Genomic DNA, 56,138 nt, shown 5'->3' with positions numbered 1-56,138 from the left:
TCGCGCGATCTGCTGCTGCTCGACGAGAGTTTGCCCTACCACCCCAACGCCATGTCCCTGACTGCCTTCGGCGAAACCGGCGAACTGTTCGAACAGACGTACTACTCGGTCGGTGGTGGGTTCATCATCGAGGCGGCAGAAGCCGAGTCCGGGCTATCACCTGCCCGAGACGTGGTTTTGCCCTACGACTTTTCCAGTGCCGTCGAGCTGCTCAAGCTCTGCAACCAGCACGGTCTGCGTGTCAGCGAGCTGATGATGGCCAACGAACGGGCCTGGCGCAGTGACGAAGAAATACGCCAGGGCTTGCTGCATATCTGGTCGGTGATGCGCGAGTGCGTCGAGCAGGGGCTGGAGCACGAAGGCATCCTCCCCGGTGGCCTGAACGTGCCGCGACGTGCGGCGAAATTGCACCGCAGCCTGTTGGAAATCGGCAAGCCGAACGTCATCACTTCGACCCTGTCGGCCATGGAATGGGTGAACCTTTTCGCCCTCGCCGTGAACGAAGAAAACGCTGCCGGCGGTCGCATGGTGACAGCACCGACCAACGGTGCAGCGGGGATTATTCCGGCGGTGCTGCACTACTACATGAAATTCAACCCCGATGCGTCGGACGATGACGTCGTGGCGTTCTTTTTGGGTGCCGCCGCCGTCGGCATCCTGTGCAAGAAAAACGCCTCGATCTCTGGTGCCGAAGTCGGTTGTCAGGGCGAGGTCGGCTCTGCCTGCGCCATGGCCGCCGCCGGCCTGGCAGAAGTCCTCGGCGCCACGCCGGAGCAATTGGAAAACGCCGCCGAAATCGGCCTTGAACACAACCTCGGACTGACCTGTGACCCGGTCGGCGGGCTGGTGCAAGTGCCATGTATCGAGCGCAACGCAATTGCTGCCGTAAAGGCGATCAACGCCACGCAAATGGCCCTGCGTGGCGACGGCAAGCACTTCATCTCCCTGGACCGGGTGATCCGCACCATGCGCGACACGGGCGCCGACATGCACGACAAATACAAGGAGACATCCCGAGGCGGTCTGGCGGTGAACTGGGTAGAGTGCTGACCGGTTTGGTGGCATGCAGGCGCAAATTGCCCTGAAACGGGCAGCCCCCTGTAGGAGCGAGCCTGCTCGCGAAAAACCTGAGAGCGCCGCGTGGCGCCAGATATCCCGCGTCATCGTTGACCTGCATCGCGAGCATGCTCGCTCCTACAATTCGTGCTTCTTGTCCGGCATGCCCTTTGCTACATCCCGTTTGGAACATTGATGGCGATATTGACGAGAGAATGGCCGATGGTCCGGCGTTGCGAACCAACCCGATCACGGCCGGTCAACAACTGCACGTTCAATCAAGCGGTGACGCATCATGGACAACCCTTTCCAGCTCATTACCGATGCTTTTGCAGCGGACTATCAGATCAACCTGAGCATTCAGGGTCTTGATGGCAGCATCATGCTGACCCTGTCCAACAATGGCCGAGTAGTCGCAAAGCGCATGATCAGTGCCGAACAACGCAACGATCCACAACGGCTCAAGCGCCTGGTGCAAAGCATCCAGTTCGGCATCGCCATCGAACAGGGGCACAGCGCGGTGGCCATCCTCGAAGCCATGACCGATGGCGGCACGCACAGCCTGCCGCCACCCTCGATAAAAAACCGCCCGCGCCCGGCCATCAGGCTTTAAAGCTCGCCCTTCTCCACTTCCGGATGTTCACCCGAGCCCGCACCTGTCTTACGGTGCGGATGCTCGATCTTCACCGAAGGAAATTGCGAGGAGGCGTAGCGCACTACCAGGATCGCAAACGCCAGCAACAGGATCCCGCCGCACAGGTAGATGATCCCCAAGTCGGGTGGATTGTGATGGGACACGTTGGAAATCAGCAGCCGCGTGAGCGCCGTGATCGCCACGTAGATCAGGAAACGTACCGGCATGTGGTTGGTCTTGAAGTAAATCCCGACCATCGCCCCCAGTTCCAGGTAGATGAACAGCAGCAGGATGTCGTCGATCTTGATATGCCCCTGCTCGAGCATCCCGAGAAATTCCATCACCGCAGCCCACGCGGTCACCGCACCAATGGCAAACAGCGCCAGGTAGTGGAAAGTTTCGACGAACAGGTTGCCCAGTGACTCGGCCAGTTCATGCACGTTCTGCCGCAGCTTTTCGGCCCAGTTGATTTTCACGATGATGCTTCCTTAGGTCGACTCGACCGGATAATGCAGGTTGGACGTGACGGTTGTTCTGCATGCAGAAACAAGGCCACGTCCATGATGGCGAGACGCCTTGGATTGCGCTCCGTGACGTTTGGTCGCAGCTATCTTTACCCAGCTACCAAAACCCGACGCCTGACAAATCCCGAAACCGGCCTACATTAAAAAGCCACTACCCAAATCCGAGAGATTCGCTTATCCTTTGCTGTATATAGATACAGTAGTCGAATCAGACTAATAATTTGAAGGCATGTGAGGTGGTGAATGGCCGTCGAAGTGGTATACCGCAGCAGCCGAGATCTGGAGCGCTTGTTCATGGATAAAGCCGAAGCTGACCGTCATGACAAAATGCTCGAGCTGGCGGAGTTGCTGGCTGACGTATTGCAAAAAGCTGTTCCGTCCTTGACCGAACAGCAAGTGGAAGAAGTCGGGATCTACATGGCGAAAAACCGCGACGTGTTCGCCAAGGCGTTCAAGAGCCAGCCGGACGCCTTGTCCGAACTGCTCACAGCGCCAGCGCAAGTCGTAGAGTCGGTTAAAGAGGCAATACCCGTTGAAGAGGCAATCGCTGAGCCGGTGGCCCCGACGAAGCCTGCCAAAGCCGCGAAAACCCCGAAGTAAGCAGCCCCCGTAGGAGCTGCCGCAGGCTGCGATCTTTTGATTTTTATCGATACAGCACCTTCTCCGCCAACTCGTCTGCCACGCGAGCCGGAGAGCGTTTTTCCGCCTGGGCGTGGGCGAAGACTTCGGTGAGCCGCGAGCTGATTTTCGACAGGTGCGCGGTGATGGTCCCCAAGTCTTCGCCACGATGCTTGAGCGAAACATAGATCAATCCGCCGGCATTGATCACGTAGTCGGGCGCATACAGGATGCCCCGCCTTTCCAGCTGGTCGGCGACGTCCAGATGGGTCAGTTGATTGTTCGCCGAACCGGCCACTGCCGAGCAGCGTAGTTGCGTCACGCTGTGGCTGTTCAGCACCCCGCCCAGACCGCACGGCGCGAGAATGTCGCAAGGTGTGCTTAGCAATGCGTCGTTGGCTATCGGGTGCGCGCCAAGTTGCTCCATCGCCAGTTGTACCTTGCCGTGGTCGATGTCGCTGACCAGCAGCTCGGCGCCGGCGGCGTGCAGCTGCTCTGCCAGGGCAAATCCAACGTTGCCCAGGCCTTGGATGGCGACGCGTAGGCCTTCGAGGTTATCGCTGCCCAACCGGGCCATCGCCGTGGCGCGGATGCCGGTAAACACGCCCATCGCCGCGTGAGGCGCGGGGTCGCCGGCCGATGTGGTGCTGGTGACGTGTTGGGTCTGTTGGGCAATGCAATCCATGTCCGCCACCGAGGTGCCACTGTCGATGGCGGTAATGTAGCGCCCGTCGAGTTGATTGATACAACGCCCGAACGCTTCAAACAGTGCAGCGCGATTGGCCACGTGAACGGGGCGAATGATCACCGCCACGCCGCCGCCCTGAGCCAGGCCGGCCAAGGCCGCCTTGTAACTCATGCCTTGGGCAAGGCGCACCGCATCCTCGACTGCAGACTCGTCGCTGGGATAGGCAAGGTAACGGCAACCGCCCAGAGCAGGCCCCAAACGGCTGTTATGAATGGCAATCACCGCCTTCAACCCGGTGGCCGGGTCGACGCTCAGATGCAGCGATTCAAGGCGAGTGCTTTGCATGAGAGCGAACATCGTAAGGCTCCCGAATCACTTCTTGTAGTCGCCAGTATAGGCTTGTGCACAAAAATTGCAGAAGCGCACCGGAATAAGCAAAAGCGCCATGCAAGCTTTAGGAAATAACCGAAACTAGCCCCTGTGCGGTACTGGACGAATGGCAAAGACCGGTCTAAAACGAGGCATAGCCCGGAGATTTTCATGACGCCGCGCCAATCTTTTTTCGCCTGCCTGCAACGATCACCGCCTGCGCTGTTCGAGGCGGCGCTGTGGATCGCCGTCGAACATGACAAGCAGGTTAACCCCGAGGCAGTGTTGGCGCACTTCAAGGAGCTGCAACTGCGGGTCAGTAGCGGCTTGCCGATGTTACCCGTGAGCGAGTTGGCGCAACCGTTGCTCAGGCGCATGGTCGAATTGGGGTTCGCCCAGGATGACTTCGCCCCCTTGCGGCCGCAAGTGGCATTGCTCGATAAGGTCCTGGTGCGTCGCCGCGGGCAGCCATTAGCCTTGGCGATGATAGCCCTGGAACTGGCCAGAGGCCTGGAGATTCCGCTGGTCGGCGTCAATTTCCCGGGGCATTTCCTGCTGCGGGTGCCAGGTGCCGATCATCTGCTCGACCCCTGTGGCGGCCGGCGCCTTTATCCCAACGATTGCCGGGAGCTGCTGCATCGCCAGTATGGCCCGAACATGCAACTCAACGCTGAGCAACTGGTCACGGCCACACCCGCGCAAATGCTTCAACGCCTGTCACGCAACCTGCGCCAGCTACATCTTTCCCACGACGATTACATTGGCGCGTTGATCGACGCCGAACGCGTACTGGAACTGGGCAACGCCAGCGCCTCCGACTACTTGGCCCGGGCCAGCCTGTACCAACGGCTGGACTGCCCGAATGCCGAGCGCTTCGACCTGGAACATGCATTGCTGCTCAGCGACGATCCGATCCAGCGGATTCGCCTGACCGAGCGACTTGGGCATTTGCCTCCTAATTCCATCGTCCACTGAACCCTACAGCACCGCGTTATCGTTCTTCGCGGGCAAGCCTCGCTCCTACGGGTATATGCAAATCAAGGCGTGTCAGGCTGGTTAGCTGGATGCGCCTTGATGAACGCCGGGTGGCTGGCGACCAGCGTCGCTACCCGGCGGATTCGCGGATAAGCCTCAAGGGAAATGTTGAAGCGTTCGGCGGCATACAACTGTGGAATCAAGTACACATCCGCCAACCCGGGCTGCGAACCAAAGCAGTAACCCTCATCACCAATCAGCTGCTCCACGGTCGCCAGCCCCTGGTTGATCCAGTGCGCAATCCACTCAAGAACCTGCGGTTCATCAAAGCCCAACTGGCGCAGCCGATTGAGCACGCTGACATTGTGCAGCGGATGTACATCGCAGCCGATCAGCGCCGCCACGCCACGCTCATGGGCGCGGGCAACGAGATCCTTGGACAGCAGCGGTACCTGTGGATAACGCTCCTCCAGGTACTCGATGATCGCCGGTGACTGAATCAGCAGCTCGCCTTCGTCGGTGCGCAATGCCGGCACGCGGCCTTGCGGATTGATGCCCAGGTACGCTGGCTGGCGATGCTCTCCACCCGGTGGCGCAATCAGGTTGATTGGCAGCGCCTGGTAATCCAGGCCCTTGAGCGCCAACGCGATACGCACCCGATAGGACGACGTTGAGCGGTAGTAGGTATAGAGTTCCATGAACCGATCCCCTTAGCGAGCCGGCAACACTTTGCCGCGGCATTCACCGAAGCCGATGGAGGCAAACCCTTCGCGGCTGCAACGGCCACGCAAAATGATCTCGTCGCCGTCCTCGAGGAATTTACGCACTTCGCCCGAGGCCAGTTCGATCGGCTTCTTACCGCCTTCGGTGATCTCCAGCAAGCTGCCGAACTGGCCGCTTTGAGGACCGGACAAGGTGCCCGAACCGAACAGATCACCGGCCTGCAACTGGCAGCCATTGACGCTGTGATGCGCCACCATTTGCGCCACGGTCCAATACATGTGTTTCGAGTTGCTCAGGGTCAGGCGATGGGCCGGCAGGTTCTGCTCGCGCATGGCTTCGGTGAGCAGCAGGACTTCCAGTTCGATGTCGAATGCGCCAGCGGCTTGATCGCGTTTATCGAACAGGTACGGCAGCGGCTGTGGATCGCCTTCCGGACGTGCCGGCTGGGCAAGACGGAACGGCTCAAGCGCTTCGGCCGTCACGACCCACGGAGAAATGCTAGTGATGAAGCTCTTCGACAGGAATGGCCCCAACGGCTGGTATTCCCAAGCCTGGATGTCACGTGCCGACCAGTCATTGAGCAGGCAGAAACCGGCGATGTGATCAGCGGCGTCACCAATGGCTATGGAGTCGCCCATGTCGTTGCCCTGGCCGATCCAGATGCCCAGTTCCAATTCGTAGTCCAAGCGTGCACAGGGACCGAATGTCGGTTCAGTCTGACCGGCTGGCAGCGTCTGGCCCTTGGGACGGCGCACGTCGGTGCCCGACGGGCGGATGGTCGAGGCGCGGCCGTGATAGCCGATCGGCACATACTTGTAGTTGGGCAGCAACGGGTTGTCCGGGCGGAACAGTTTGCCAACGTTTTGAGCGTGCTCGATGCCGACGTAAAAGTCGGTGTAATCATTGATTTTCGCTGGCAGATGCATCTGGCAATCGGCAGCCAGAGGCAGCAACTTCGCGCCCTGTGCTTCGATCTTGCCGCGCAGGGTGCTGCCCTCCTTGAGCAATTCGATCAAACGCTCACGCAAGGCTACGCGAGCTTCGCGACCCAATTCGAAGAACGCATTCAACTGACCGCCACGGGTGGCTTCGACCGCAGCCTTTGCAGCGCCATCGAACAGGCCGGCATCAAGTGCCGCTTCCAGATCGAAGATATGCTCGCCAATGGCCACGCCACTACGGGGCGCTGCCCCCTTCTCGCTGAACACGCCCAGCGGCAGGTTTTGCAGCGGGAAATCCTCGTGGCCGTTGGCCGAAGCAACCCAGCTGCGAGTAATGGAAGTTTGCGTCATGGGTTATCTCCGGGTCGGGTCGAAAGTGGCTGGGAAGGTAGCCCAGCAGGCATCGTAGTTGTCTTGCAGTTGCGGGCAATCGAGGGCGAACGTGCTCGGGCGCAGCACCTGGCTGGTCTCGAACATGAAGGCCATGGTGTTGTCGATTTTCGAAGGCTTCAGGTCGACGTTGATCGCTTTGGTGCAGGTCTCACCATCTGGCCCATGAGCGCTCATGCAGCTGTGCAGAGAAGCGCCACCGGGCACAAAACCTTCGGCCTTGGCGTCGTATTCGCCCTGGATCAGGCCCATGAATTCATTCATCAGGTTGCGGTGGAACCACGGTGGACGGAAGGTTTTCTCAGCGACCATCCAGCGTGGCGGAAAGATCACGAAATCGAGGTTGGCCAAGCCGTGGACGCTGGTCGGCGAGGTCAGCACCGTGAAGATCGACGGGTCCGGGTGGTCGAAGCTGACCGAGCCGATGGTGTTGAAACGGCGCAGGTCATATTTATAAGGCACGTTGTTACCGTGCCAGGCGACCACGTTCAACGGTGAGTGATCGAGCTCGCAACCCCACAACTGGCCGAGGAACTTCTGCACCAGTGTCGTGGGCTGTTGAAGGTTTTCGTAGCAAGCCACCGGCGTCAGGAAATCACGCGGATTCGCCAGGCCGTTGCTGCCGATCGGCCCCAGATCCGGCAGGCGCAACGGCGCACCGTGGTTCTCGGCGATGTAACCGCGCGCTTGTGGGTCGAGTAGTTCGATGCGCCATTTCAGCCCGCGAGGTAATACCGCAATTTCCAGCGGCTCTACTTCCAGTACGCCCAGTTCGGTGGCGATGCGCAGACGCCCCTGTTGCGGCACCAGCAGCATTTCGCCGTCGGCATTGAAGAATACGCGCTCCATGGAACGGTTGGCGCGGTACTGGTAGATGCTGATCCCCGCCGGTTTATCCGCGCTGGAGTTGGCCGCCATGCTCACCAGGCCATCGATGAAATCGGTTGGCTCGGCGGGAATGTCCAACGCGTTCCAGCGCAGGCGATTGGGGGTCACTTCACCCAATGGGCCGCCGGCCAATTGCCGATCGAGCTTGATAAATGCCGGGTGATTGGCCGAAGGCTGAATCCGGTACATCCACGTCCGCCGTGCTTCGCTGCGTGCCATCGTGAACGCAGTGCCGGAGAACAGTTCGGTGTAGAGGCCGTAAGGCGCTTTTTGCGGGGAGTTCTGGCCAACGGGAAGTGCCCCAGGCAATGCCTCACTGCAAAATTCGTTGCCGAAGCCTGACTGATAGGCCAGCGCTGGCGTCGTTGAATCGGAGTTCATGGAGCCTCCTGAACAGGGAGTCGACAGTGGCCGGTCGCTCTGTTGCAGAGTTCGTGGCACGTCGGGGTTATTTTTATCGTAATTCAATTACGCTTAACGTAATTTGATTGGGATTGACCGTCAAGCTATAAAGACGCCCATTCGTCCCGGGATCACAACGCCTCCATGGAAAAGCCTGACAGCAACGGTAAACAGAAAGTCCGCTCGGCCGAGGTGGGTACTGACATCCTCAAGGCCTTGGCCGAGTTGTCGCCCTCGACTTCACTCTCGCGCCTGGCCGAGCACGTGCAAATGCCAGCGAGCAAGGTTCACCGCTACCTACAGGCGTTGATCGCCAGTGGCTTTGCCGAACAGAATGCGGCGACCAATCATTACGGCCTGGGCCGTGAAGCCTTGCGCGTCGGATTGGCGGCACTCAACAGTATGGACGTGCTGAAAGTCGCCGCCCTACCGTTGGCCGAGTTGCGCGACGACTTGAACGAAACCTGTTTCGTGGCGGTGTGGGGCAATCAGGGAGCGACCGTGGTGCACATCGAACCGGCGGTGCGGGCGGTGACGGTGGTGACACAGTTGGGGTCGGTGTTGCCCTTGCTCAGCTCCTCCACGGGCCTGGTGTTTGGCGCGTACCTGCCCAAGCGTGAAACCGTGGAGTTGCGTGAGCAGGAACTGCTGTCGGCCGGCGCTCACGCCCTCAGCGATGATCAAGTCTATGAAACGCTATGTGGGCAGATCCGAGGCCGCGGCTTGCATCACGTGCACGGTTTACTGATGCCTGGTGTCGATGCATTGTCGGCACCGGTGTTCAACGCCGCCGGGCATGTGGTGGCAGTCATTACCATTGTCGGCCCGACCTCGTTGTTTCATGCCGACGAAAACGGCCCGGCGGCGCAGCGCTTGCTGGCGGCGACACGGGCCGTAAGTTGGCGGATGGGCTATGAACCGCCCACGATCACCGGCTAGCCGGATTACATCAAAATCGTTTGCTCGCTGGAGTCAGGCTCGGCGAGCGACTGCTTTATCAGTTCGCTGACGACGGCCAGGTCCACCGTTTTGCCGGTGCACGCAGAGATTACGCCCATGCAGGTATTAACATTGCCGACCTGCTTGGCAATGGCCTTCTGCGCCATTGAAAAACCTAGCTTTCCGATGCGCATCGTAGCCAGCTCCAACAGGCAATCGAGGTAACTCGAGAACATCTTCTCGTGGTCCCCTTCCATGTACGCCTTCGCCCCCTCAAACACCGCGTTGGTCATCACCACAGCACTCAAGGCGAGTCCGATAGGTGCGAAAGGGAGGCTAAAAACGGTGACTGCCACGATTGCATTATCGTAGATCAGCTTGCTGACAATCTCCCCAAGACTGGTGGTCTTGGCATCCACGTCGTCAACGATCTGAGCCATTGCATCGGTGTAGCAACGGGAGAAATCTCGGACTCGGCTATCGGACTGCAAATGAGGGATGTCCTCGATACTACGCAGCTTCACTTTCTCAAGGTATGCACTGACAACTTTCTGCTGCGTGAACTTGACTCGCTTGCTGTAATAACTGCCAAGTTCTGCCGTTTTCACCGATCTGGCAAACTCGGCCAAGGGTCTGAACGATCGGCAATCCGGCGCATGTGGGGTATACAGCAAATCATCCGCAGCGCCATTGCGCATGAGGCGGAACACATAAATGCCGTCAACCCGGCAGTTCTGAAGATAAAACCTGTAGAGACCCTCGCGTTGAGGAGACTCGGGATCTTCAACATGCGAGATTGGATCAGGTTCCACTTCGCGCGACTGCTCAATGAGCTGTTCAATCTGCTCATATTGCTTGCGTTCAATATGACCACAGAACAGCGCTTCCAACGCTGAACGATGCATTTCATGGCGCCGCAGATCGACGTAGACGTCACGTTTCAAGGCATAGTCCGGGGCATCCTGGTCCAGGTAATCGGCCTTTAACATGGCGAGATACTGCTCACCTGGGCGCAACGTTCTTGACCAGCCTGGCACATATTTGATCAGCAGATCGGAAACGGGTGGATGGCCGGGTGATAGACGAATGGACGGGTAAATTCCGCGGTTATGAGTCGGACCACTTTCTTCGGTAATGTGATGTTCATCGATGATCATCCGGGACAAGGTCATCTCTTTGGAATCATCAAGCCTCACCACAATCAGGTCAGGATCTATGTCGACGGTTTCGCCGTGTTGCGCCAGGACTTCCTCTGCACGCTTCTTGATCAGCTTGCAGGCGAAGTCCTCGTAACTGATCAACGCTGCCTCGCGGCCTGCAAGTTTGGTTAAACCCTTGAGCTCAATGTTCAACCGCGCAAAACATTGTCGCTGGGCGGCGGTGGCCGAGCGATACCCGGCAGGAACGACCGCTTGCATTTCCCCGCGCAACCAATCGACATGCAGCATAACCGCCTGGCGCAATGCACCCTCTGCGCTGTTTGGCCAAGGGCTGCGCTGAATACCGCACCACTGGCTCGGCAGGTCCTGGAGACGTCTCATGTACGCGTCCAGGCTGGCGCGTTCACTGGCCAATGCCTGGCGGCTCAGATAACTGCGCCCTTCGGGTTTTGCGGTCCAATCGAACAAATGGAAATTCAACTGCCTGAAGCTCGCGAACTCATACCAGCTCCTGCCACCCGGAGCCTGCGGTGCATACAGCACACAAAGCCCTTCTTCGCCCTGCGGCCCGCAGCAGACAATCATCCCCTCGAAAGCGCCTTTCGCATCACCGAACGAGAGCGCTCCCATGGAACAACGCTCATCACCTTGCGAGGAGATAGCGACGATCTGCAGGCTCTCGTCACTGATATGGCCCTGCAGCTTCGCGCTGAATGAACTCAGACCTATACGACTACTCAACAGAATTTGTTGCGCTTGAAGCACCGCTTCGTCCGTGTACTTCTTTTCGAATTTTTCCGCATGGAATTTGCGCATGCTCGCGCCGACCATCACCTCCAGAATATCGTCTGCGGTCACGCCGGACGGCAGCGCGTCCCCTTCCAGTTTGATCTCCAGCGCAATGGTGGTGGAGCCGTACAAATCGTTGAGCATGAATTCGGGAAGCGTCAAGCGATTGCTCTGCACAACCTTTTGCTCGCCGACGAAGAAAGTATAGTGAGTGCGGACGAAAATATGGTCCGGGTCCACCACTTCACCGCTGAGTAGTCGAACAACTTCCCGCGCTTGAAACCTGGCGAACGCCTTCAGCGACTTAACTTCTCCAAGCAGTGCATCCAGCGCCTGTTCGCTTTCAGTCAGGGACTGCTCAGCATCAAAGTAGTACTGGCGATCCTCCTCACTTGCACGTTGCAGCCAATCCGGCAGCTGTGGTGTTTTCCTGGAGGGGCGTAAAACTTCTTCTTGAAGCTTGTACGCGGACTCATTGGTTAATCCATTAATTTCCATGCACTGTCCTTTTTGCATACATTATTATGTTGGTCGTTATTGCGCCCCCTATAAACTTGTATAAAAATCAAATTGAAAGACTGAAACTATCGGGGCGACTCCAGACATATAAACACTACAACCATGGAAGCACACCCCGAAACTTGTGTGCATTCATGAACAAACAAAACGCCTTAGAATTCGTACATCAAGTAACAATACCCAATACTTTCGCCTTGGCCACGGCTTGCGTCCTGCGCTCCACACCCAACTTCCCATTGATACGTCGCGCATGGGTCTTGACCGTGTGCAAGGAAATGAACAACAGATCAGCAATCTGTTGATTGGAGTTGCCCTGCGCCACTAACCGCAGCACCTGTATTTCCCGTTGGCTCAAACGGTTTTGCGGTGCACCCGGCGCCTGGTGATCATCGCCTAACCCGGTCAACCCAATGGCTTGCGGCAGTAGCGGCTGGCGCAACTGCAAATCGCACAAGGCCTGTTGCAGGTTGCACCGTTCAACCAATGCCAATCCTTGCGCCAGCGATTGCCGGGCAGCGTCCGGATCGCCCTTGAGCCAGGCGACTTCAGCCACGGCAAGGTGCAATTGCGCTTGCAGTGCCACCATTCCCCGCTGACTGACCCGTTGCAGTTGGGCTTCAAGCCGCTCCAGAGGCGCTTGTGCCCGCCCCAGGTAAACCTCGGCCAGGACCAGCAGATACTCCAGGCTGTCAACCAGCTCCAGCGTTGCCGGTGGAGCCTGGCGTGCACAAGGCCCGCGATAGTGACGCAGCACCCGTATCAGGGCCTCATGAGCCAGTTCCGATCGCCCTTGTTGCAACCAGAATTGGATACTGGTGTGCAGCAAGGCACTGCGATACACCGTTTCGGGAATCCGCCGTTGCTGCATCATCCGCTCGGCGTCACGCAGCAGGTCGAAAGCCTGAGCGTAATCCAGGCGATTGGCCGCCAGTTGCGCCAACCCCAGAAAACCATAAAGCGCTCGTTTGTCCTGGCTGCGCAGACAGATCTGCAGGCCGCTCTCGAAGTAAGTGGCAGCTTGTTGCGCCCGGCCCAGACTCAAGTTCAATCGGCCACGACGCAGGGCGATCCGTCCCAACAAGGGTTCGGCGTTCGCATGCTGCTGGCAAAGCAGGCCGTGCATGTTGGCGAGCAGGTCATCAGCCCTGCAGGACGCGCCCCGCTGCTCGAGCAATTGAGCGTGATCGAGTTCCAGCAACCCTTCGAATACCAGTGAACCTTGCGCCCGGGCCAGGCACAACGCCTCGCGGTTGAGCGCCTGTGCGACGTCGAGTTCGCCCCGCAGCAAGGCCTGTTGCGTCAAGCCGGACAGGCACATCAGCCGAGCAGGCCAGCACTCCAGGTCGAGCTCGCCCAGCGCCTCGAGAAAGTGTGCCCGTGACGCTTCCATGCGCCCCAGCAAATGCAGGAGCCAACCCTGTTGAGCCTGCCAACGGGCGATCAATTGCCTTTGCAGGGTTGCCGACGGCTGGGGCGTGAAGCGTGACAACTGTTCGATGCATTCGGCCGCCTGCTCGAAACGCCCGGCAAACAACAGGGCCGCGGTGATCAGGCCGACCAGTTGCGGCGAGCCGAACAGCAGTTCATCACCGCGTTGCTCGTGCAAACGCAGCAGCAGTACCACGGTCTGTTCTTCGAACAACTGCTCGAAACTGAAATGCTGCAACAGGCTGACCGCAACCTCGAATTCTTGCGCCAGCAAAGCCTGTTCGAACGCGGCCTTCCAGTCCTGTTCAGCGACGAACCACTGACAGGCACGACGATGCCAGAAGCGGGCGGCCGGCCATGGTTCATCGCGCATCAACAGGGCCAGGGGGGCGAAAACCTGCAACCAGTCTGTCGAGTCTTGCCAGGGTTCGATGAAACAGCCCAGCGCCTGCAACACACTCAAGTATTGCGCGCCCTCGCCCGCTCCGAACAGGTGATCGCTGAGCCGGGCGTTGAATCGCGGCAACAGTGCCAGCACCCGCCAAGCCTCGGCAAGTTCCGGTGTCAGGTTGGCGAAGAGCTCATGCTCGAGGTAGTCGTGCAGGGTGTCCGGTCGACCGCAGAGGGTGTCGTGACGCGTCCAGTCGCATTTTTGCAGCAGCGCGATCCGCACCCCGGCGCACCAGCCACCGCTGTGACGCAAAATCCTCTCGGCACCTTTCGCGGCCTGGGCCGGTTCCAGGTGATGCAACAGCTTTTCGATTTCCCCTTGATTGAACGCCAGTGCAGCGCGATCGCCATCGTACAATTCATCATCGAGCAGTAACCGTGGCCAGTTGCACTGCGGACGCCGCCGCCCACTCAGCCACCAGGTGACCATCGGGCTGCTGCTGGCCAACAACCGGTCGAGCAACAGGTCCAGTTCCGGGTCAGGGACACGGCAATAGTCATCGATAAACAACCAGGTGGCTGTCGGTAATCGAGCCAGATATTCCAACAATTCGGACTCATCCGAGGTTTTCAGTCCCAGCGTTCGCGCCAGGCGCTGGCAAAAGCCACCCACACTGATCGCCTCACCCGCCAAGGGCAGCCAGCGCACCTCACAGGTTGCCGGCGCGCTCAACATGCATTCTGCGAGCAGTGCACTCTTGCCACTGCCGGGCGGTGCACAGAGCAATTTCACCCGCGCCGTCGAGGCCAGCAACGGTTCAACCAGGCGCGCGCGATACAAGTGATGGGGAGACAATCGGGGCAGGAGTCCAGGACGGTCCAGACACGTCGTCATGGCAGTCATAGTGGTGCGCCTTTTTTATTTTTGTGGCGCCACCCTAGTCCTCTGTTGAGCGCTTGTTGAAGAAGTATTCAACACACTGATCAAGCCCTATAAAAAAGGTGACCAAAAGGTCACCTTTTTGTGTAACAGCTGTAGGAAATCTACCTCACACCTGTGCTCCGTAGCGCCGCCGGCGTGTAGTCCCCAGCTTTTGCAGCAATGTTGAATTCGAAACTGCGTTTCTCCTCATTCTTCATCCCCAAGGCTATGTAGCGACCGGCGATCAGGTCGTACAGCGCTTCGACCGTGTAGGCCGGGACCTGATGATCGTAGTAGAACTGCGCGTGCCCTTCTGCCACTCGCCAGAGCTGGCCACGACCGTCGTAGTGGTCAGCCAGGGCAACCTGCCAGGTGTCTTCGTCGATGTACATGTGACGCTTGGCGTACACGTGCCGCTCATTGGGCTTGACCGTGGCGACGACCTCCCAGACCCGATGCAGTTCATAACGGGTGAGGTCCTGATTGATGTGCCCGGCCTTGATCACATCCGTGTACTTGAGGTCGGGCGAGTCAAGTTTGTAGCTGTTGTAGGGTATGTACATCTCTTTCTTGCCGATCAGCTTCCAGTCATAACGATCCGGCGCGCCGGAAAACATGTCGAAGTTGTCGGTGGTGCGCAAACCGTCGGAAGAGGTGCCCACACCGTCATAGGCCACTTGCGGCGCCCGTCGAACACGGCGCTGGCCGGCGTTATAGATCCAGGCCTTGCGCGGCTCCTGAACCTGGTCGAGGGTTTCGTGAACCAGCAGCACGTTGCCCGCCAGACGGGCCGGCGCGGTCACTTCCTGCTTGAAATAGTTGAGGACGTTTTCATCGCTGCCTGGCTTGAGGTCACCCAGCAGCGACGGCACCGCCACTTCGTCCTTGAAGCGGATGACCGTGAAATCACCATTGGACTGCGGCGTTGCCTGGGTAATGGTGCGACGCAGGTTACCGCCGTGATAACGGGTGATGTGGTTCCAGATCACCTCGACCCCGTTCTTCGGAATCGGAAAGGCGTAGTAGCGATTGCCGGTGAAGTTGGCCAGGCCGTTGCCATCGTTGGTGGGTGTCACATTCAGTGCGCTGCGTTTGGCCGCTTCATACACTTCCGGTGGCAGCGCTGCCGTGCGATGGCTCGGATAGACCGGGATCCGGTAGGTCTCCGGGTAGCGCTTGAACATCGCGACCTGGCCATCGGACAGCTTGTCCTTGTACTGGTCAACCGTGGCAGCGGTGATGATGAACAAGGGCTTTTCGTTGGCGAACGGATCGGCCAAAAAGCCCTTGCTGTCCACTGCGCCCGCATTTTTAGCAAGGCCGCCGGTCCACGCTGGAATCGATCCAGCGGCATTGCCGGCCTTCTCGGCGCCCAGCGGTGTGAGGCTGGTACCAAGCTTGTTCGCTTCCTCTACCGATACCGCTGCCATCACGTTGGCGGCCAGCAAACTCAAGGCCAGGGCGGAGCCCAATTGCAGAATCATCTTGCGCATCGAATTCATCCTCTTTCAGCCAGGTCAGAAGTTCACGCCAAAGCTCAACGCCACGAAATCGCGGTCTTCGAGCACGTTGTAGTCACCCCCGAAAAAGTCGGTGTAACTGAGGCTTGCGGTATAGGTGTTGCGGTAGTCCGCATCGACGCCGAGGCTGACGGCCTTGGCACCTTCGTTGAACAGCCCGTTGGGGCCGTAGCCGGCGACGTCGTGGGACCACGACAGGTTGGGCCGAAAATTGATCCCGGCGATGACGTTGTTGTAATCGAGGATGGCGCGGGCACGATAACCCCAGGAGGTCGAGGTCACGAAACCATCGGTATCGCCGCCAAAACCGTATTGCCCGTACACCGAGTCGCGGCCGTAGCGCAACTTGCGGCGCGACTCCAGGCCACCGACGTGAACCACCGCGGCTTCACCGACCAGGGTCAGGCGATCCGCGCCTGCGACCTGATCGACGAAGTGCGTCAGGGTGCTCTGGACCTGGGTCACTTCCTTGCGTCGGTAGCCCTTGTTATCGGCCCCAGGCGAGGTCGCAATCGGTGACGCCGCGCCACCGGCGATAGGGTTGAGCATCGCCAGGGTCAGGTCGTTGGTGTTGACCTGCACCGGCGCGTTGGGGCGATAGCTGATCTCGCCGGTCCACGCCGTACCAGTGGGCAAGGTGGTGGAAAAACTCGCGCCATACAGGCGAATGTCTTCTGGGTACTCAAGGTAATACTGGCCGCGACCGAGCATCACGCTTTGCGCCAGGCCCGAACCGCTACCGGGAGCGATACGGTTGGCGGTCGCGACAATTGCCGGAATGCTCGCCAGGGTGGACAGGCCAGCCGTGGTGGTACCGACGTTGGGCGTGCGACTGTGATAGTTCATGAAGTACAGACCGTACTCGGTGTCGTCCCCCAGCCAGCGCAACGCCGTGCCCCACTGCCCGGAATCCCGGGCATCGCGGTCTTGGCCGCGAGGAACGACCACCCCTTCGCGGGTAACCTCGAAGCCCTGGCCAAAGGCGGCGGCAATCGGCTGCAATGGCGCAATCGCCGGGCTGGCCACGGTGTAGCCCTTGTTGCAACCATCGGCCACCACGTCGACGCCGAAGAAGGTGCCGCAGTTATCGACGACGGTCTGGTCCCACTCCAGTTGATAGAAGCCTTCCACCGTCAACTTGTCGGTCAGGCCTTGGGAGGCGAACAGCATGTTGACCGGAATCAGGCCCTCCTTGATCTCGGCACCGGGACGGCGAAAAGCGGACACGTCGACCGGGTTGATGCTGTTGATCGAGTTGCCGATGAAGGTGCTTTCGCCCCAACTGACCACCTGCTTACCGGCGCGCACCGTTCCTGGCAAGTCGGCGATGGAGTAGTTGTGATAGACGAAGGCATCGAGGATTTGCCCACCGGACGATTTGGAACCTTCCTTACGATTGTGATCGCTGATCGGCTTGAACGGCCGGTCTTCGTCCTTCAATTCGAAGTCGTACCAGTACTTACCCCGGACGAACACGCCGGTGTCGCCGTATTTAAGTTCGAGGTCGTGAATGCCCTTGAAGATCTTCGAGAAGGTTTCACCCTTCTTGAAATTCTGTCGCCCGTCGTCACCGGTCGACGCCTGCCCGCTGCCACCGTTGACGATACCGACCAGGGCATCATCGGCATCGCGCATGCCCCAGCTCGCACCGACCGACAGCGAAGAGTCGAACGTGCCCTCGATTTCGCCAATGTTGAATGACAGAGCCTGCGCCTGGGCACAGCACCCCAAGGCCACCGCAGCGGCCAGCGCCTGCGGAGTGAAGATGGCGCGCATTGTTGTTTTTGTCATGCGTCTTCCCCGGTGAGTGACAGAAGGCCACACCCTAATGCCGCACGCCGGGAGCGATAAGCGCACCAAGGAGGTATTCGTGGTGTCGCTCGAAAGGATGACTGGTTGCATGGCACGGGGGATCAGGCGGGGGCATAGATGCACTGGATGTGGCGGCATCAATTGAAAATATGGTCTAGGCTGCTGCCAGGCAGGACTGTTGCGCCAGCGGTAACGGTGCATCTCCCTGATCGCTATTTTTCCCTTGCCGGCAAAGACTTATCCTTGCCCTGCGCTTTGGGGACAACAGCCGCAAAGCGCGAAGCAACGGAAGGTGTTCCCCTCCCGCCGTTCGCGACAGATTTCAGATGATTTGAACGTATCGAGTCATCACCCCGTGTACATCGACGTTGATTTGTAGCTCCTGGATCCAACGTCTTCTTTGGCCGCTGCGTTTGCAGCGGCCTTTTTTATTTTCGGGCTTTTTTCCCCTGTAGGAGCGAGCATGCTCGCGATGAATTCAAAGACGCCGCTGGGTGTCAGACTTCCAGCGTCATCGTTGAGGACCATCGCGAGCATGCCCGCTCCTACCGGGATATAAACGATCTCAACGGATCGGCGTTCTTGTTTTCTATGTTTCCCAAGCTTGAGTAAAGAACCTTTTTATGGGTGGCGGTTTTTGCGGTACCGTCCAACCAACTTATAGTTGAAAACACGTCCTACAAAATACTTCCTATAACTGCATAAGAAATTTCTTTTAATGCGCGGGAGTTTCCTGCTTGCGCATCTAATACCGCGAAACCCCTTTCAATTTTATATGTAATAGCTCACAACCACCTCAGACCCGTCCCAAACATTCCTGGCGTAGCATTATTCGGCAGCATCGATTAATCACGCACAAGAAAGAATAACCAATGTCAGAGAAACAAGGACCACCGTTGCCCCTGCCGCCAATTGATATCCGAGGAGAAGATCGCACAGTTTATTTAGAAACAACTCATGTAGGAGCACAACCAAAACCAGGGAAAAACCCTCAAGGTGGTGGTTTTCGAATTCCACCAACACGAGCTGGAGGAATGGGCTCTGGCATTACAAACACAGAAGGACTAAGGCGCGAAACCCGGGACAATATTAAAGCTACGGAAAACGCCGTTAAAGCTGCCTATACGGTTAATTCTGCAAATTCAGGAGTAGCAATCGAGGCTGACCTGGCGAACCTGAGAGCCCAATTCCCGGCCGCAGTATCGACAACCGCACAGGCATACCAGCACGAACTGAACATCAGAAACATTTTAACTCAGCAGAAGACGACTCAACTGCACACGCAGACGTCACTCGCCGACTCCTTTTACGGGCTCAGCCCACTCAACTCAACCATTGGTGATTACCTTGCCAGAGCTCAAGCTTTGGATGGGGCAGTAACGCCCTATGGTCCTGCCTATTCAAAATGGGTTGCGTCTTTTAAAGCTGGCTACTCCGCAAAGCTGCTGACAGAGCACATTCAACTTTTGAATAGTCAGCAGGTACACGTACAGAATCTACTTGCCGGTGCGCAAGCTGAAGAACGCCGGGTTGCCGCGGAGCAGCAAGCACAACGCGTCGCTGCCGAACAGTCACGCATCAGGGCAGAAGCTGAAGCACTCGCCCATGCTCAAGAGCAGGTCCGATTAGCAGCATTGGCAGAAGCCGAACGAGTGGCTGCCGAGCAAGCGCGGCTTGCCGCTGAAGCTGCCGCACGCTACATCGCAGCTGAACAGGCTCGTCTGGAAGCCGAGGCCGATGTTCAACGGCAAGCCGAGCAGTTGCGGCTCGAAAATCAACGGAAAGCGGAGGAGCAAGCGCTCCGGGATGCAATGGCGGCTCTTGATGCCGCAAAGGGCAGTCGTCCGTTTCGAGTATCGGGCGCGGCGGCGGCAAGCGGTCCGGTGTTCACCGTTGCAGCAGGAACCCTGGCAGTCGATGCGGTCACCAACCTCGCGATCAGGACTGCTCTGCGATCGGCCGCAGCCACTGCAATCACGGCGTTGGCAGCAGCCGTCGGGACAGCGTCAGGCGTCGTGATAGTTGTTGGCGTCGCAGCGCTTGTTTATTACGCACTGCGGGACAACAAAGAACCGTACGCCTTGAGCCTGCCGCTCTCGGATTTAACGACCTACGACGCCGGCGCACTGAATGCCATCGCCCAGGCCAATGGAGACATCGAACTGCCGGTCGCGATCGGCTCCCGGTCTGTGGATAACACCACAGAGTTTTCCGTCGCTGCCACGAATGGCACCTCGGTGTCGCGCAAAGTACCGGTGCGTTTCGCGACCTACGATCCGGCTCTGAATGTTTACAGGAGCGAGAGCGCAACCGCCCAGTCGCCCGGCATGACATGGACGCCAATTGTCAGCCCGGGCGATGCATCAACAGCTCTTCCTGCGGCACAACCGGACGTCGCGCCCTACACCGGAGCTACCGCAACCGCCCTCGAAGGAAGGATCGACGAAAACCCGGAGCTGGATCTCTATAGCTTTGGAGGTTTCATTTACGTATTCCCGGTCGAATCGGGGATTCCGCCGCAGTTTGTGGTGTTCAGGGATCGGCGGAGCGAGCCCGGCGTAACTAGCGGTGCAGGACAGTTAGTATCTGGAAATTGGATGGGGACTGCCTCAATTCCCGAAGGTGCACCGATTCCCGCGCAGATTGCGGATAAACTCCGAGGACGGAGATTTTCGACATTTAACAGTTTCCGCAGCGAATTTTGGAAAGCTGTGAGTAACGATGAGCTATTGAACGGCCAGTTTACAAAACTGAGGCAAATGGACATGAAGCAGGGGCTCGCCCCAGCTGCCTTTCCTCAAGATCAAGTGGGTAAGAGAATCAAGTATGAAGTCCACCATATCATCCCAATCGCGCAAGGCGGCGAAGTCTACGACATGGATAATCTTCAAATAATGACACCTAAATCGCACATCCAAACTCACACAAAGGCAAAAGGAGTGAAAGAATGACTCTTAAGGGCAAACTGGAAGAATACACAGAAGCCGAATACATGGCTCTGGTCGAACGTTTATTCGAAGGTACTTACGCTTCTGAAGAAGAACACGATGCAATTGTTGAGAACATTGTTACCACCTCAGAGCATCCCGATGGCACAGGAATTTTGTATGACCCTAGAGAGGGCATTGAGGACAGCCCGAAAGGTGTGATAAATGCAATAAAACAGTGGCGACTAGATAACGGAAAAACCGGATTCAAAGCCGGATAACACGCGTAAAAAAGGGGAGCAAGCACTCACACTTGCCCCCTTTTTCAATTTATTACAACGAATACTTCTGCAAATTCCCCATCATCTCCTTCAGCGCCTCAATGTTGTCCTTCGGATGCGCCGCCCCTTCGAAATCACAAATCTGCTGCCAATGCGCCGCCACGTCTTCCGGGGAGAACCCCACCCGCGGATCGAAACCGGCGCCGAGGCTGCGTTCCCAGCGCACCTTGCCCATCCAGCCGCCGCCCACTTCGAACAGCCCGGAGGTTTCCTGGCAGTTTTCGCTGGCCAGGTACACCACCAGCGGGCTGACGAGTTCCGGTTTGAGTTGTTCGAACACTTGCGGCGGGATCAGGCCTTCGGTCATGCGGGTGCCGCCGGTGGGAGCGATAGCGTTGACCAGGATGTTGTTCTTGCGACCTTCGATGGCCAGGGTACGGGTCAGGCCGTAGAGGCCGAGTTTGGCCATGCCGTAGTTGGACTGGCCGAAGTTGCCGTAGATGCCCGAGGTGGACGCTGTGAAGATCACTCGCCCGTAGTTTTGCTGGCGCAGGTGCGGCCAGGCGGCGCGGGTGACTTTGTAGGCGCCTTCGACATGGACGCGGTAAACCAGGTCCCAGTCGGCGTCTTCCATTTTGTGGAAGGTCTTGTCCCGCAGGATGCCGGCATTGTTGACCACTACATCGACGCGGCCAAAGGCGTCGAGGGCGTGTTGGACGATTTTGTCGCCGTCGGTGACCGAGTCGTGGTTGGCCTCGGCGGTGCCGCCCGCGTCGCGGATTTCGTTGACCACGCGGTCTGCCGCCGAGGCGTTGGCGCCTTCGCCCTGGGTCGAACCGCCGAGGTCGTTGACCAGTACCTTGGCGCCCTGCTTGGCGAACAGCAGTGCGTGCGCCCGTCCCAGGCCGCCACCCGCACCGGTGATGATCACGACTTTATCTTCGAAACGCACAGACTCATTCATGGGGAACTCCAGCAGGCCAGGACATTGCCTTGGAGTTTCAGGCACGGCGCTACGGGTCACAATGAACAGGGGGGAGGCTGAATGGTGTGCGATAAGGTAGGGGGATGATGAACCCGAGGCGGCCTGGCGGCCGACCTGTTGTTTGTCGACCGCGTAGATATCCATTGCTGCGGTAACGGCCACCTATGGCTTCGCGGCGGGTGGGAACCTGTAGGAGCGAGCATGCTCGCGATGGTAGCCAACAATGACGCGGGGAGCCTGACACCCCCAGGTGCTCTCAGGTTTTTCGCGAGCATGCTCGCTCCTACGGGGGTGAGAGCGCCCGGAAAGGCGGCGCCGTGCTCAAGGGCGCCTTCGCCGGCAAGCCGGTTGCTACGAACAAGCCACCTTGAGCGGCGGTGAGGTCGTCCGGTCGCGGAATGCCAGGTAGTGCTTGAGCACCTGGCAGGGCGCCTCGATCTGCGGGTAATGACCGATGTCGCTGAGCAGGACCGTGTCCGGGTTGGGTATCAGCTCACGGTAGCGCGCGATCATGTGGGCACCGGAGATCGGGTCGACCTCGCCATCGATCACCCGCAGCGGCACCTCGCCGCGCTGCATCGCGCCGACCCAACGCTCGCGCTGGGTTCGCCGCTCGGGGATGTAGGCAATCAATTTATGCATGACCCGTGGCCCGTGATTGCTTTCGACGAGGCTCCAGAAATCGTCCATCTGGCTCTCGCTGGGACGAGTTTGCGGGCCGAAGATCTGACGGAAACTCTTTACCAGGCCATCACGGCTAAAAGCACGGCCGATCATCCATCCCAACGGGCTGAGCAGGAGTTTTTGCACCAGCACCGGGCGATGGGTTTCGGGGAACAACCCGCCATTGAGGAATACGCAACTGGCGAGGTCGATGCGCGCTTCGTAATGCCGGGCCAACAGCTCCTGGGCCACGCTGTCGCCGTAGTCATGGGCAAGCAGGTGCAGCGGTTGCTCGACGTTGAGATGAGCCAGCAGCGCCTGCTGCAAATCGGCCTGTTCCAGCAAACTGTACTCGTGATCCACCGGTTTGGCCGAGTCGCCGAATCCGAGCATGTCACAGGCAATTACCCGATAGCGCTGGGCCAGTGGTTGCCAAAGGTAATGCCAGTCCCAACTGGCGCTGGGAAAACCATGGATGAGCAACAACGGCTCACCCTGCCCCGCCGTCCAGTAACGGATAGCTTGGCCATGGAACATGAAAGTCTGGCCGCGCTTGCGCCAGACACTCAGGGGAATCTCGGCGAGTTGCATTAGAGTTTGTACCCCGGGTCCAGTTTATCGAGCTTGCGCAGCAACGCCGGCCAAGCCAGCGCTCCGCCCATTCCTTGAGCACTTTTGGTGACACCGGCGATCATCGCCTTGGCACCCGCCAGAATCTGCGGTTCGATGGCAATCAGTTCAGCCCCTCCGTTCTGCGCCATGACCTGGATGTCGCAGGCACGTTGAAAGATAAACATCATCAGGAAGGTGTCGGCGATGCTGGGGCCACAGGTCAGCAGACCGTGGTTGTGCAACATCAGGAAGTTATTTTCTCCGAGGTCGGCTTGCAGCCGCGCTTTTTCCTCGTGGTTGAGCGCAACACCTTCGTAGGCGTGATACGCCAGGCTGGAAAGGACAAACAGCGACTGTTGGCTGATCGGCAAAATGCCTTGTCGCTGCGCCGACACCGCCACGCCCGAAGCGGTATGGGTATGCAGCACGCACACGACATCGTGACGAACCTCATGCACCGCGCTATGGATGGTGTACCCCGCCGGATTGATCTCGTAGGGGCTGTCCATCAACTTGTTGCCGGACTGATCGACCTTGACCAGGCTCGACGCAGTAATTTCGTGAAACATCAGACCGTATGGGTTGATCAGGAAATCTTCGGTGCCCGGCACCTTGGCGGAGATGTGCGTGAAAATCAGATCATCCCAGCCATGCTGGGCGACCAGGCGATAGCAGGCAGCGAGGTCGACGCGGGCCTGCCACTCGGCAGCGCTGACCTGGTCTTTGACACAGGAGGAGGACGACTGGACGGGGGCTACGCTCACGGCAAGGAACCTCGGTTCTTATTATGGAGTGTTTCCAATAACTACCGAGTCTAGTCACCCTCCGAGCTTCGCGTAGTTGCATTGGCAGCCAGCTTGATGGCCGAGCGAGTCAGCGGCTCGAAGAGTTTGGATCCATGGCCTGGCTGCCAGTGCACCCGCGTTACCGATCAGCCCCGCAGCGCGTCGATCAGTTCCGCCAGCCAAGGCTCGGCATCCGCTTCAGGGGTCACGCTTTCACTGGCGTCCAGGCGCAGCATCGGCAGGATTTCGCGAATGCCCAGCTCACCGAACAACTCCCGCATTAGCTCGCCACCGCCGCAAAAGGTATCGCCATAGCTTGCGTCGCCCAGGCCGATGACGGCCCCTGGCAAGCCTCGCCAGGCGGCGGGCAACTGGTCTCGAATCGTCGAGTACAGGGGTTGCAGGTTGTCCGGTAGCTCGCCCATGCCGGTGGTCGACGTTACCGCCAGCAAGGCTTCGGGAGCGAAGGCCTGAATATCCGCGAGGCTTGCCCGCGGGTTGTGGAAGGTTTCGAAACCGGCGTTTATCAAAATACTGGCGGCGTGGCGGGCAACTTCTTCAGCCGTGCCGTATACCGAGCCGGAAATGATGGCGACTTTCATCAATCTGATCCTGACGCTGAATAAAAGACCGGGATATTAACAGCACGGTCTGCATTGTTCTTTTAGAATCCCACAGACAACCAACAAGGAAGGGTGTCACCGATGATCAACGCGAAACTGCTGCAGTTGGCGATCAATGCCTCCAACGACGGTATCGTGATTGCTGAGAAAGAAGGCGATCAAGACAAGATCCTGATCTACGTCAACCCGGCCTTCGAACGCCTGACCGGTTACACCAGCGAGGAAATCCTCTACCAGGATTGCCGCTTTCTGCAATCAGGCGACCGTGATCAGGATGCCCTGGCGAAAATTCGTGACGCATTGAACAGTGAAGGCTCCTGCCGGGAAATCCTGCGCAATTATCGCAAGGATGGCACACCATTCTGGAACGAGCTGTCGCTTTCGACGGTGAAAAATCCGAATGACGGGCAGGTTTATTTTATCGGAGTGCAGAAGGACGTGACCCTGCAGGTCAAGGCGCAGCAGCGAGTGACGCAGCTTGAAGCGCAACTGGCAGAGGTCCAGGCGGAGCTTGCTGCGCTCAAAGCGACGAACGGCAAAAACTAAACAGTGAATTAATTGTCATTAACTACAATCACCAGAGCCTCTGTAACTAAATTTTTCGAGCCTAACCATGCAACGCGACGCGCTCCTGACCCAGGATGAGCTGGATTTTATCCAGACCATGCAACACAACCCGCAACTGAATGTGCGGGATGCGACGTCGAGTCTGCTCGTTAACGGTGGATCGCAGATCCGTGACCTGCTCACGCGCCTGGCCGCGCATGAACAGGTTACCCTTCAAGCCAACTTCGAAAACCAGCAAATGACCTTCCCCCTGCACTTGGTGGAAGATGAGTTTCATGCCATGCACCTGCGCCTGGGCGTGCCGAGTATTTATGAAGGCGGGCCATCGGTCCGGCCGTGGCGACTGGTGCTCGACGAACCGGTTGCGCTGGAAAACGCAAAGGGTCAACCCGGCACCCTGTGGGTGCACGAAGTATCGTTCAAAGGGGTATTGCTGGAGATTCGCAACAAGACCAAGGCACCCAAGCACTTCGCCCTGTGGTTCAGCCCCTCAGGCTATGAGCGCATCGCCTTGCGCGGGACACTCGAAAAAGAAACCAAACAGGGTTTCTACGCCTATCAGTTGAGCCAGAACGACCTGGACGAAACCGAGCGCCTGCGTCAATTCATTCTGCAACAGCATCGCCTGGCGCATCCAACCCTGCACCTCTGACCTTCAGGTATCCAGGCTGCCGGCCAGAAACTGGCTCAGGCGCTGGCGCATCACCGTACCTTCGTTGCCCAGGCAACCGATCGATGACCCGGCGAGGCTTTCCTGCGCCAGGTCACTGGCATCCCCAGCCAGGAGCAAGGGGCAATCCAGGCTCATCGCCAGGCGATTCAGGCGCCGGGGCAAGTCGGGGGTGGGGACGTGATTGGAAACCAGCACCAGCGCCCTTGGCTTGATCCGCTCGCAGACCAGCGTCAGTTCGTCGAACGGTTGGCCGGTGGTCAGCACCCGCACCCCCATTTGATCGTTGCCGAGGAACAGGGCGGCGATCAGCAACTCAAGCTCGCGACACTGGCCCGCCAAGGCGCTGACGATGACTCGCCGGGGGTGACGGTCACGGATCAACAGCAGGCGCTGTACCACCCGCGAGCGCAGAAAACCATCGAGGAACAGCCACTCGCTGGCCCGGCCGAACGTATCCTGGCGCTGCAGCAATTGCCTCCACAGTGGAAGAATAATGTCCTGGAAAACCACCGGTTGGGAGTAGCTGGAAAAAATCTGCCCGTAGACCTGCTCCAGCCGGATATCGTCAAACGCACTGACCGCGGCTGCAAGCTGTTGCTGCCACTGTGCGTAATCCGCCTGCACCAGATCGCTGGGGATGATGTGAGCCAATACCTGTAGCGGCTCTGCCTTGGCCAGGATCTTGCCGATCTTGCTGACCGCCACACCGCGTTCGATCCAGTTGAGGATGCTTCGGACCCGCTCAATGTCCTGCATCGAATACAGGCGATGCCCGCTTTCGGTGCGAGTGGGCACGATCAGGCCATAACGACGCTCCCATGCGCGAAGCGTGACCGGGTTCACACCGGTCAGGCGCGCCACTTCGCGAATCGGGAAAAGCTCTTCCCGTTCCAGGGAGAGCGCTGGCGACACACCCGGGGCAACGTCGGTCAAGACAGGCATTTATAGGCCTACATCCATGTAATTATCTGGGCCCATTCTACCTCCCCTGCACCTCAATCATTCAAGAAATAGATTGTTACCAAGGTCACCGGCCTGGCAGGGAAATCAGGAATAGTACTTGCTTGCCCCAAAATACAGCCGCCACCACGGCGCTGCGCCTGCGCAACCGAAGACCCGAAACCTGCAGGTTCACGGCTCGTCGCTGGTATAGTTTTGCTCTTACCGCGATGCGAGCCGTTCATGACCTCTTCTGCAGCCCCCATTCTGATCACCGGTGCCGGCCAGCGTGTAGGCCTGCATTGCGCGCAGCGATTGCTCGATGATGGCCATCGCGTGATTTTCAGTTACCGCAGCGAACGTCCCGGTGTACAAACCCTGCGCGATTTGGGCGCGATCGGGCTGTTCGCGGATTTCTCCAGTGAAGCCGGGATCGTCACCTTCATCAGTCAACTGAAAACCCACACCGACAGCTTGCGGGCAATCATCCATAACGCTTCCGAATGGCTGGCCGAGACGACGGACACCGATGCCGCCGCATTCACCCGCATGTTCAACGTGCACATGCTGGCGCCCTACCTGATCAACTTGCATTGCGCCGACCTGCTCGAACGCTCAAGCCCCGCCGACATTGTGCACATCAGCGATGATGTGACCCGCAAGGGCAGCAGCAAGCACATCGGCTATTGCGCCAGCAAAGCCGGGCTCGACAGCCTGACCCTGTCCTTCGCCGCCCGATACGCGCCCGGCATCAAGGTCAACACGATCGCGCCCGCCCTGCTACTGTTCAATGCCAACGACGATGCCGCCTATCGCGCCAAGGCACTGGCCAAATCCGCGCTGGGCATCGAACCTGGCAGCGAAGTGATCTACCAGAGCTTGCGTTATCTGCTCGATAACCCCTATGTCACCGGCACGACCCTGACCGTCAACGGCGGAAGGCACATCAAATAAGTGTCCCGAGGATCTTCCATGACGCTTTCCCTACATCAGAACTGCCTGTCACAGAGCTATCGCGAGATCCTCATCGGTCTCGGTGAAAACCCCGAGCGCGAAGGCCTGCGTGACACCCCGCTGCGCGCCGCCAAGGCCATGCAGTACCTGTGTCACGGTTACGAGCAAAGTGTCGAGGAAATCATCAACGGCGCCCTGTTCGCCTCCGACAACGATGAAATGGTGATCGTCGACAACATCGAACTCTATTCCCTCTGCGAACATCACCTGCTGCCCTTCATCGGCAAGGCGCATGTGGCTTATATTCCCACGGGCAAGGTGCTGGGCCTGTCGAAGATTGCGCGGTTGGTGGACATGTTCGCCCGTCGCCTGCAGATCCAGGAAAACCTCACCCGGCAAATCGCCGACGCCGTGCAACAGGTAACCGGCGCGGCAGGCGTTGCCGTGGTCATCGAAGCACAGCACATGTGCATGATGATGCGCGGCGTCGAGAAACAGAATTCGACCATGAACACCTCGGTGATGCTCGGCGCCTTCCGCGAGTCGAGCAATACCCGCCAGGAGTTCCTGCAATTGATTGGACGGAGCAAGTAGCAATGCCACAACTTCAACCAGGCATGGCGCGCATCCGGGTCAAGGACCTGTGCCTGCGCACCTACATTGGCATCAACGAAGACGAGATCCTCAACAAGCAGGATGTGTTGATCAACCTGACCATCCTCTATGCAGCCCAGGAAGCGGTGCGCGACAACGATATCGATCACGCGCTGAACTACCGCACCATCACCAAGGCGATCATCGCCCACGTGGAAGGCAATCGCTTTGCCCTGCTCGAACGCCTGACCCAGGAGCTGCTGGACCTGGTCATGGCCAACGCGTCGGTGCTGTACGCCGAGGTCGAAGTCGACAAGCCCCACGCCTTGCGATTCGCCGAGTCGGTGTCGATAACGCTCGCGGCAAGCCGCTAGCTACAAGCTTCAAGCAGCAAGCTGTAAACTTCGACTCACCGCCATCCATCTTGCAGCTTGAAGCTGTCTCAGAGAGACCTATGACCGATCAAGAACGCCTTGAGCTCGAAGCCGCCGCCTTCCGCCGGCTGGTGGCCCACCTGGACAGCCGCAAGGATGTGCAGAACATCGACCTGATGAACCTCTCGGGCTTCTGTCGCAACTGCCTGTCCAAGTGGTACAAGGCAGCGGCCGATGAACGCCAGATCGAGGTCAGCCTCGATCAAGCCCGCGAAGTGGTCTACGGCATGCCGTACGCCGAGTGGAAAGCCCAATATCAGCAAGAAGCCAGCGCCGAACAACAAGCGGCGTTCGCCAAAGGAAAACCCAATGAGTGATTTGAACACCCTGCGCGCCAGCCTCAAGAGTGGCGAACACGCTTTCGCCGATACGCTGGCATTCATTGCCGCCGGCTACGATTACCAGCCCCAGGCCTTCACCAATGGCGGCGTGGAAAACGCCGCCGGGCAGAACGAAGGTTCGTGCAAGACGCTGGGCCTGGCCCTGCTGGAAGGCCTGAGCGATGAAGAAGCGCTGCTGGCGTTCGGCGAGCATTACCGCTCGGTGGTTGCCACGCCTGAGGGCAGTGACCACGCCAACATTCGCGCGTTGATCGAGCATGGCCTGGCCGGTGTGAAATTCACCCGACGGCCGCTGACCCGCCGCTGATTCAGACGCAAAAGATCGCAGCCTGCGGCAGCTCCTACAGGATCTAGTTCATTCGCAACATGGCGGTGCGCCCGTAGGAGCTGCCGAAGGCTGCGATCTTTTGATCTTTTGCACATCCCGACTTTAAAGATTAACCCGGCGACTTTATTTCGTTTGCCGGGCACCGCTGCTCCCGGCTTAGATAAAAACAATCTTCCTTCTTCCGAGCCGGTCAGCCATGCGCAGCGAAACCATCAGCCAGTCGATCAATATCGTCCACCCTGTCACGCTCAGCCACGGCAAAAATGCCGAGGTCTGGGACACCGACGGCAAACGTTACATCGACTTTGTCGGCGGCATCGGCGTACTGAATCTCGGTCACTGCCATCCCCGTATCGTCGAAGCCATTCGCGAACAGGCCACGCGGCTGACCCACTACGCCTTCAACGCCGCGCCCCATACCCCCTACCTCGAGCTCATGGATCGCCTGGCGGCATTCATTCCGGTGGATTACCCGGTCAGCGGCATGCTCACCAACAGCGGCGCCGAAGCAGCGGAGAATGCACTGAAGATCGTCCGTGGCGCGACTGGTCGCACAGCCGTGATTGCCTTCGATGGCGCCTTTCATGGCCGCACGCTGGCCACTCTCAACCTCAACGGCAAGGTTGCCCCCTACAAACAGAAAGTCGGCGTGTTGCCGGGGCCGGTGTATCACTTGCCGTTCCCCAGCCGGGACAACGGCGTGACCTGTGTCGAGGCGCTCAAGGCCATGGAGCGCCTGTTCAGCGTCGAGATCGACGTCGAGGACGTGGCCTGCTTTATCGTCGAACCCGTGCAGGGCGAAGCGGGTTTCCTGGCCATGGATGTCGAGTTCGCCCAGGCGCTGCGCACGTTTTGCGACGAAAAAGGCATCGTACTGATTGCCGATGAAATCCAGTCTGGTTTTGGCCGCACTGGCCAGCGGTTTGCGTTCTCGCGCCTGGGCATCGAACCGGACCTGATCCTGTTGGGCAAAAGCATCGCCGGCGGCATGCCGCTGGGTGCGGTGGTCGGGCGTAAGTCGCTGCTGGATAACTTGCCCAAGGGTGGGCTTGGCGGTACATATTCCGGCAACCCGATCGCCTGTGCCGCAGCGCTCGCGACCCTGGATGAAATGACGGACGCCAATCTGCGAGCCTGGGGCTCACAACAGGAGGAAGCGATAGTCAGTCGCGTTGAAACCTGGCACGCGAACAAGCTGTCGCGGTACCTGGGTCGCCTGACCGGCGTGGGCACGATGCGCGGCATTGAGCTGATCAAGACCGACGGCACACCCGCTTCGGCGCAGTTGACGCAACTGCTGGCCCTCGCCCGGGACGCCGGGTTGTTGCTGATGCCCAGCGGAAAATCGCGGCACATCATTCGGCTGTTGGCGCCGTTGACGATTGAAGCGGCTGTGCTTGAAGAAGGCCTCGACATCCTTGAGGCGTGCCTGCAGAAGTTAACCTGAACATACGGTCCCCTGTAGGAGCTGCCGAAGGCTGCGATCTTTTGATCTTGCTTTGTATAAGATCAAGATCAAAAGATCGCAGCCTTCGGCAGCTCCTACAGGGGGGCATTTGTGTTGCCCACAAAAAAACCGGCAGAAGCCGGTTTTTTCTTTTCTACAGGATCAAGCGTTCTGCAGGTTGTCCAGGTAACGCTCGGCATCCAGTGCCGCCATGCAACCGGCGCCAGCGGAGGTAATCGCCTGGCGGTAGACGTGGTCAGCCACGTCACCGGCGGCGAAGATGCCTTCGAGGTTGGTCGCAGTGGCGTTGCCGTCACGGCCGCCGTGTACGACCAGGTAGCCGTCTTTCAGCGTCAACTGCCCTTCGAACAACGAAGTGTTCGGGGTGTGGCCGATGGCGATGAACACGCCATCGACTTTCACTTCGTCGAAGCTGCCGTCGTTGTTCTTCAGGCGGGCACCGGTCACGCCCATGTTGTCGCCCAGGACTTCGTCCAGGGTCGCGTTCAGCTTCAGGATGATCTTGCCTTCGGCCACGCGAGCGTTGAGCTTGTCGATCAGGATCTTCTCGGCGCGGAAGGTTTCGCGACGATGGATCAGGGTCACGGTGCTGGCGATGTTGGCCAGGTACAGGGCTTCTTCGACAGCGGTGTTACCGCCACCGACCACAGCCACGGGCTTGTTGCGGTAGAAGAAACCGTCGCAGGTCGCGCAGGCCGAAACGCCTTTGCCCATGAACGCTTCTTCCGATGGCAGGCCCAGGTAGCGAGCGCTGGCGCCGGTGGCAATGATCAGGGCGTCGCAGGTGTAGGTCGCGCTGTCGCCGGTCAGGGTGTAAGGCTTGGCGGCGAGGTCCACGGCATTGATGTGATCGAAAACGATCTCGGTTTCAAAGCGCTCGGCGTGCTCACGCATCCGCTCCATCAACGCCGGGCCGGTCAGGCCGTGGACATCACCCGGCCAGTTGTCGACTTCAGTGGTGGTGGTCAGTTGACCGCCGGCCTGCATGCCGGTGATCAAAAGTGGCTTGAGGTTGGCACGGGCGGCATAGACGGCGGCGCTGTAACCGGCAGGGCCGGAACCGAGAATAATCACTCGCGAATGACGAACTTCAGACATGACCTGCTCCTGTTGACCGGCCCGGAATACCTGGCGCGGAACGCCGGCTGACCGGCGGGAATAAAAAAGGACCATTGAAAGCACTTGGGGAAGGCTTGAACTCGACAGTCCTGTAAAAAGATTGGGTGCAGCGTATCGAGGGGGCGAAGATTAAGGAAATACGGTTTAACAATCCAGCTCATAGGTGGTCTCTATCCCCACAGAGTGTTTCCCAGGACGCCTTTGTTACAGTTAATGTCGATGTCGCTGTCGCGCTTTCGCCGGTCAGGCAAAGCCGGTAAGGTCGGCGCGTTTCCCACTGCCCGGAGCCTGTTATGCCCGCCCCTGTTCTGTCCGGCCCGCAATACTTGCGCGAAGGCCTCAAGCTGGTCCTGAGCCCCAGTTTGCGTTTGTTCGTATTGTTACCGCTGGCAATCAACCTGGTGCTGTTCGTCGGATTGATCTACCTGGCCGGCCATCAGTTCAGCCTGTGGGTCGATACACTGATGCCGTCCCTGCCCGAGTGGCTGAGTTTTCTCAGTTACATCCTGTGGCCGATTTTCGTCGTGCTGGTGGTGTTGATGGTGTTCTTCACCTTCACCATGCTGGCCAACGTCATCGCTGCGCCGTTCAATGGTTTTCTCGCAGAGAAAGTCGAAGTGGTGGTGCGCGGCACCGACGACTTCCCGGCCTTCAGCTGGGGTGAGCTGATCGCCATGATCCCCCGTACCCTCGCACGGGAAATGCGCAAGCTCGGGTATTTCCTGCCCCGGGCGCTCGGGTTGTTCATTCTTTCGTTCATCCCGGTGGTGAACATCATCGCGGCACCGCTGTGGCTGGTGTTCGGCGTGTGGATGATGGCGATCCAGTACATCGACTACCCGGCGGACAACCACAAGCTTGGGTGGAACGAGATGCTCGCCTGGTTGCGCGAAAAGCGCTGGCAGAGCATGAGTTTCGGCGGGAGTGTTTACTTGGTGCTGCTGATTCCGGTGGTCAACATCCTGATGATGCCGGCGGCGGTGGCCGGGGCGACTTTGTTCTGGGTGCGCGAGCGTGGGGCGGAGAATCTGGTGACCCAACGCTAGATCGGTCACAAATCCATCATCTCGTCGTCACAACGCCGACATGGCCTCAGCCGACACTGGGGCCATGACGACAGCCCTGCATATCACCCTGATCACCGAAACCTTCCCTCCGGAAATCAATGGCGTGGCCAATACCCTTGGCCGCCTGTGCGACGGTTTGCGCGCGCGCGGGCACCAGGTGGAATTGGTGCGACCACGCCAGGGCTGCGATCAATCGGCGAGCAGTGACGATGAGTTGTTGCTGTGCCGGGGCTGGCCGCTGCCGGGCTATCCCGGATTGCAATGGGGGCAGTCGTCGATGCACAAGCTGCTGCGGCGCTGGAAGCGTCATCGCCCGGATGTGCTGTACATCGCTACCGAGGGTCCTTTGGGATTGTCGGCATTGCGCGCGGCACGACGCCTGGGTATTTCAGTGGTGAGCGGCTTTCACACCAACTTCCAGCAGTACTCCAGCCAGTATGGATTCGGCATGCTGACTCGATTGCTGACCCATTACCTGCGTTGGTTCCACAATCGCTCGAACCTGACGCTGGTGCCGAGTGTCAGCCAGCGCATGGAGCTGGAACGTCGACATTTCGAGCGCCTGGCATTGCTGTCCCGCGGCGTCGACAGCCAGCTGTTTCACCCAAGCAAACGCTTGAATGCGCTGCGTGAGCAATGGGGGCTGGGCGAGAAGGACATTGCCGTTATCCATGTAGGCCGTTTGGCACCGGAGAAAAACCTCGGTTTGCTCAAACGCTGTTTCGACACGCTCAAGGGCACTTATCCACAGCGCATTCTGAAACTGATCGTGGTGGGCGATGGTCCGCAACGACAGCTGATGGAAAGCGAGTTACCCGAGGCGATTTTCTGCGGGACACAACGCGGTGAAGCCCTGGCCAGTCACTATGCGTCCGGGGATGTGTTTCTGTTCCCAAGCCTGACCGAGACCTTCGGCAATGTGGTGCTTGAGGCATTGGCCTCTGGACTGGGGGTGGTGGCTTACGACCAGGCGGCAGCGGCGCAGCATATTCGTCATGGCTACAACGGCGTGCTGGCGATGCCGGGGGATGAAGAGGCATTTTGTGATGCCGCGACGTGGTTGCTGGAGAAGCGCGAAACCTTGCGCTGTGTGCGGCTCAATGCGCGCCAGCATGCCAGTCGGCAGGGGTGGGCGGCGATTGTCGAGCAGTTCGAGGGGCAGTTGCGGGGGGCCTGTGTTGGGGAGGTGGTGGTGCCGAATGCACCGACTCTGCCCTGAGATATTGGGTGCCATTCAGTCAGTCTTCGCGAGCAGGCTCGCTCCCACAGGTTTTGTGTACAACGCATAACCGCTGTGGGAGAGAGCCTGCTCGCGAAAGCATTCTTCCAGACGCCGCTTAAACCAGCGTCATCAACGCCTCACGGCTGAATGGCAGGATGTCTTCCTCGCGACCGTCACGCACTTTCTGCGCCCAGTCGGGGTCCACCAACAGCGCACGTCCGACCGCCACCAAGTCGAATTCGTCGTTGTTCAGGCGCTCCAGCAGTTTTTCCAGGCTGGCCGGCTGCGCCACCTTGTCGGTGTTGACCATGAACTGCAGGAACTCACCGTCCAGGCCTACGCTGCCTACGGTGATGGTCGGCTTGCCAGTGAGCTTGCGGGTCCAGCCCGCCAGGTTCAGCTCGGAACCGTCGAACTCCGGTTCCCAGAAACGGCGTGTCGAGCAGTGGAAAATATCCACCCCGGCATCGGACAATGGCTTGAGGAATTCGCCCAACGCCTCAGGTGTTTGCACCAGGCGCGCGGTGTAGTCCTGCTGCTTCCACTGGGAGAAACGGAAGATGATCGGGAAACCCTCGCCGACCGCTGCACGCGTGGCCTGAATCAATTCAATGGCGAAACGCGAACGGTTGGCCAGGCTACCGCCGTATTCGTCGGTGCGCTGGTTGCTGCCTTCCCAGAAGAACTGGTCGATCAGGTAGCCGTGGGCACCATGGATTTCCACGCCGTCCATGCCAATGCCCTGGGCATCCTTTGCCGACTGGGCGAACGCGGCGATCACGTCCTGAATGTCCTGCTTGGTCATACCGTGAACCACGACCTGACCGTCCTTCACTTTTTCCGACGGACCATAACCCGGCACGCTGGCGTCCGGCTCGGTGCCAATACGGCGCACACTGCCGACGTGCCACAGTTGCGGAACGATCTTGCCACCCTCGGCATGCACCGCATCGACGACTTTTTTCCAGCCCGTCAGCGCCGCTTCGCCGTAGAACTGCGGAACGTTCGGGTAGCCGTTGGAAGCCTTGTGCCCGACAGTGGTGCCTTCGGTGATGATCAAGCCCACGCCGGCCGCAGCGCGACGGCGGTAATACTCGATCACTTTGGAATTCGGTACGCCGCCTGGCGAAAACGAGCGGGTCATCGGCGCCATGACGACGCGGGTCGGCAGTTCGAGGGTGCCGAGGTGGAACGGTTTGAACAAGGCTTTGACGGGCATGGGGACGCTCCACGGGAATAGACTTTATGACGGCTATAATATGGAGGCTTGCACGCGCTGAACAGCACTATTGATATGGGTGATTAAACATCAGAAGGGGGGATGTTGTAGGAGCCGGCTTGCTGGCGATGGACACGAAAACACCGCGTGGTGTCAGGCAATGCGCGTCATCGTTGACGACCATCACCAGCAGGCCGGCTCCTACGAAGGGGTCTGTCAGGCCAAGGCTTTTTCGATTGCCTGAACCACACTCGGATCATCCGGCGCCGTACGCGGTGAAAACCGCGCCAGCACACGACCATCTTTACCCAGCAGGAACTTCTCGAAGTTCCAGGTGATGTCACCAGGAAACTCCGCGCCCTCGCCCGCCAGCAACTTGTACAGCTGGTGACGCTCGTGACCGTTGACTTCCAGCTTGCTGGACAACGGAAAGGTCACGCCATAGTTGAGGCTGCAGAAGTTCTTTATTTCCTGCTCGGTACCGGGTTCCTGACCGGCAAACTGGTTGCATGGCAAGCCCAGCACGCTGAAGCCTTTACCTTTGTATTGCTGGTAGAGGTTTTCCAGCGCCGCGTACTGTGGCGTCAAGCCACATTTGGAGGCCACGTTGACCACCAGCACGACTTGCCCCTTGAAAGGTGCCAGAGGCAGCACCTGGCCATCCAGGGCTGTCAAATTAAGTTCGTGAAAAGCACTCATGACGTACTCCAGATTCCCGTGTTCTTCTCGAAACAGCCACTTGGTGGTGTCGCCTGGAACAGCCGCAGACTAAAAAGGCGCCCTCGGGGCGCCTCTCCAGCTATCTGAGCTTAGCGCAGAAATCAGTGGTGATGGCCACCTTCGCCATGGACGTGGCCATGAGCGATTTCTTCCTGGCTGGCATCACGAATGTTGATGATCTTGACCTGGAAATTCAGGCGCTGACCCGCCAATGGGTGGTTGCCGTCTACGGTGACGTCGTCGCCGTCCAGATCGCGGATGGTCACGATCTGCATTTGGCCGTCCGGAGCGGAAGCATGGAACTGCATGCCCACTTCCAGCTCGTCGACACCTTCGAACATGCTGCGGCTCAGGGTGCTGACCAGTTCGGCAGCGTACTCGCCATAGGCATCTTCCGGTTCAACGGCTACGGTCAGCTCGTCGCCGACTGCTTTGCCTTCCAGCGCCTTTTCCAGGCCCGGGATGATGTTGCCTGCGCCTTGCAGGTAGACCAGCGGCGCGCCGCCGGCGGAGCTGTCGATGACCTCACCAGCGTCGTTGGTCAGGGTATAGTCGATGGAGACAGCCTTATTGGCGGCGATCAGCATGGGGCGAGACCTTTTGCATAAGAATATAGAAAGACCCAGTTTAGCGAAGCAATCGCCCGAAAGCGAACACAACCCGGACAGACGGGGTGCGACGATCACAGGCTTCCATCAGGACGAGGACGGCCACTGGGTGGCCGAGCTTTCGTGCGGCCATACCCAACACCTGCGCCATCAGCCACCCTGGCAATCGCGGGCCTGGGTCATGGACCCTGCGCAGCGCCAGGAAAAAATAGGCCAGCCCTTTGATTGCGGTTGGTGCGCACAAGGCTCGGTTAGCGATAACCTTGGCGACTGAATTTCGGTAGTTGGCCAGTTATAGGCCGGCACCATTGCCATGCACCTTTAGAGAATCCGCATGCAAACTTTTTTTATCGCACCCACCGATTTTGGCGTGGGCCTGACCTCCATCAGCCTCGGGCTGGTGCGCACTCTCGAGCGGGCCGGCCTCAAGGTTGGCTTTTTCAAGCCGATTGCCCAGCCCCATCCAGGTGACACCGGCCCTGAACGCTCCACCGAGCTGGTGGCGCGTACCCACGGCCTGAAACCGCCGCAACCCTTGGGCCTGGCCCATGTCGAGCGCATGCTCGGCGACGGCCAGCTCGATGAGTTGCTGGAAGAAATCATCACCCTTTATCAGCAGGCCGCCATCGGCAAGGATGTGTTGATCGTCGAAGGCATGGTCCCGACCCGCAGCGCCAGCTATGCCGCGCGGGTCAACTTGCACCTGGCCAAGAGCCTCGATGCCGAGGTGATCCTGGTTTCGGCACCGGAAAACGAAGTACTGACCGAATTGTCTGGCCGAGTGGAACTGCAAGCGCAATTGTTCGGCGGCCCCAAGGATCCGAAAGTCCTCGGCGTGATCCTCAACAAGGTCAAGACCGAGGAAAGCATGGAGGCCTTCGCCGCACGCCTGAACGAACACTCGCCGCTGTTGCGCAGTGGCGACTTCCGTCTGCTCGGTTGTATTCCATATCAGCCGGAACTGAATGCGCCGCGCACGCGAGACGTAGCGGACTTGATGGGCGCACAGGTACTCAACGCCGGCGACTACGAAACCCGGCGCATGACCAAGATCATCATTTGCGCGCGGACCATGCGCAACACCGTGGAACTGCTCAAGCCCGGCGTGCTGGTGGTAACCCCGGGCGATCGTGACGACATCATCCTCGCCGTGAGCCTCGCGGCCATGAACGGCGTACCCCTGGCCGGCCTGCTGCTGACCAGCGACACCCTGCCCGACCCGCGCATCATGGACTTGTGTCGCGGCGCCCTGCAGGCGGGCTTGCCCGTGTTGTCGGTGAGCACCGGGTCCTATGACACCGCCAACCAGCTCAATGGCTTGAACAAGGAAATCCCGATCGACGACCGCGAGCGCGCAGAAATCATCACCGATTTCGTCGCCAGCCACCTGGACGCCAACTGGCTGCACCAGCGTTGCGGTACGCCTCGGGAAATGCGCCTGTCGCCAGCGGTGTTCCGTTATCAATTGATCCAGCGCGCCCAGTCCGCCAACAAGCGCATCGTCCTGCCGGAAGGCAGCGAACCGCTGACCGTACAAGCCGCCGCCATCTGCCAGGCCCGAGGCATTGCGCGATGCGTATTGCTGGCCAAGCCTGCAGATGTCGAAGCGGTGGCCCGCGCGCAAGGCATCGAACTGCCGCCGGGGTTGGAAATTCTCGACCCTGACCTGATTCGCGAACGCTACGTCGAGCCGATGGTCGCCCTGCGCAAGAGCAAAAGCCTCAACGCCCCGATGGCCGAGCAGCAACTGGAAGACACCGTGGTGATCGGCACCATGATGCTGGCGCTGGATGAAGTCGACGGCCTGGTGTCGGGCGTCATTCACTCCACCGCCAATACCATCCGCCCGGCACTGCAACTGATCAAGACCGCACCGGGCTGCACCTTGGTGTCGTCGGTGTTCTTCATGCTGTTTCCCGAAGAAGTGCTGGTCTATGGCGACTGCGTGATGAACCCGCACCCGAGCGCCGTCGAACTGGCCGAGATTGCCCTGCAAAGCGCCGACTCGGCGGCGGCATTCGGCATCACTCCGCGTGTGGCGATGATCAGTTATTCCAGCGGTGAATCAGCCAGTGGCGAGGAAGTCGAGAAAGTACGCGAGGCGACGTTGCTTGCCCATGAACAACAAAACTCGTTGCTGATCGACGGCCCGTTGCAGTATGACGCCGCCGCCAACGAAACCGTGGCCCGGCAACTGGCACCGAACAGCCAGGTGGCCGGTCGCGCCACTGTGTTCGTATTCCCCGACCTGAACACCGGCAACACCACCCACAAAGCCGTACAGCGCAGCGCCGACTGCGTCAGCCTCGGCCCGATGCTGCAGGGACTGCGCAAACCGGTGAACGATCTGCCGCGCGGCGCGCAGGTCGACGACATCGTCTACACGATTGCCCTGACCGCGATTCAGGCGGCCAACCGACCTATGGATGTGTAAATGCTGGATTTTCTACCTGCCCCGGCGCGCGGCGTGATCGCCGCGCTGCTGCTGGCGCTGAACACGATTTTGCTGTGCTCGTTCCTGTTCTGTGTGGCGCTGATCAAGGTCCTGCCGTTCGCATTCACCCAACGCATTGCACACTGGTTGATGAGCCATACCCACGAAGCCTGGATCAGCGTCAATAAAGGCTGGATGAACCTGGTCCGTCGCACGCGCTGGCACGTCAGCGGCCTGCAAGGCCTGGACTATCAACACTCGTACCTGGTCACCAGCAATCACCAGAGCTGGGTCGACATCCTGGTGCTGCAATATGTGCTCAATCGACGTATCCAGCCGCTGAAGTTCTTTCTCAAGCAGGAGTTGATCTGGGTACCGGTGATCGGCCTGGCCTGGTGGGCACTGGGCTTTCCGTTCATGAAGCGCTACTCCAAGGCCTACCTGGAAAAGCACCCGGAGAAGAAAGGCAAGGACCTGGAAACCACGCGCAAGACTTGTGCGAAGTTTCGCAACAACCCGGTGGGTATTTTCAATTTCGTTGAAGGCACGCGCTTCACCGAAGGCAAGCATGCCCAGCAGAAATCGCCGTTCAAGTACCTGCTGAAACCCAAGGCCGGTGGGATTGCGTTTGTGCTAGATGCCATGGGTGAACAACTGGAATCCATCGTCAACGTGACGATCCATTATCCAGCCGGGCGCCCGGGCTTCTGGGATTTGCTGTGCGGGAATGTTGCGGATGTGGTGGTGCACTTTGAAGAGCTGAAGATTCCCCCGCAGTTCATAGGCAAGAACTACGACCAGGACGGTGAGTATCGCCTGCAGTTCCAGGGCTGGATCAACCAGATGTGGCAGGACAAGGATGCTCTGCTTGCGCAGATGCACCGCGAGTATCCATCGAAGTAGTTCGGTGAATGTTCTGCCCTCTTCGCGAGCAGGCTCGCTCCCACAAGGTTAATGTTCACCGAAGATCAACTGTGGGAGCGAGCCTGCTCGCGAAGGGGGCCTCCCAGAAATAAAAAACCCGCCGATGATCACTCATCGGCGGTTTTTTTATTTGCGGCCAGCGCTTAGATCGCGCCGCGCTTGCGCAGCAATTCCAGCACCTGCTTCACGCCGTCTTCCAGCGACACGGACTGGGTGTCGATCACCAGATCGGCATCCAGCGGCACGTCGTACGGGAAGGACTCGCCCGGGATGTTGTCCCCGGCCGCCGCGTACAGGCCCTGCGGGTCACGTTCGGCACAGACCGTCGGCGAGGCCTGGACGTAGACCGTCAGCAGGCGTTCTTTGCCGATCAGCTCCCGAGCCTGTTCACGACCTTCGGCACTCGGAGCAACGAACGCTGCCAGGGTCAGCAGACCGGCTTCGTTGAACTGACGCGCCACGTGCGCGGCACGACGCCAGTTCTCGGTGCGCCCGGCGCGATCCTGCGGCAGACCTTTGTTCAGGTCGTGACGCAGGTTCTGGCCATCGAGCACGTACACCGCACGACCCAGGTCGAACAGTTTGCGCTCGACTGCATAAGCCAGGGTGCTTTTGCCCGCGCCCGACAAGCCACTGAACAGCACGGTGGCGGGTTGCTGGCCAAAGCGCTGCGCGCGCTCTTCGGTAGCGACATGGGCCAGCTTGCCGTGGTGGGTGCTGGTGCCATGCGCCAACGGCTGCGCGACGATCATGCCGGCACCGACGGTGCCGTTGGTCAGGCGGTCGATAATGATAAATGCACCGGTGGTGCGGTTGCTGTCGTAACCGTCGAGGGCGATCGGCGCGTCGAGCGCGATCTTGACCTTGCCGATTTCGTTCAGCTGCAGCGCACTGGCCGGGCCTTCTTCCAGGGTGTTCACGTCGACCTTGTTGACGATGCTGGCGATGGAGCCCGGCACGTAACTGGTGGCGCGCTTGATGTCGTATTTCTTGCCCGGCAGCATCGGCTCTTCAGCCATCCACACCAGCATCGCTTCGAAGCTGTCGGTGACTGGCGGCACGTTGTCGGCATGCACCAACAGGTCGCCACGGGAGATGTCAATCTCGTCTTCCATGGTCAGGGTTACCGCCTGACCTGGACCTGCGTGCTCCAGTTCACCTTCGAAGGTGACGATGGATTTCACGCGGCTACTCTTGCCCGACGGCAGCACCACGACTTCGTCGCCCTTCTTGACGATGCCGCTGGCCAGGGTGCCGGCGAAACCGCGGAAGTTCAGGTTTGGACGGTTGACGTATTGCACCGGGAAACGCAGGTCGGTGAAGTTGCGGTCGCCCGCCACTTCCACGGTCTCGAGGATTTCCATCAGCGACTGGCCGGTGTACCACGGCGAGCGCTCGGATTTGTTCACCACGTTGTCGCCTTTGAGCGCAGACATCGGCACGAAGTGCATCGTGGTGGGCTTCATCTTCAAGCCTTCGGCGAACTGCAGGTAGTCAGCCTTGATCGACTCGAACACGCCCTGGTCGAAGTCCTTGAGGTCCATCTTGTTGATGGCAACGACGATATGCTTGATGCCCAGCAACGAGGCGATGAAGCTGTGGCGACGGGTCTGGGTCTGCACGCCGTAGCGGGCGTCGACCAGGATGATCGCCAGGTCACAGGTGGAGGCACCGGTGGCCATGTTGCGGGTGTACTGCTCATGGCCGGGGGTGTCGGCAATGATGAATTTGCGTTTGGCGGTGGAGAAATAGCGGTACGCGACATCGATGGTGATGCCTTGCTCACGCTCGGCCTGCAGGCCATCGACCAGCAGTGCCAGGTCGATGTCTTCACCGGTGGTGCCGACTTTTTTCGAGTCGCGGGTAATCGCTTCAAGGTGATCTTCGTAGATCATCTTGGAGTCGTGCAGCAGGCGCCCGATCAGGGTGCTCTTGCCGTCGTCGACGTTACCGCAGGTCAAAAAGCGCAGCAGCTCTTTACGTTCGTGCTGGCCCAGGTAGGCGAGGATGTCCTCGCTGATCAAATCAGATGCGTGCGACATGACAGCCCCTTAGAAATAACCTTGACGTTTTTTGTCTTCCATCGAGCCTGCGCCATCGTGGTCGATAACACGGCCCTGGCGCTCGGAAGTTCGCGTCAGGAGCATTTCCTGAATGATGTCCGTGAGGCTTTCGGCCTCGGACTCCACCGCGCCCGTCAACGGATAGCAGCCAAGGGTACGGAACCGCACTTTCTTCTTGACGATGCGCGCTTTGTCTTCATCGCTCAGGTGTTCGAGGATGCGCTCGTCGTCGATCATGATCAGGGTGCCGTTCTTCTCGATGACTTCACGCTCGGCGGCGAAGTACAGCGGGACGATCGGGATGCCTTCCAGATAGATGTACTGCCAGATGTCCAGCTCGGTCCAGTTCGACAACGGGAATACGCGGATGGATTCGCCCTTGTTGACCTTGCCGTTGTAGACGTTCCACAGCTCGGGGCGCTGGTTTTTCGGGTCCCAGCGGTGCTTGCTGTCGCGGAACGAGTACACACGCTCTTTGGCGCGGGACTTCTCTTCGTCGCGGCGGGCACCACCGAAGGCGGCGTCGAAACCATATTTGTCCAAGGCCTGCTTCAGGCCTTCGGTCTTCATGATGTCGGTATGCTTGGCACTGCCGTGGGTGAACGGATTGATGCCTTGTGCCACGCCGTCGGGGTTCACATGGGTGATCAGGTCCAGGCCCAGCTCGGCGACCATCTTGTCGCGGAACCTGTACATCTCCTGGAATTTCCACTGGGTGTCGACGTGCATCACCGGGAACGGCAGCTTGCCGGGGAAGAACGCCTTGCGTGCCAGGTGCAGCATCACGGCGGAGTCTTTACCGATGGAGTACAGCATCACCGGGTTGTCGAACTCGGCGGCCACCTCGCGGATGATGTGGATGCTTTCCGCCTCCAGCTGTTTCAGATGCGTCAGTTTGTCGACCATGGCTACTCACGAAAACATTCTTATGAACGGCCAGCGGGCCGTGTTCGAGCGGGGAATCCTAGCACAGCGCCCCCTTCTAATGAGGACGCGAACTAGATCGAAAGAGCATATGAATATGCCCGCCTGTTTGGGCGTTCATTGGCGAACTCATCTCTGTAGGAGCTGCCGCAGGCTGCGATCTTTTGATCTTGATCTTGAAAAAGCAAAATCAAAAGATCGCAGCCTGCAGCAGCTCCTACAGGGGGGCCTCTCAGATCGGGTTCGGGCAATCGATGAAGATGTGCTCAAGGGCAAACCGTTTCGCCAGGTAATCACCCAGCGCCTGCACGCCATAACGCTCGGTGGCGTGGTGCCCGGCAGCAATGAAGCTGATGTCGTTTTCACGGGCACTGTGGAAGGTTTGCTCCGAGGCTTCGCCGCTGAGGTACAGATCGACGCCCGCCAGTATCGCCTGGTCGATGTAGCCCTGACCGCCACCGGTGCACCAGCCAACGCGGCGGATCATTGCGCTGCCTTCAATCAGCAATGGCTCGCGGCCCATGACTTCTTGCACACGGCGGGCGAAATCCCGGGGGGTGGCGGGCTCGTTCAACGAACCGACCAGGCCGACGATTTTCAGGTTGTCAGGGTCCAGCGGACCTTCGACGGTGATGTCCAGTTGCCGTGCCAACTGCACGTTGTTGCCAACATCAGGGTGCAGGTCCAGCGGCAGGTGATAGGACAGCAGGCTGATGTCGTGCTTGAGCAGGGTCTTGAGGCGGCGCTGCTTCATGCCGGTGATGCAGGGGTTCTCGCCTTTCCAGAAGTAGCCGTGATGCACCAGCACCAGATCCGCGTTGGCCTCCACCGCAGCATCGAGCAAGGCCTGGCTGGCGGTGACGCCGCTGACGATGCGCATCACCTGCGGCCGGCCCTCGACCTGCAGGCCGTTGGGGCAGTAATCGGCAATTTTCGAACTAGCGAGGTAACGGTCGGCTTCTTCGACCAGGGTGCTCAGGGCGACGGCCATAAAAGACTCCTAAATATCCCGTTCAGAGGCACGCGCGGCCTCGTATAATGCGCGTCATTATGAGCGGTCTCATACCGCCTGCAACTCTCTCAGGACGTACTTAATGCTCAAGGCGCTGCGTTTTTCCGGCTGGCCGCTGTTGGCCGGCGTGCTTGTCGCTCTGTTAATCATCCAGCGTTACCCGCAGTGGGTTGGGCTTCCAAGCCTCGACGTCAACCTGCAACAGGCCCCCCAAACCACCAATATGCAGCAAGGCCCGGTGTCCTATTCCGACGCGGTAACCACCGCCGCGCCGTCGGTGGTGAACCTGTACACCACCAAAGTCATCAACAAACCCAATCATCCGCTGTTCGAGGACCCGCAGTTTCGTCGATTCTTCGGCGACAACTCGCCCAAGCAGAAACGCATGGAGTCGAGCCTGGGCTCCGGCGTGATCATGAGCCCGGAAGGCTACATCCTGACCAACAACCACGTGACCAGCGGTGCCGACCAGATCGTGGTGGCGCTCAAGGACGGCCGTGAAACCCTGGCTCGGGTGATTGGTAGCGACCCGGAAACTGACCTCGCGGTCCTCAAGATCGACCTGAAGAAACTGCCTTCGATCACTGTCGGCCGCTCGGACAACATCCGCATCGGCGACGTGGCCCTCGCCATCGGCAACCCGTTCGGCGTCGGCCAGACCGTAACCATGGGCATCATCAGTGCCACCGGGCGTAATCAGCTGGGCCTGAACAACTACGAAGACTTCATCCAGACCGACGCCGCGATCAACCCCGGCAACTCCGGCGGTGCGCTGGTGGACGCCAACGGCAACCTGACCGGCATTAACACGGCGATCTTCTCCAAGTCAGGAGGTTCACAAGGCATTGGCTTCGCGATTCCGGTGAAGCTGGCCATGGAAGTGATGAAATCGATCATCGAACACGGCCAGGTGATTCGCGGCTGGCTCGGTATTGAAGTGCAGCCATTGTCCCAGGAACTGGCGGAATCGTTTGGCCTGTCGGGGCGTCCGGGCATCGTCGTCGCCGGGATTTTCCGCGACGGTCCGGCGCAGAAAGCCGGCCTGCAACTGGGCGATGTGATTCTCAGCATCGACGGCGAACCGGCTGGCGATGGCCGACGCTCGATGAACCAGGTCGCGCGGATCAAGCCAACCGATAAGGTCACGATCGAGGTGATGCGCAACGGCAAGGAACTCAAGCTCACGGCGGAAATCGGCTTGCGCCCGCCACCGGCACCGGTCAAAGAGAAAGAAGAAAACTAAGCGATCAACACAAAACCCCTGTAGGAGCGAACATGCTCGCGATGGTCGTCAACGATAACGCTGGAAGCCTGACACCCCACTGCGTTCTCTAGTCCATCGCGAGCATGCTCGCTCCTACAGGGTTGGGTGTGGTTCAGAGGTCGCCGAGGCCGTCGATCAGGGCCTGGTTTTGCTCAGGCGTGCCGATCGAAATCCGCAGGAACTGGGCAATTCGCTCCTGCTTGAAGTGCCGGACGATCACACCTTGCTCGCGCAGTTTAGCTGCCAGGCCTGCCGCATCGTGCTTGGGGTGACGGGCAAAAATGAAGTTCGCGGCCGACGGCAGCACTTCAAAGCCCTTAGCCTGCAACTGCGCGACCACCTTGTCGCGGCTCTCGATGACCAATCGGCACGTCTTGTCGAAGTACTCACGATCTTCGAACGCCGCCGCCGCGCCGACGTTCGCCATGCGATCGATCGGATAGGAGTTAAAGCTGTTCTTGATCCGCTCCAGCGCCTCGATCAGGTCCGGATGCCCCACCGCCAAGCCAACCCGCAGGCCCGCCAGGGAGCGGGATTTTGACAGGGTCTGGGTCACTAGCAGGTTCGGATAACGGTCTACCAACGTGATTGCCGTCTCGCCACCGAAGTCGATGTAAGCCTCATCCACCACGACCACCGAGTCCGGGCTGCCCTTGAGGATTTGCTCGACCGCCTCCAGCGCCAACAGGCAACCGGTCGGTGCGTTCGGGTTGGGGAAAATGATCCCGCCGTTCGGTTTTGCGTAGTCCGCAGGATTGATCTGGAACTGCTCGTCCAGCGGCACTGCATCGAACTTGATGCCGTACAGCCCGCAATAGACCGGATAGAAGCTGTAGCTGATGTCCGGGAACAGCAGCGGCTGATCGTGCTGCAGCAACCCGTGGAAGATGTGCGCCAGCACTTCGTCGGAGCCGTTGCCGAGAAATACCTGGTTACTCTGCACGCCGTAGTACTTGGCCACGGCATTTTTCAGCAGATCGCTGTTCGGGTCCGGGTACAGGCGCAGATTGTCGTTCAGTTCGGCCTGCATCGCAGCCAAGGCCTTGGGCGATGGACCGTACGGGTTTTCGTTGGTGTTGAGCTTCACCAGTTTCGCCAGCTTTGGCTGCTCGCCCGGTACGTAAGGCACCAGGTTCTTGACGAACGGGCTCCAGAATTTACTCATCTCAGTTCCCCTGCTTGTCGTCGATGATGCGGTATTCGGCACTGCGGGCGTGGGCAGTCAGCGACTCGCCACGGGCCAGCACGGAAGCGGTTTTACCCAGGTCGGACGCGCCCTGTTCCGAGCAAAAAATGATCGACGAACGTTTCTGGAAGTCGTATACGCCCAGCGGCGACGAGAACCGCGCCGTGCCGGAAGTCGGCAATACGTGGTTCGGGCCTGCGCAGTAGTCGCCCAGTGCTTCGCTGGTGTGGCGACCCATGAAGATGGCGCCGGCATGACGGATCTGTGGAAGCCAGGCTTGCGGATCGGCAACCGACAACTCCAGGTGCTCCGGCGCGATGCGGTTGGCCACTTCGATGGCTTGCTCCATGTCACGCACCTGGATCAGCGCACCACGGCCGTTGATCGAGGTTTCGATGATCTCGGCGCGCTCCATGGTCGGCATCAGTTTGGCAATGCTCGCGGCGACCTGATCGAGAAAGGCCGCATCCGGGCTGACCAGGATCGCCTGGGCGTCTTCGTCATGCTCGGCCTGGGAGAACAGATCCATGGCGATCCAGTCAGGATCAGTCAGGCCGTCACACACCACGAGGATCTCGGACGGGCCGGCAATCATGTCGATACCGACCTGGCCAAACACGTGACGCTTGGCGGTGGCGACATAGATGTTGCCCGGGCCAACCACTTTGTCGACTTGCGGCACGCTTTCGGTGCCATAAGCCAGCGCGGCAACAGCTTGTGCGCCACCGATGGTGAACACACGGTCAACGCCCGCGATGCAGGCAGCAGCCAGCACCAGCTCGTTGATTTCACCGCGCGGGGTCGGCACCACCATGACCACTTCGGTCACACCGGCAACCTTGGCCGGAATCGCGTTCATCAACACGGAAGAAGGGTACGACGCCTTGCCGCCCGGCACGTACAGACCGGCGCGATCGAGCGGCGTGACCTTCTGGCCCAGCACGGTGCCGTCAGCTTCGGTGTAGCTCCAGGAGTCCTGTTTCTGCTTCTCGTGGTAGCTGCGTACGCGGGCCGCGGCTTTTTCCAGGGCCTCGCGCTGTGGCACGGTAATGCGGGTCAACGCCAGTTCCAGGCGCTCGCGCGGCAGGATCAGGTCGGCCATGGAGGCGACGTCCAACCCGTCGAACTGTCGGGTGAACTCCACCAACGCGGCATCGCCACGCTCGCGCACGGCCTTGATGATGTCCAGCACCCGCTGATTGACCGAGTCGTCAGACACACTTTCCCAGCTCAGCAGATGATCCAGATGATGTGCGAAATCCGGGTCAGCAGCGTTGAGTCGGCGAATTGCAGTCGGTGCGGTCATAGCGAGAGCCTCATAGGATTGGCAAAAAACTCAGGCGCCCGAAGCTAACATTCGATCCGCTTGGGCACCTGAGAATTCTGGCTATGAGGCGGATAGACGGCGCAACTCAAAGTCGCGCGGGTGAATCAGCCGCGGTGTCGAGACTCCACTGCCTTGCGCAGGGTGTCGATCAACGCCTGGATACGGGCGTGCTGCATTTTCATCGAAGCTTTGTTGACGATCAGCCGGGAGCTGATGGCCGCGATGAAATCCTGTGGCTCCAGGCCGTTGGCCCGCAGCGTGTTACCGGTGTCGACCACGTCGATGATCTTGTCGGCCAAGCCGATCAGCGGCGCCAGCTCCATCGAGCCGTAGAGCTTGATGATGTCGACCTGACGGCCCTGCTCGGCATAGTAGCGCTTGGCAACGTTGACGAACTTGGTGGCGATACGCAGGCGACCCTTGGGCTCGACCGCGCCGACCTTGCCGGCGGTCATCAACTTGCACTGGGCAATCTGCAAGTCCAATGGCTCGTACAGGCCTTGACCGCCGTATTCCATCAGCACGTCTTTACCAGCAACACCGAGGTCGGCGGCACCATGCTCGACATAAGTCGGCACGTCGGTGGCACGCACGATCAACAGGCGTACATCTTCCTGGGTCGTGGGAATGATCAGCTTGCGACTCTTGTCCGGATTCTCGGTCGGCACGATGCCCGCTTCAGCCAGAAGCGGCAGGGTGTCGTCAAGGATGCGGCCCTTGGACAGTGCGATGGTCAACATGGGAAACGTCAGTCCTTATCAAGGTACTCATGTCCGGTCGCAAATGGCGCCGGACACACGTCGAGCCGGAAACCGGCTCGACTTACAACAATTCAACGGGCACGTCCCTGCGCCCATGCAGCAGAAACTAGCCCGGAACGCGGCGGATCTTGGCGCCCAGCATCTGCAGTTTCTCTTCGATGCACTCGTAACCACGGTCTATGTGGTAGATGCGGTCGATCAGGGTATCGCCGTCGGCAATCAGCGCCGAAATCACCAGGCTGGCCGAAGCCCGCAGGTCGGTGGCCATCACTGGCGCGCCCTTGAGCTTCTCGGTGCCGGTAACGATGGCGGTGTTGCCCTCGACCTGGATCTTGGCGCCCATGCGGTGCAGTTCGTACACGTGCATGAAGCGGTTTTCGAAGATCGTCTCGATCACAGCGCCCGTGCCTTCGGCAATGGCGTTGAGGGAGATGAACTGCGCCTGCATGTCGGTCGGGAACGCCGGGTACGGAGCGGTTCGCACGTTCACGGCTTTAGGCCGCTTGCCGTGCATGTTCAGCTCGATCCAGTCTTCACCGGTGGTGATTTCGGCGCCCGCTTCGCGGAGTTTCTCCAGCACGGCTTCGAGAATGGTCGGATCGGTGTCCTTGACCTTCACACGCCCGCCGGTCACGGCTGCGGCCACCAGGTAGGTGCCGGTTTCGATACGGTCCGGCATCACCTTGTAGGTGGTGGTGTGCAGACGCTCAACGCCATCGATGGTGATGGTGTCGGTACCAGCGCCGGAAACCTTGGCACCCATCGCGTTCAGGAAGTTCGCCAGGTCGACGACTTCAGGCTCGCGCGCGGCGTTCGCCAGGACACTGCGTCCCTTGGCCAGGGCTGCAGCCATCATGATGTTTTCGGTACCGGTCACACTGACGGTGTCGAAGAAGAAATGCGCACCGCGCAGGCCGCCTTCTGGCGCCTTGGCCTTGATGTAGCCGCCTTCGACGTCGATGATCGCGCCCATGGCCTCCAGGCCACGGATGTGCAGGTCCACCGGTCGCGAACCGATGGCGCAACCGCCAGGCAACGCGACTTCGGCTTCACCGAAACGGGCAACCATCGGGCCCAGCACCAGGATCGACGCACGCATGGTCTTAACCAGTTCGTACGGAGCGATCAGGGTCTTGATGGTCCGCGGATCGATTTCGACGGCCAGTTTCTCGTCGATCACCGGCTCGATCCCCATGCGACCGAACAATTCGATCATGGTGGTGATGTCGTGCAGGTGTGGCAGGTTGGCAACGGTCACCGGACCATCGCACAGCAGGGTAGCCGCCAGGATCGGCAGGGCAGAGTTCTTTGCCCCGGAGATGCGGATCTCGCCGTCAAGACGAGCACCGCCAGTAATAATCAATTTATCCATAAGAATCTCTACGCCCGTGGGCTCAGGTGCGCTCGGCCCAGGCCGCGCTGCTGAAAAATTTCATAGTGACCGCATGGATGCTGCCATCGGTGATCCATGGGTTCAAATGGGCATAGACCTGCTGCTGACGCTTCACCGGGCTCAACGCCGCCAGTTCATCGCTAATCACGTTCAGCTGGAAATTGCAGCCTTCGCCCTCGACTTCTACCTTCGTTCCGGGCAGCTTTCCTTCAAGAAAGCTCTTCACTTCGTTGGCCTGCATGCTCAACCTCAATCGGCGCCCTGTGCGCGCGGGTCGGACATCATACAAAAAAGCCCCGCGCCTGCGAACCCCGGGAAGCAGGACTCTGACGGGGGGCTTCTTTATAGATGCGGGTTAGGGATGCGCCAACAGCTCGGTCAGTTCACTGACCTGAGCGATTTCGCGCATGTCTTCTGGCATCCCGCGGATGCTCAGCGCCTTGCCGGCCGCCTGGGCATCTCGCATGAAACACAACAGCAACGACAGACCGACGCTGCTGGATTTCTCCACCGCCGAACAATCGACTACCACGGCCGCAGCCTTGCTGGCCTTGATCAGCGCCCGCCCCTGCTCGCGCAATTGAGGGCCGGTGCGATAATCCAGCACACCGCTGAGCCGCAGCTCGCCGGCGTCGTCCATCTGGACCGCCGCCTCACTCATTGGGTCTGTTTCTCGGTGGATTGCTCAGCGGTTTCCTTGGCCTTGGCGACTTCCCCGGCCCAACCATTGATGGTTTTGTCCAGGTCGTTGCCATTGCGCTGCATCGCATCAGCGAACTGATCACGGAACAGCTTGCCAATGTTGATACCGTTGATGATGACGTTGCGCAGCTTCCACTCGCCGCCGATCTTTTCCAGTGTGTAGGACACAGGATAGATCGCGCCGTTGCTGCCCTTGACTGTCATGCCGACGCTCGTACGGTTGCCCGACTCGTCCTTGGCAGGATCAACGGTGATGCCTTGGTTGTTGTACTCAAGCAAGGCATTGCCATAGAACTGGAACAGACCCTTCTTGAAGTTTTCTTCAAAGGTCTTCATTTGCGCAGGGGTCGCCTTGCGCGAGTACTTGACCGTCATGATGCTCTTGGAAATACCTTCGGCATCCACTACAGGCCCGACAATGCTGTTGAGCGCCGCGTAGAAGTCCTGCGGATCCTGCTTGTACTTCTCTTTGTTGGCGGCCAGGTCGGCCAGCAGCCGGTTGGTGGTGTCCTGGACCAGCTCGTGCGCGCTAGGCGCCGCCACGGCATGGGCCATCATCGGCAAGGCCGCGAGCAAAACCAACAGGCCACGTCGCAAGGTAGAGATCATTCAAAAGCTCCTCATTTGGCGTCTTTGCTAACGGTATTGAGCAGGAATTTACCGATCAGGTCCTCGAGCACCAGCGACGACTGGGTGTCGTGGATGGTCCCGCCATCCTTGAGCAGGGCCTCTTCCCCGCCCACACTGATGCCGATGTACTTCTCGCCCAACAGGCCAGCGGTCAGGATAGATGCAGTGGAATCTGCCGGTAGGTTATCTACGCGCTTCTCCAGTTGCATGGTTACCCGACCGGTGAAACTGTCGCGATCCAGATCGATTGCCGTGACCTTGCCGATGGTCACACCGGCCATGGTCACTTTAGCTCTGACAGTCAAACCGGCGATATTGTCGAAATACGCATAAAGTTTATAGGTTTCGGTGCTCGGGCTCGGGGACAGTCCACTGACCCGCAACGCCAGCAACAGCAAAGCCAGGATGCCAGCCAGCAAGAAAAGGCCGACACCGATTTCCAGGGTGCGGTTTTGCATCAGAAATCTCCAAACATCAAGGCGGTCAGAATAAAGTCCAGGCCGAGCACAGCCAAAGAGGCATACACCACGGTCTTGGTAGTGGCACGACTGATCCCCTCTGAAGTGGGTTCACAGTCATAGCCTTGGAATACGGCGATCCAGGTCACGACAAAGGCGAAGACAATGCTTTTGATGATGCCGTTGAGCACATCGTCGACAAAGGTCACGCTGTTCTGCATGTTCGACCAGTAGGAGCCTTCATACACGCCCAGCCAGTCGACGGCCACCCAGGAACCGCCCCAGATACCCACCACGCTGAAGATCATTGCCAGCACCGGCAAGGAAATGAAGCCGGCCCACAGGCGCGGGGCAATGATGTACTTGAGCGGGTCCACCCCGATCATCTCCAGGCTGGAGAGCTGTTCGGTGGACTTCATGTTGCCGATTTCCGCGGTCAGTGCCGAACCGGCACGCCCGGCGAACAGCAATGCCGTGACCACCGGCCCCAACTCACGCAGCAGCGTCAGCGCCACCATCTGCCCCACCGCCTGCTCCGAACCGTAGCTGGACAGGATGTTGAAGCCTTGCAGCGCCAGCACCATGCCGATGAATATCCCGGAGACCACGATGATCACCAGGGACATCACGCCCACCGAATGCAGTTGCTTGACCAGCAGGCCAAACCCGCCACCGATGCCACCACGCCCCAGCAGTGCGTGAAACAGAAACAGCGAAGAGCGCCCGAACACCGCCAGCACGTCGATGCCGCCCTGGCCGAACCGGCGCACCCTTTCCAAAAGTGAAATCTTGCGCATCAACGCTTCCCCAGGAGATCTGCGCGGTAATCCGTCGCTGGAAAGTGATAGGGGACCGGACCGTCGGGCTCGCCTGTCATGAATTGACGGATACGCGGATCGTCCGAGTTCATCAGCTCGTCGGGCGAGCCCTGCCCCAACACCTGCCCGTCGCCCACGACATAGATGTAGTCGGCGATGCTGGCGGTTTCGGCCAGGTCATGGGAAACCACGATACTGGTAATGCCCAGCGCATCGTTGAGCAAGCGGATCAGGCGCACCAGCACGCCCATGGCAATGGGGTCCTGGCCGACGAAGGGCTCGTCATACATGAGAATCTGCGGATCGAGCGCAATTGCCCGCGCCAGTGCGACACGACGCTTCATGCCGCCGGACAGTTCGTCGGGCATCAGGTCGATCGCACCGCGCAATCCCACGGCCTGCAATTTGAGCAGGACGATGTCGCGGATCATTTCTTCGGGCAGCTCGGTGTGAACGCGCAACGGAAACGCGACGTTCTCGAAGACATCGAGGTCGGTAAACAGTGCGCCACTCTGAAACAGCACACCCATGTGCTTGCGTGCATCGAACAGATCACTGCGCGACAACGCCGGCAGGTTCTGACCATTGACCCATACTTCGCCACTGGCAGGCCGCAACTGCGCGCCCATCAAGCGCAACAGCGTGGTCTTGCCACACCCGGAAGGCCCCATGATGCCGGTGACCTTGCCGCGCGGGATGCGGATATCAATGTTATTGAAAATGCTGCGCGCACCGCGCTTGAAGGTCAGTCCCTTCAGCTCGACCGCGTAGGCGTTATCGGCACTCATCTAAACTCCTTGCGATGCAGCCTCACACTCGGACGCCGGGCTTCCTGACAAAAGCACATACTCCTGGGCGGGCCGAACTGGCGGCGAACTATATCACTGCAAGCGTCACGCGCCCAAGGCCAATGCCAGACCATGTTCAGCGACATGACAGCCAGAAAGCTCCATCTAGAGGGGATTCGGTAACAACAGATGACGATGGGCAACGAACTTGCGTGAGGGTTTCAACCATACCGGCTATAATCGCCGCCTTTTCATCAGGCCAAACATTTTCAAAATGAGCCAATCCAGCGACCTGATCAAGTCAGCACAACGCACCATCCGCCTCGAACTGGAAGCCGTAAAAAGCTTGCTGCCCCGTATCGACAAGGATTTCGTGCGCGCCTGCGAAATGATTCTGGCCAGCAAAGGCCGCGTCGTCGTGGTCGGCATGGGCAAATCGGGGCACATCGGCAACAAGATCGCCGCCACCCTGGCCAGTACCGGTACCACGGCCTTTTTCGTGCACCCGGCCGAAGCCAGCCATGGCGACATGGGCATGATTACCCGTGATGACATCATCCTGGCACTGTCGAACTCCGGCTCGACCAATGAAATCATCACCCTGCTGCCGCTGATCAAGCGCCTGGGCATCCAGCTGATCAGCATGACGGGCAAGCCCGACTCGCCGCTGGCCAAGGCGGCAGAGGTCAACCTGAATGTACAGGTCGACCACGAGGCCTGCCCATTGAACCTGGCGCCCACCTCGTCGACGACCGCGGCACTGGTCATGGGTGACGCCCTCGCCGTCGCGCTGCTGGAAGCTCGCGGTTTTACCGCTGAGGATTTCGCCTTTTCCCATCCGGGCGGTGCGCTGGGCCGACGCCTGCTGCTGAAAGTGGAAGACGTCATGCACGCAGGGCAAGAGCTGCCGCAGGTACAACGCGGCACCCTGCTCAAGGATGCGCTGATGGAAATGACCCGCAAGGGCCTGGGCATGACCGTGATAATGGAGGCCGACGGCAAGCTGGCCGGGATCTTCACCGATGGTGATTTACGCCGCACGCTGGACCGCAGCATCGACATCCACACCGCCACTATTGATCAGGTCATGACGGCCCATGGCAAGACGGCCCGTTCCGAAATGCTCGCCGCCGAGGCCCTGAAAATAATGGAAGATCACAAAATCAACGCGCTGGTCGTGGTCGACAGCGAAGATCGCCCGGTCGGTGCCCTGAACATGCACGACTTGCTGCGTGCGGGAGTAATGTAATGAGCACGGACCTGCTGCAACGCGGCCAACAGATCAAACTGGCGGTGTTCGACGTCGACGGCGTCCTGACCGACGGGCGCCTGTACTTCCTCGAAGACGGTAGCGAATTCAAGACGTTCAACACCCTCGACGGCCAGGGCATCAAGATGCTGATGGCCGCCGGCGTACAGACCGCGATCATCAGCGGCCGCAAAACACCGGTAGTCGAACGACGCGCGAAGAACCTCGGCATTCCCCACCTGTACCAGGGCCGCGAAGACAAACTGGTGGTACTCGACGAGCTTCTTGCGCAACTCGGCCTAAGCTATGAACAGGTCGCCTACCTCGGTGACGACCTGCCGGACCTGCCGGTGATCCGGCGCGTCGGCCTGGGCATGGCAGTGGCCAACGCCGCCAGCTTCGTGCGCGAACACGCACATGGCATCACCCTGGCCCGTGGCGGCGAAGGTGCTGCCCGCGAGTTCTGCGAATTGATCCTGCGCGCCCAGGGCCGCCTCGATGCGGCCAATGCCGCGTACCTGTGAGCCAAATCATGTTCAGCAAAAAAGTTCGCAAGACATTGGTGGTCAGTTGCATCGTGGCGATTTTCGCCGCGGTCGGCTACTGGAACATCAGCCCGGAACGCTTTCTCGACAAGCCACCGGCCAAGACTGAAGAAAGCCCGATCGACTGGTACGCGACCAACACTCACACCTTGCAGTACCTCGAAGACGGCAAGGTGCAATACGAAATGACGTCGGAAAAAGCCGAGCACGTCAAGGCAACCGACATCACGCTGGTGACCAAACCCGACCTGAACATGTACCGCGGCACTGATTTTCCGTGGCATGTGACCAGCGATCACGGTGAGGTGAACTCCGGCGGGACCGAGGTCGAACTGATCGACAACGTGCGCGTCAAGCGTACCGACGAAAAGAACCGCGACACCCTGATCACCAGTACTCGCATGACCGTGTTCCCGCAGCAGCAATATGCGCAGACCCAGCAACCCGTTAGAATCGACGGCGCTGGCGGTGTATCGACTGGTGTCGGCATGAAGGCGTATTTGAAAGAAAGCAGGATACACCTGCTATCGAACGTAAGAGGACAGTATGAGGCTCGTTAAAACCCTCCCTATTTTGCTCAGTCTGGGCGCAGCACTGGGAAGCGTGAGCGCCTGGGCTCTGCCGGACGATCAGCAGCAACCCATCCGCATCCAGGCCGACGACGCCCAACTGGACGACAAGAACGGTGTGGCCACCTATACGGGCGATGTGGTCATCACCCAGGGCTCGATCATTGTCAAGGGCAACAAGGTGACCATGACCCGCGCCCCCGATGGCGACGTCGACGTGGTGACCTCGGTGGGTAACCTGGCCTACTTCGAGCAACTGCAGACCGCAGGCGACA

At 59.3% G+C, this 56,138-nt stretch carries 56 protein-coding genes and 1 pseudogene (2 of these 57 running past the window's edge); 25 read left to right on the top strand and 32 right to left on the bottom strand.

Features of this window, described 5'->3' with window-relative positions:
* Together PG5_RS08515 and PG5_RS08510 are read left to right on the top strand one after the other, a co-directional pair.
* Positions 1-1,050 carry the 3' portion of an L-serine ammonia-lyase gene (locus PG5_RS08515; protein WP_020796697.1) on the top strand. 327 nt of this gene lie to the left of the window's left edge, so only the last 1,050 of its 1,377 coding nucleotides appear in the window; its start codon lies beyond the left edge, outside the window; the stop codon is at positions 1,048-1,050.
* A gap of 301 nt (positions 1,051-1,351) precedes the next feature.
* Positions 1,352-1,669: a DUF3509 domain-containing protein gene (locus tag PG5_RS08510; RefSeq protein ID WP_020796696.1), complete on the top strand. Its 318-nt coding sequence runs from the start codon at positions 1,352-1,354 to the stop codon at positions 1,667-1,669.
* Here the strand turns inward: PG5_RS08510 and PG5_RS08505 are convergent.
* Positions 1,666-2,166 carry a phosphate-starvation-inducible protein PsiE gene (locus PG5_RS08505; protein WP_008054441.1) on the bottom strand — a complete coding sequence of 167 codons (501 nt, stop codon included), beginning with the start codon at positions 2,164-2,166 and terminating at the stop codon, positions 1,666-1,668. The genes PG5_RS08510 and PG5_RS08505 overlap by 4 nt on opposite strands.
* 291 nt (positions 2,167-2,457) lie before the next feature.
* Here PG5_RS08505 and PG5_RS08500 point away from each other — a divergent pair.
* Positions 2,458-2,697: pseudogene (locus PG5_RS08500) on the top strand (YebG family protein); the annotation flags it as partial.
* A gap of 160 nt (positions 2,698-2,857) precedes the next feature.
* Here PG5_RS08500 and PG5_RS08495 read toward each other — a convergent pair.
* Positions 2,858-3,877: a Glu/Leu/Phe/Val dehydrogenase dimerization domain-containing protein gene (locus tag PG5_RS08495; RefSeq protein ID WP_020796694.1), complete on the bottom strand. Its 1,020-nt coding sequence runs from the start codon at positions 3,875-3,877 to the stop codon at positions 2,858-2,860.
* A 183-nt stretch (positions 3,878-4,060) separates the two neighbouring features.
* Between PG5_RS08495 and PG5_RS08490 the strand changes: the two genes are divergently transcribed.
* The gene (locus PG5_RS08490) at positions 4,061-4,864 is read left to right on the top strand and encodes a SirB1 family protein (protein WP_020796693.1); all 804 of its coding nucleotides are present in this window, start codon (positions 4,061-4,063) and stop codon (positions 4,862-4,864) included.
* A 62-nt stretch (positions 4,865-4,926) separates the two neighbouring features.
* On the opposite strand, the gene maiA is transcribed toward PG5_RS08490, so the two are convergent.
* The 3 genes from maiA to hmgA are packed head-to-tail and all read right to left on the bottom strand — an operon-like array spanning position 4,927 to position 8,187.
* Positions 4,927-5,562 carry a maleylacetoacetate isomerase gene (gene maiA, locus PG5_RS08485; RefSeq protein ID WP_020796692.1) on the bottom strand — a complete coding sequence of 212 codons (636 nt, stop codon included), beginning with the start codon at positions 5,560-5,562 and terminating at the stop codon, positions 4,927-4,929.
* A 12-nt stretch (positions 5,563-5,574) separates the two neighbouring features.
* Complete coding sequence (fahA, locus tag PG5_RS08480; RefSeq protein WP_020796691.1) at positions 5,575-6,879, bottom strand: fumarylacetoacetase; 1,305 nt, start codon at positions 6,877-6,879, stop codon at positions 5,575-5,577.
* 3 nt (positions 6,880-6,882) lie between these two features.
* The gene (gene hmgA, locus PG5_RS08475) at positions 6,883-8,187 is read right to left on the bottom strand and encodes a homogentisate 1,2-dioxygenase (RefSeq protein ID WP_020796690.1); all 1,305 of its coding nucleotides are present in this window, start codon (positions 8,185-8,187) and stop codon (positions 6,883-6,885) included.
* 165 nt (positions 8,188-8,352) lie between these two features.
* On the opposite strand from hmgA, the gene PG5_RS08470 reads away from it, so the two are divergent.
* Positions 8,353-9,147, top strand: a complete 795-nt coding sequence (locus PG5_RS08470) for an IclR family transcriptional regulator (protein ID WP_020796689.1) — start codon at positions 8,353-8,355, stop codon at positions 9,145-9,147.
* 5 nt (positions 9,148-9,152) lie between these two features.
* Here the strand turns inward: PG5_RS08470 and PG5_RS08465 are convergent, their stop codons facing one another.
* From PG5_RS08465 to PG5_RS08445, 5 genes are all read right to left on the bottom strand, one after another.
* Positions 9,153-11,594 (bottom strand): dermonecrotic toxin domain-containing protein, encoded by a 2,442-nt coding sequence (locus PG5_RS08465; RefSeq protein ID WP_020796688.1) that lies wholly within the window; start codon positions 11,592-11,594, stop codon positions 9,153-9,155.
* 187 nt (positions 11,595-11,781) lie between these two features.
* A complete protein-coding gene (locus tag PG5_RS08460) occupies positions 11,782-14,337 on the bottom strand; it encodes a LuxR C-terminal-related transcriptional regulator (RefSeq protein WP_042955298.1) in 2,556 nt (851 codons plus the stop codon).
* Between the two features lie 140 nt (positions 14,338-14,477).
* Positions 14,478-15,848: a DUF1329 domain-containing protein gene (locus tag PG5_RS08455; protein WP_020796686.1), complete on the bottom strand. Its 1,371-nt coding sequence runs from the start codon at positions 15,846-15,848 to the stop codon at positions 14,478-14,480.
* Between the two features lie 24 nt (positions 15,849-15,872).
* A complete protein-coding gene (locus tag PG5_RS08450; protein ID WP_020796685.1) occupies positions 15,873-17,666 on the bottom strand; it encodes a DUF1302 domain-containing protein in 1,794 nt (597 codons plus the stop codon).
* Positions 17,667-18,035: 369 nt separating this feature from the next.
* On the bottom strand, positions 18,036-18,224 hold the full coding sequence (locus tag PG5_RS08445; RefSeq protein WP_020796684.1) for a hypothetical protein: 189 nt from the start codon (positions 18,222-18,224) through the stop codon (positions 18,036-18,038).
* Positions 18,225-18,559: 335 nt separating this feature from the next.
* On the opposite strand from PG5_RS08445, the gene PG5_RS08440 reads away from it, so the two are divergent.
* Positions 18,560-20,638, top strand: coding sequence for an S-type pyocin domain-containing protein (locus PG5_RS08440; protein ID WP_020796683.1), 2,079 nt, complete (start codon positions 18,560-18,562; stop codon positions 20,636-20,638).
* The gene (locus PG5_RS08435) at positions 20,635-20,895 is read left to right on the top strand and encodes a bacteriocin immunity protein (protein ID WP_020796682.1); all 261 of its coding nucleotides are present in this window, start codon (positions 20,635-20,637) and stop codon (positions 20,893-20,895) included. The genes PG5_RS08440 and PG5_RS08435 overlap by 4 nt, the downstream gene beginning before the upstream one ends.
* Before the next feature lie 52 nt (positions 20,896-20,947).
* On the opposite strand, the gene PG5_RS08430 is transcribed toward PG5_RS08435, so the two are convergent.
* From PG5_RS08430 to PG5_RS08415, 4 genes are all read right to left on the bottom strand, one after another.
* On the bottom strand, positions 20,948-21,859 hold the full coding sequence (locus PG5_RS08430; RefSeq protein WP_020796681.1) for an SDR family oxidoreductase: 912 nt from the start codon (positions 21,857-21,859) through the stop codon (positions 20,948-20,950).
* Between the two features lie 372 nt (positions 21,860-22,231).
* Complete coding sequence (locus PG5_RS08425; RefSeq protein WP_020796680.1) at positions 22,232-23,134, bottom strand: alpha/beta fold hydrolase; 903 nt, start codon at positions 23,132-23,134, stop codon at positions 22,232-22,234.
* A complete protein-coding gene (locus PG5_RS08420; RefSeq protein ID WP_020796679.1) occupies positions 23,134-23,919 on the bottom strand; it encodes a class II aldolase/adducin family protein in 786 nt (261 codons plus the stop codon). Before PG5_RS08420 ends, PG5_RS08425 begins: the two co-directional genes overlap by 1 nt.
* Before the next feature lie 167 nt (positions 23,920-24,086).
* A complete protein-coding gene (locus PG5_RS08415; protein ID WP_020796678.1) occupies positions 24,087-24,542 on the bottom strand; it encodes a flavodoxin in 456 nt (151 codons plus the stop codon).
* Between the two features lie 102 nt (positions 24,543-24,644).
* Between PG5_RS08415 and PG5_RS08410 the strand changes: the two genes are divergently transcribed.
* Positions 24,645-25,109 (top strand): PAS domain-containing protein, encoded by a 465-nt coding sequence (locus tag PG5_RS08410; RefSeq protein WP_020796677.1) that lies wholly within the window; start codon positions 24,645-24,647, stop codon positions 25,107-25,109.
* Positions 25,110-25,176: 67 nt separating this feature from the next.
* The gene (locus tag PG5_RS08405) at positions 25,177-25,782 is read left to right on the top strand and encodes a hypothetical protein (RefSeq protein ID WP_020796676.1); all 606 of its coding nucleotides are present in this window, start codon (positions 25,177-25,179) and stop codon (positions 25,780-25,782) included.
* Positions 25,783-25,785: 3 nt separating this feature from the next.
* Here the strand turns inward: PG5_RS08405 and PG5_RS08400 are convergent, their stop codons facing one another.
* Entirely contained in the window at positions 25,786-26,745 is a 960-nt protein-coding gene (locus PG5_RS08400; RefSeq protein WP_020796675.1) for a MerR family transcriptional regulator, read from the bottom strand.
* Positions 26,746-26,985: 240 nt separating this feature from the next.
* Here PG5_RS08400 and folM point away from each other — a divergent pair, with 240 nt between their 5' ends.
* The 6 genes from folM to PG5_RS08370 all read left to right on the top strand — a co-directional run bounded on the left by folM (position 26,986) and on the right by PG5_RS08370 (position 30,840).
* Complete coding sequence (folM, locus tag PG5_RS08395; protein WP_020796674.1) at positions 26,986-27,696, top strand: dihydromonapterin reductase; 711 nt, start codon at positions 26,986-26,988, stop codon at positions 27,694-27,696.
* Positions 27,697-27,714: 18 nt separating this feature from the next.
* Positions 27,715-28,290: a GTP cyclohydrolase I FolE gene (folE, locus tag PG5_RS08390; RefSeq protein ID WP_020796673.1), complete on the top strand. Its 576-nt coding sequence runs from the start codon at positions 27,715-27,717 to the stop codon at positions 28,288-28,290.
* 2 nt (positions 28,291-28,292) lie between these two features.
* Entirely contained in the window at positions 28,293-28,664 is a 372-nt protein-coding gene (gene folX / locus PG5_RS08385) for a dihydroneopterin triphosphate 2'-epimerase (protein ID WP_020796672.1), read from the top strand.
* Positions 28,665-28,744: 80 nt separating this feature from the next.
* Positions 28,745-29,041 (top strand): DUF1244 domain-containing protein, encoded by a 297-nt coding sequence (locus PG5_RS08380; protein ID WP_020796671.1) that lies wholly within the window; start codon positions 28,745-28,747, stop codon positions 29,039-29,041.
* The gene (locus PG5_RS08375; RefSeq protein WP_020796670.1) at positions 29,034-29,372 is read left to right on the top strand and encodes a HopJ type III effector protein; all 339 of its coding nucleotides are present in this window, start codon (positions 29,034-29,036) and stop codon (positions 29,370-29,372) included. The genes PG5_RS08380 and PG5_RS08375 overlap by 8 nt, the downstream gene beginning before the upstream one ends.
* A 217-nt stretch (positions 29,373-29,589) precedes the next feature.
* On the top strand, positions 29,590-30,840 hold the full coding sequence (locus PG5_RS08370; protein ID WP_020796669.1) for an aspartate aminotransferase family protein: 1,251 nt from the start codon (positions 29,590-29,592) through the stop codon (positions 30,838-30,840).
* Between the two features lie 162 nt (positions 30,841-31,002).
* Here PG5_RS08370 and trxB read toward each other — a convergent pair whose 3' ends face one another.
* Positions 31,003-31,959 (bottom strand): thioredoxin-disulfide reductase, encoded by a 957-nt coding sequence (trxB, locus tag PG5_RS08365; RefSeq protein ID WP_020796668.1) that lies wholly within the window; start codon positions 31,957-31,959, stop codon positions 31,003-31,005.
* A gap of 314 nt (positions 31,960-32,273) precedes the next feature.
* Here trxB and cysZ point away from each other — a divergent pair, with 314 nt between their 5' ends.
* On the top strand, positions 32,274-33,026 hold the full coding sequence (gene cysZ, locus PG5_RS08360) for a sulfate transporter CysZ (RefSeq protein ID WP_020796667.1): 753 nt from the start codon (positions 32,274-32,276) through the stop codon (positions 33,024-33,026).
* Positions 33,027-33,066: 40 nt separating this feature from the next.
* The gene (locus PG5_RS08355; protein WP_042955297.1) at positions 33,067-34,266 is read left to right on the top strand and encodes a glycosyltransferase family 1 protein; all 1,200 of its coding nucleotides are present in this window, start codon (positions 33,067-33,069) and stop codon (positions 34,264-34,266) included.
* Positions 34,267-34,384: 118 nt separating this feature from the next.
* Here PG5_RS08355 and PG5_RS08350 read toward each other — a convergent pair whose 3' ends face one another.
* From PG5_RS08350 to PG5_RS08340, 3 genes are all read right to left on the bottom strand, one after another.
* Positions 34,385-35,488 (bottom strand): NADH:flavin oxidoreductase, encoded by a 1,104-nt coding sequence (locus PG5_RS08350; protein ID WP_020796665.1) that lies wholly within the window; start codon positions 35,486-35,488, stop codon positions 34,385-34,387.
* 216 nt (positions 35,489-35,704) lie between these two features.
* On the bottom strand, positions 35,705-36,187 hold the full coding sequence (locus tag PG5_RS08345) for a glutathione peroxidase (RefSeq protein ID WP_020796663.1): 483 nt from the start codon (positions 36,185-36,187) through the stop codon (positions 35,705-35,707).
* Positions 36,188-36,309: 122 nt separating this feature from the next.
* On the bottom strand, positions 36,310-36,795 hold the full coding sequence (locus tag PG5_RS08340; protein WP_008054392.1) for a peptidylprolyl isomerase: 486 nt from the start codon (positions 36,793-36,795) through the stop codon (positions 36,310-36,312).
* Here PG5_RS08340 and PG5_RS08335 point away from each other — a divergent pair.
* From PG5_RS08335 to PG5_RS08325, 3 genes are read left to right on the top strand one after another with little or no spacing between them, the layout of a single operon-like run.
* Positions 36,764-37,090 carry a DUF3565 domain-containing protein gene (locus PG5_RS08335; RefSeq protein WP_042955296.1) on the top strand — a complete coding sequence of 109 codons (327 nt, stop codon included), beginning with the start codon at positions 36,764-36,766 and terminating at the stop codon, positions 37,088-37,090. The two genes, PG5_RS08340 and PG5_RS08335, sit on opposite strands and share 32 nt — an antisense overlap.
* Before the next feature lie 60 nt (positions 37,091-37,150).
* A complete protein-coding gene (gene pta, locus PG5_RS08330; RefSeq protein WP_020796661.1) occupies positions 37,151-39,250 on the top strand; it encodes a phosphate acetyltransferase in 2,100 nt (699 codons plus the stop codon).
* Positions 39,251-40,153 carry an acyltransferase gene (locus PG5_RS08325; RefSeq protein WP_020796660.1) on the top strand — a complete coding sequence of 301 codons (903 nt, stop codon included), beginning with the start codon at positions 39,251-39,253 and terminating at the stop codon, positions 40,151-40,153.
* Between the two features lie 164 nt (positions 40,154-40,317).
* Here PG5_RS08325 and cysN read toward each other — a convergent pair whose 3' ends face one another.
* The 3 genes from cysN to PG5_RS08310 all read right to left on the bottom strand — a co-directional run bounded on the left by cysN (position 40,318) and on the right by PG5_RS08310 (position 44,152).
* Positions 40,318-42,216, bottom strand: coding sequence for a sulfate adenylyltransferase subunit CysN (cysN, locus tag PG5_RS08320; RefSeq protein ID WP_020796658.1), 1,899 nt, complete (start codon positions 42,214-42,216; stop codon positions 40,318-40,320).
* Between the two features lie 9 nt (positions 42,217-42,225).
* Positions 42,226-43,143 carry a sulfate adenylyltransferase subunit CysD gene (gene cysD / locus PG5_RS08315; RefSeq protein ID WP_020796656.1) on the bottom strand — a complete coding sequence of 306 codons (918 nt, stop codon included), beginning with the start codon at positions 43,141-43,143 and terminating at the stop codon, positions 42,226-42,228.
* A 250-nt stretch (positions 43,144-43,393) separates the two neighbouring features.
* The gene (locus PG5_RS08310; RefSeq protein WP_020796655.1) at positions 43,394-44,152 is read right to left on the bottom strand and encodes a Nif3-like dinuclear metal center hexameric protein; all 759 of its coding nucleotides are present in this window, start codon (positions 44,150-44,152) and stop codon (positions 43,394-43,396) included.
* A gap of 103 nt (positions 44,153-44,255) precedes the next feature.
* Between PG5_RS08310 and algW the strand changes: the two genes are divergently transcribed.
* Positions 44,256-45,416, top strand: coding sequence for a Do family serine endopeptidase AlgW (gene algW / locus PG5_RS08305; RefSeq protein WP_020796654.1), 1,161 nt, complete (start codon positions 44,256-44,258; stop codon positions 45,414-45,416).
* 133 nt (positions 45,417-45,549) lie between these two features.
* Here the strand turns inward: algW and hisC are convergent, their stop codons facing one another.
* The 10 genes from hisC to PG5_RS08255 form a co-directional block, all read right to left on the bottom strand.
* On the bottom strand, positions 45,550-46,602 hold the full coding sequence (gene hisC / locus PG5_RS08300; protein WP_020796653.1) for a histidinol-phosphate transaminase: 1,053 nt from the start codon (positions 46,600-46,602) through the stop codon (positions 45,550-45,552).
* A gap of 1 nt (position 46,603) precedes the next feature.
* A complete protein-coding gene (hisD, locus tag PG5_RS08295) occupies positions 46,604-47,929 on the bottom strand; it encodes a histidinol dehydrogenase (protein ID WP_020796652.1) in 1,326 nt (441 codons plus the stop codon).
* A 125-nt stretch (positions 47,930-48,054) separates the two neighbouring features.
* Positions 48,055-48,690 (bottom strand): ATP phosphoribosyltransferase, encoded by a 636-nt coding sequence (hisG, locus tag PG5_RS08290; RefSeq protein ID WP_008018703.1) that lies wholly within the window; start codon positions 48,688-48,690, stop codon positions 48,055-48,057.
* 127 nt (positions 48,691-48,817) lie between these two features.
* Complete coding sequence (murA, locus tag PG5_RS08285; RefSeq protein ID WP_020796651.1) at positions 48,818-50,083, bottom strand: UDP-N-acetylglucosamine 1-carboxyvinyltransferase; 1,266 nt, start codon at positions 50,081-50,083, stop codon at positions 48,818-48,820.
* A 22-nt stretch (positions 50,084-50,105) separates the two neighbouring features.
* Positions 50,106-50,345 (bottom strand): BolA family protein, encoded by a 240-nt coding sequence (locus PG5_RS08280; protein WP_020796650.1) that lies wholly within the window; start codon positions 50,343-50,345, stop codon positions 50,106-50,108.
* A 114-nt stretch (positions 50,346-50,459) separates the two neighbouring features.
* Positions 50,460-50,765, bottom strand: a complete 306-nt coding sequence (locus PG5_RS08275; RefSeq protein ID WP_042955295.1) for a lipid asymmetry maintenance protein MlaB — start codon at positions 50,763-50,765, stop codon at positions 50,460-50,462.
* Positions 50,762-51,415: a phospholipid-binding protein MlaC gene (locus PG5_RS08270; protein WP_020796648.1), complete on the bottom strand. Its 654-nt coding sequence runs from the start codon at positions 51,413-51,415 to the stop codon at positions 50,762-50,764. Before PG5_RS08270 ends, PG5_RS08275 begins: the two co-directional genes overlap by 4 nt.
* An 11-nt stretch (positions 51,416-51,426) precedes the next feature.
* Entirely contained in the window at positions 51,427-51,894 is a 468-nt protein-coding gene (gene mlaD / locus PG5_RS08265) for an outer membrane lipid asymmetry maintenance protein MlaD (RefSeq protein WP_008054374.1), read from the bottom strand.
* On the bottom strand, positions 51,894-52,691 hold the full coding sequence (gene mlaE / locus PG5_RS08260) for a lipid asymmetry maintenance ABC transporter permease subunit MlaE (protein WP_020796647.1): 798 nt from the start codon (positions 52,689-52,691) through the stop codon (positions 51,894-51,896). Before mlaE ends, mlaD begins: the two co-directional genes overlap by 1 nt.
* The gene (locus PG5_RS08255) at positions 52,691-53,500 is read right to left on the bottom strand and encodes an ATP-binding cassette domain-containing protein (protein ID WP_020796646.1); all 810 of its coding nucleotides are present in this window, start codon (positions 53,498-53,500) and stop codon (positions 52,691-52,693) included. Before PG5_RS08255 ends, mlaE begins: the two co-directional genes overlap by 1 nt.
* 274 nt (positions 53,501-53,774) lie before the next feature.
* Here PG5_RS08255 and PG5_RS08250 point away from each other — a divergent pair, with 274 nt between their 5' ends.
* The 4 genes in view from PG5_RS08250 to lptA are tightly spaced (at most 8 nt apart) and all read left to right on the top strand, a layout consistent with a single transcriptional unit that may run on beyond the window.
* On the top strand, positions 53,775-54,749 hold the full coding sequence (locus PG5_RS08250; protein WP_020796645.1) for a KpsF/GutQ family sugar-phosphate isomerase: 975 nt from the start codon (positions 53,775-53,777) through the stop codon (positions 54,747-54,749).
* Entirely contained in the window at positions 54,749-55,273 is a 525-nt protein-coding gene (locus tag PG5_RS08245; RefSeq protein ID WP_020796644.1) for an HAD family hydrolase, read from the top strand. The genes PG5_RS08250 and PG5_RS08245 overlap by 1 nt, the downstream gene beginning before the upstream one ends.
* A gap of 8 nt (positions 55,274-55,281) precedes the next feature.
* Complete coding sequence (gene lptC / locus PG5_RS08240) at positions 55,282-55,854, top strand: LPS export ABC transporter periplasmic protein LptC (protein WP_020796643.1); 573 nt, start codon at positions 55,282-55,284, stop codon at positions 55,852-55,854.
* Positions 55,841-56,138, top strand: the 5' portion of a protein-coding gene (gene lptA, locus PG5_RS08235) for a lipopolysaccharide transport periplasmic protein LptA (protein ID WP_033044848.1). 251 nt of this gene lie beyond the right edge of the window; only the first 298 of its 549 coding nucleotides appear in the window; its start codon is at positions 55,841-55,843; its stop codon lies off the right edge, out of view. The genes lptC and lptA overlap by 14 nt, the downstream gene beginning before the upstream one ends.

It is taken from the genome of Pseudomonas sp. G5(2012) (assembly GCF_000408945.1).
Lineage (GTDB): Bacteria > Pseudomonadota > Gammaproteobacteria > Pseudomonadales > Pseudomonadaceae > Aquipseudomonas > Aquipseudomonas umsongensis.
Note: the sequence above shows the minus strand (reverse complement) of the source record. Positions and strands in the feature narration are given on the sequence as shown.

Bases quoted from the DNA above. Each gene is read 5' to 3' on its own strand.
- PG5_RS08510 (WP_020796696.1), top strand. From the start codon at position 1,352: ATGGACAACCCTTTCCAGCTCATTACCGATGCTTTTGCAGCGGACTAT.
- PG5_RS08495 (WP_020796694.1), bottom strand. From the start codon at position 3,877: ATGTTCGCTCTCATGCAAAGCACTCGCCTTGAATCGCTGCATCTGAGC.
- PG5_RS08490 (WP_020796693.1), top strand. From the start codon at position 4,061: ATGACGCCGCGCCAATCTTTTTTCGCCTGCCTGCAACGATCACCGCCT.
- maiA (WP_020796692.1), bottom strand. From the start codon at position 5,562: ATGGAACTCTATACCTACTACCGCTCAACGTCGTCCTATCGGGTGCGT.
- fahA (WP_020796691.1), bottom strand. From the start codon at position 6,879: ATGACGCAAACTTCCATTACTCGCAGCTGGGTTGCTTCGGCCAACGGC.
- hmgA (WP_020796690.1), bottom strand. From the start codon at position 8,187: ATGAACTCCGATTCAACGACGCCAGCGCTGGCCTATCAGTCAGGCTTC.
- PG5_RS08470 (WP_020796689.1), top strand. From the start codon at position 8,353: ATGGAAAAGCCTGACAGCAACGGTAAACAGAAAGTCCGCTCGGCCGAG.
- PG5_RS08465 (WP_020796688.1), bottom strand. From the start codon at position 11,594: ATGGAAATTAATGGATTAACCAATGAGTCCGCGTACAAGCTTCAAGAA.
- PG5_RS08460 (WP_042955298.1), bottom strand. From the start codon at position 14,337: ATGACTGCCATGACGACGTGTCTGGACCGTCCTGGACTCCTGCCCCGA.
- PG5_RS08455 (WP_020796686.1), bottom strand. From the start codon at position 15,848: ATGCGCAAGATGATTCTGCAATTGGGCTCCGCCCTGGCCTTGAGTTTG.
- PG5_RS08450 (WP_020796685.1), bottom strand. From the start codon at position 17,666: ATGACAAAAACAACAATGCGCGCCATCTTCACTCCGCAGGCGCTGGCC.
- PG5_RS08445 (WP_020796684.1), bottom strand. From the start codon at position 18,224: ATGCTCGCGATGGTCCTCAACGATGACGCTGGAAGTCTGACACCCAGC.
- PG5_RS08440 (WP_020796683.1), top strand. From the start codon at position 18,560: ATGTCAGAGAAACAAGGACCACCGTTGCCCCTGCCGCCAATTGATATC.
- PG5_RS08435 (WP_020796682.1), top strand. From the start codon at position 20,635: ATGACTCTTAAGGGCAAACTGGAAGAATACACAGAAGCCGAATACATG.
- PG5_RS08430 (WP_020796681.1), bottom strand. From the start codon at position 21,859: ATGAATGAGTCTGTGCGTTTCGAAGATAAAGTCGTGATCATCACCGGT.
- PG5_RS08425 (WP_020796680.1), bottom strand. From the start codon at position 23,134: ATGCAACTCGCCGAGATTCCCCTGAGTGTCTGGCGCAAGCGCGGCCAG.
- PG5_RS08415 (WP_020796678.1), bottom strand. From the start codon at position 24,542: ATGAAAGTCGCCATCATTTCCGGCTCGGTATACGGCACGGCTGAAGAA.
- PG5_RS08410 (WP_020796677.1), top strand. From the start codon at position 24,645: ATGATCAACGCGAAACTGCTGCAGTTGGCGATCAATGCCTCCAACGAC.
- PG5_RS08405 (WP_020796676.1), top strand. From the start codon at position 25,177: ATGCAACGCGACGCGCTCCTGACCCAGGATGAGCTGGATTTTATCCAG.
- PG5_RS08400 (WP_020796675.1), bottom strand. From the start codon at position 26,745: ATGCCTGTCTTGACCGACGTTGCCCCGGGTGTGTCGCCAGCGCTCTCC.
- folM (WP_020796674.1), top strand. From the start codon at position 26,986: ATGACCTCTTCTGCAGCCCCCATTCTGATCACCGGTGCCGGCCAGCGT.
- folE (WP_020796673.1), top strand. From the start codon at position 27,715: ATGACGCTTTCCCTACATCAGAACTGCCTGTCACAGAGCTATCGCGAG.
- folX (WP_020796672.1), top strand. From the start codon at position 28,293: ATGCCACAACTTCAACCAGGCATGGCGCGCATCCGGGTCAAGGACCTG.
- PG5_RS08380 (WP_020796671.1), top strand. From the start codon at position 28,745: ATGACCGATCAAGAACGCCTTGAGCTCGAAGCCGCCGCCTTCCGCCGG.
- PG5_RS08375 (WP_020796670.1), top strand. From the start codon at position 29,034: ATGAGTGATTTGAACACCCTGCGCGCCAGCCTCAAGAGTGGCGAACAC.
- PG5_RS08370 (WP_020796669.1), top strand. From the start codon at position 29,590: ATGCGCAGCGAAACCATCAGCCAGTCGATCAATATCGTCCACCCTGTC.
- trxB (WP_020796668.1), bottom strand. From the start codon at position 31,959: ATGTCTGAAGTTCGTCATTCGCGAGTGATTATTCTCGGTTCCGGCCCT.
- cysZ (WP_020796667.1), top strand. From the start codon at position 32,274: ATGCCCGCCCCTGTTCTGTCCGGCCCGCAATACTTGCGCGAAGGCCTC.
- PG5_RS08355 (WP_042955297.1), top strand. From the start codon at position 33,067: ATGGCCTCAGCCGACACTGGGGCCATGACGACAGCCCTGCATATCACC.
- PG5_RS08350 (WP_020796665.1), bottom strand. From the start codon at position 35,488: ATGCCCGTCAAAGCCTTGTTCAAACCGTTCCACCTCGGCACCCTCGAA.
- PG5_RS08345 (WP_020796663.1), bottom strand. From the start codon at position 36,187: ATGAGTGCTTTTCACGAACTTAATTTGACAGCCCTGGATGGCCAGGTG.
- PG5_RS08335 (WP_042955296.1), top strand. From the start codon at position 36,764: ATGGAGACAGCCTTATTGGCGGCGATCAGCATGGGGCGAGACCTTTTG.
- PG5_RS08340 (WP_008054392.1), bottom strand. From the start codon at position 36,795: ATGCTGATCGCCGCCAATAAGGCTGTCTCCATCGACTATACCCTGACC.
- pta (WP_020796661.1), top strand. From the start codon at position 37,151: ATGCAAACTTTTTTTATCGCACCCACCGATTTTGGCGTGGGCCTGACC.
- PG5_RS08325 (WP_020796660.1), top strand. From the start codon at position 39,251: ATGCTGGATTTTCTACCTGCCCCGGCGCGCGGCGTGATCGCCGCGCTG.
- cysN (WP_020796658.1), bottom strand. From the start codon at position 42,216: ATGTCGCACGCATCTGATTTGATCAGCGAGGACATCCTCGCCTACCTG.
- cysD (WP_020796656.1), bottom strand. From the start codon at position 43,143: ATGGTCGACAAACTGACGCATCTGAAACAGCTGGAGGCGGAAAGCATC.
- PG5_RS08310 (WP_020796655.1), bottom strand. From the start codon at position 44,152: ATGGCCGTCGCCCTGAGCACCCTGGTCGAAGAAGCCGACCGTTACCTC.
- algW (WP_020796654.1), top strand. From the start codon at position 44,256: ATGCTCAAGGCGCTGCGTTTTTCCGGCTGGCCGCTGTTGGCCGGCGTG.
- hisC (WP_020796653.1), bottom strand. From the start codon at position 46,602: ATGAGTAAATTCTGGAGCCCGTTCGTCAAGAACCTGGTGCCTTACGTA.
- hisD (WP_020796652.1), bottom strand. From the start codon at position 47,929: ATGACCGCACCGACTGCAATTCGCCGACTCAACGCTGCTGACCCGGAT.
- hisG (WP_008018703.1), bottom strand. From the start codon at position 48,690: ATGTTGACCATCGCACTGTCCAAGGGCCGCATCCTTGACGACACCCTG.
- murA (WP_020796651.1), bottom strand. From the start codon at position 50,083: ATGGATAAATTGATTATTACTGGCGGTGCTCGTCTTGACGGCGAGATC.
- PG5_RS08280 (WP_020796650.1), bottom strand. From the start codon at position 50,345: ATGCAGGCCAACGAAGTGAAGAGCTTTCTTGAAGGAAAGCTGCCCGGA.
- PG5_RS08275 (WP_042955295.1), bottom strand. From the start codon at position 50,765: ATGAGTGAGGCGGCGGTCCAGATGGACGACGCCGGCGAGCTGCGGCTC.
- PG5_RS08270 (WP_020796648.1), bottom strand. From the start codon at position 51,415: ATGATCTCTACCTTGCGACGTGGCCTGTTGGTTTTGCTCGCGGCCTTG.
- mlaD (WP_008054374.1), bottom strand. From the start codon at position 51,894: ATGCAAAACCGCACCCTGGAAATCGGTGTCGGCCTTTTCTTGCTGGCT.
- mlaE (WP_020796647.1), bottom strand. From the start codon at position 52,691: ATGCGCAAGATTTCACTTTTGGAAAGGGTGCGCCGGTTCGGCCAGGGC.
- PG5_RS08255 (WP_020796646.1), bottom strand. From the start codon at position 53,500: ATGAGTGCCGATAACGCCTACGCGGTCGAGCTGAAGGGACTGACCTTC.
- PG5_RS08250 (WP_020796645.1), top strand. From the start codon at position 53,775: ATGAGCCAATCCAGCGACCTGATCAAGTCAGCACAACGCACCATCCGC.
- PG5_RS08245 (WP_020796644.1), top strand. From the start codon at position 54,749: ATGAGCACGGACCTGCTGCAACGCGGCCAACAGATCAAACTGGCGGTG.
- lptC (WP_020796643.1), top strand. From the start codon at position 55,282: ATGTTCAGCAAAAAAGTTCGCAAGACATTGGTGGTCAGTTGCATCGTG.